60 protein-coding genes, 4 tRNA genes and 1 pseudogene (2 of these 65 cut by a window edge) are annotated in these 56117 nt (G+C 54.2%); 34 read left to right on the top strand and 31 right to left on the bottom strand.

Annotation, left to right across the window (positions count from 1 at the left end; all coding sequences use genetic code 11):
- Positions 1-151, top strand: partial view of a DNA-binding transcriptional regulator CsiR gene (gene csiR, locus WB371_RS09640; protein WP_336219840.1) — the 3' end only. The gene continues 536 nt to the left of window position 1, outside the view; only the last 151 of its 687 coding nucleotides appear in the window; its start codon lies off the left edge, out of view; its stop codon occupies positions 149-151.
- A 12-nt stretch (positions 152-163) separates the two neighbouring features.
- Here the strand turns inward: csiR and lysM are convergent, their stop codons facing one another.
- Positions 164-613, bottom strand: coding sequence for a peptidoglycan-binding protein LysM (gene lysM / locus WB371_RS09635; RefSeq protein WP_336219839.1), 450 nt, complete (start codon positions 611-613; stop codon positions 164-166).
- A gap of 134 nt (positions 614-747) precedes the next feature.
- Complete coding sequence (locus WB371_RS09630; RefSeq protein WP_336219838.1) at positions 748-906, bottom strand: YqaE/Pmp3 family membrane protein; 159 nt, start codon at positions 904-906, stop codon at positions 748-750.
- 182 nt (positions 907-1088) lie between these two features.
- Between WB371_RS09630 and WB371_RS09625 the strand changes: the two genes are divergently transcribed.
- Together WB371_RS09625 and WB371_RS09620 are read left to right on the top strand one after the other, a co-directional pair.
- Positions 1089-1388: a metalloregulator ArsR/SmtB family transcription factor gene (locus WB371_RS09625; protein WP_336219837.1), complete on the top strand. Its 300-nt coding sequence runs from the start codon at positions 1089-1091 to the stop codon at positions 1386-1388.
- 9 nt (positions 1389-1397) lie between these two features.
- A complete protein-coding gene (locus WB371_RS09620; protein WP_336219836.1) occupies positions 1398-1925 on the top strand; it encodes a rhodanese family protein in 528 nt (175 codons plus the stop codon).
- Between the two features lie 43 nt (positions 1926-1968).
- Here the strand turns inward: WB371_RS09620 and stpA are convergent, their stop codons facing one another.
- The gene (stpA, locus tag WB371_RS09615; protein WP_336219835.1) at positions 1969-2370 is read right to left on the bottom strand and encodes a DNA-binding protein StpA; all 402 of its coding nucleotides are present in this window, start codon (positions 2368-2370) and stop codon (positions 1969-1971) included.
- Positions 2371-2854: 484 nt separating this feature from the next.
- Between stpA and alaE the strand changes: the two genes are divergently transcribed.
- On the top strand, positions 2855-3304 hold the full coding sequence (gene alaE / locus WB371_RS09610) for an L-alanine exporter AlaE (protein ID WP_336219834.1): 450 nt from the start codon (positions 2855-2857) through the stop codon (positions 3302-3304).
- Positions 3305-3338: 34 nt separating this feature from the next.
- Here the strand turns inward: alaE and WB371_RS09605 are convergent, their stop codons facing one another.
- Entirely contained in the window at positions 3339-3683 is a 345-nt protein-coding gene (locus WB371_RS09605; protein ID WP_336219833.1) for a DUF2002 family protein, read from the bottom strand.
- 161 nt (positions 3684-3844) lie between these two features.
- On the opposite strand from WB371_RS09605, the gene WB371_RS09600 reads away from it, so the two are divergent.
- Complete coding sequence (locus WB371_RS09600; RefSeq protein ID WP_336219832.1) at positions 3845-4171, top strand: DUF883 domain-containing protein; 327 nt, start codon at positions 3845-3847, stop codon at positions 4169-4171.
- Positions 4172-4245: 74 nt separating this feature from the next.
- On the opposite strand, the gene WB371_RS09595 is transcribed toward WB371_RS09600, so the two are convergent.
- On the bottom strand, positions 4246-5580 hold the full coding sequence (locus WB371_RS09595) for a PLP-dependent aminotransferase family protein (protein ID WP_336219831.1): 1335 nt from the start codon (positions 5578-5580) through the stop codon (positions 4246-4248).
- Positions 5581-5668: 88 nt separating this feature from the next.
- On the opposite strand from WB371_RS09595, the gene WB371_RS09590 reads away from it, so the two are divergent.
- From WB371_RS09590 to emrB, 13 genes and pseudogenes are all read left to right on the top strand, one after another.
- Positions 5669-6100 carry a carboxymuconolactone decarboxylase family protein gene (locus tag WB371_RS09590; protein WP_336219829.1) on the top strand — a complete coding sequence of 144 codons (432 nt, stop codon included), beginning with the start codon at positions 5669-5671 and terminating at the stop codon, positions 6098-6100.
- A gap of 203 nt (positions 6101-6303) precedes the next feature.
- Entirely contained in the window at positions 6304-6549 is a 246-nt protein-coding gene (gene nrdH, locus WB371_RS09585; RefSeq protein WP_336219828.1) for a glutaredoxin-like protein NrdH, read from the top strand.
- Positions 6546-6956, top strand: a complete 411-nt coding sequence (nrdI, locus tag WB371_RS09580; RefSeq protein WP_336219827.1) for a class Ib ribonucleoside-diphosphate reductase assembly flavoprotein NrdI — start codon at positions 6546-6548, stop codon at positions 6954-6956. Before nrdH ends, nrdI begins: the two co-directional genes overlap by 4 nt.
- Entirely contained in the window at positions 6929-9073 is a 2145-nt protein-coding gene (nrdE, locus tag WB371_RS09575; RefSeq protein ID WP_336219826.1) for a class 1b ribonucleoside-diphosphate reductase subunit alpha, read from the top strand. The genes nrdI and nrdE overlap by 28 nt, the downstream gene beginning before the upstream one ends.
- Before the next feature lie 10 nt (positions 9074-9083).
- Positions 9084-10043, top strand: coding sequence for a class 1b ribonucleoside-diphosphate reductase subunit beta (nrdF, locus tag WB371_RS09570; protein WP_336219825.1), 960 nt, complete (start codon positions 9084-9086; stop codon positions 10041-10043).
- A gap of 354 nt (positions 10044-10397) precedes the next feature.
- On the top strand, positions 10398-11600 hold the full coding sequence (gene proV, locus WB371_RS09565) for a glycine betaine/L-proline ABC transporter ATP-binding protein ProV (protein WP_336219824.1): 1203 nt from the start codon (positions 10398-10400) through the stop codon (positions 11598-11600).
- A complete protein-coding gene (gene proW, locus WB371_RS09560; RefSeq protein WP_336219823.1) occupies positions 11593-12657 on the top strand; it encodes a glycine betaine/L-proline ABC transporter permease ProW in 1065 nt (354 codons plus the stop codon). Before proV ends, proW begins: the two co-directional genes overlap by 8 nt.
- A gap of 68 nt (positions 12658-12725) precedes the next feature.
- Positions 12726-13721, top strand: coding sequence for a glycine betaine/L-proline ABC transporter substrate-binding protein ProX (gene proX, locus WB371_RS09555; protein WP_336219821.1), 996 nt, complete (start codon positions 12726-12728; stop codon positions 13719-13721).
- A gap of 159 nt (positions 13722-13880) precedes the next feature.
- Positions 13881-15065 (top strand): MFS transporter, encoded by a 1185-nt coding sequence (locus WB371_RS09550; protein WP_336219820.1) that lies wholly within the window; start codon positions 13881-13883, stop codon positions 15063-15065.
- A 123-nt stretch (positions 15066-15188) separates the two neighbouring features.
- Positions 15189-15356: pseudogene (locus WB371_RS09545) on the top strand (branched-chain amino acid ABC transporter permease); the annotation flags it as partial.
- A gap of 142 nt (positions 15357-15498) precedes the next feature.
- On the top strand, positions 15499-16029 hold the full coding sequence (mprA, locus tag WB371_RS09540) for a transcriptional repressor MprA (protein ID WP_336219819.1): 531 nt from the start codon (positions 15499-15501) through the stop codon (positions 16027-16029).
- Positions 16030-16152: 123 nt separating this feature from the next.
- Positions 16153-17325, top strand: a complete 1173-nt coding sequence (gene emrA, locus WB371_RS09535) for a multidrug efflux MFS transporter periplasmic adaptor subunit EmrA (protein ID WP_336219818.1) — start codon at positions 16153-16155, stop codon at positions 17323-17325.
- 15 nt (positions 17326-17340) lie between these two features.
- Positions 17341-18879 (top strand): multidrug efflux MFS transporter permease subunit EmrB, encoded by a 1539-nt coding sequence (gene emrB / locus WB371_RS09530; RefSeq protein WP_336219817.1) that lies wholly within the window; start codon positions 17341-17343, stop codon positions 18877-18879.
- A 60-nt stretch (positions 18880-18939) separates the two neighbouring features.
- Here emrB and luxS read toward each other — a convergent pair whose 3' ends face one another.
- From luxS to mltB, 14 genes are all read right to left on the bottom strand, one after another.
- Complete coding sequence (gene luxS / locus WB371_RS09525) at positions 18940-19455, bottom strand: S-ribosylhomocysteine lyase (RefSeq protein WP_336219816.1); 516 nt, start codon at positions 19453-19455, stop codon at positions 18940-18942.
- A gap of 150 nt (positions 19456-19605) precedes the next feature.
- Positions 19606-21162 (bottom strand): glutamate--cysteine ligase, encoded by a 1557-nt coding sequence (gshA, locus tag WB371_RS09520; protein ID WP_336219815.1) that lies wholly within the window; start codon positions 21160-21162, stop codon positions 19606-19608.
- Positions 21163-21239: 77 nt separating this feature from the next.
- Positions 21240-21668 (bottom strand): YqaA family protein, encoded by a 429-nt coding sequence (locus tag WB371_RS09515; protein WP_336219814.1) that lies wholly within the window; start codon positions 21666-21668, stop codon positions 21240-21242.
- Positions 21665-22231, bottom strand: coding sequence for a fructose-1-phosphate/6-phosphogluconate phosphatase (yqaB, locus tag WB371_RS09510; RefSeq protein WP_336219813.1), 567 nt, complete (start codon positions 22229-22231; stop codon positions 21665-21667). The genes WB371_RS09515 and yqaB overlap by 4 nt, the downstream gene beginning before the upstream one ends.
- Positions 22232-22515: 284 nt before the next feature.
- Positions 22516-22592, bottom strand: a tRNA-Arg gene (locus tag WB371_RS09505).
- 194 nt (positions 22593-22786) lie between these two features.
- Positions 22787-22863, bottom strand: a tRNA-Arg gene (locus tag WB371_RS09500).
- 61 nt (positions 22864-22924) lie between these two features.
- Positions 22925-23001, bottom strand: a tRNA-Arg gene (locus tag WB371_RS09495).
- Between the two features lie 3 nt (positions 23002-23004).
- A tRNA-Ser gene (locus WB371_RS09490) sits at positions 23005-23097 on the bottom strand.
- A 333-nt stretch (positions 23098-23430) separates the two neighbouring features.
- On the bottom strand, positions 23431-23616 hold the full coding sequence (csrA, locus tag WB371_RS09485) for a carbon storage regulator CsrA (protein WP_000906486.1): 186 nt from the start codon (positions 23614-23616) through the stop codon (positions 23431-23433).
- A 363-nt stretch (positions 23617-23979) separates the two neighbouring features.
- On the bottom strand, positions 23980-26607 hold the full coding sequence (gene alaS, locus WB371_RS09480) for an alanine--tRNA ligase (RefSeq protein ID WP_336219812.1): 2628 nt from the start codon (positions 26605-26607) through the stop codon (positions 23980-23982).
- 130 nt (positions 26608-26737) lie between these two features.
- A complete protein-coding gene (recX, locus tag WB371_RS09475) occupies positions 26738-27238 on the bottom strand; it encodes a recombination regulator RecX (protein ID WP_336219811.1) in 501 nt (166 codons plus the stop codon).
- Positions 27239-27353: 115 nt separating this feature from the next.
- Positions 27354-28415 (bottom strand): recombinase RecA, encoded by a 1062-nt coding sequence (gene recA / locus WB371_RS09470; RefSeq protein WP_336219810.1) that lies wholly within the window; start codon positions 28413-28415, stop codon positions 27354-27356.
- A gap of 81 nt (positions 28416-28496) precedes the next feature.
- Positions 28497-28994: a nicotinamide-nucleotide amidase gene (pncC, locus tag WB371_RS09465; protein WP_336219808.1), complete on the bottom strand. Its 498-nt coding sequence runs from the start codon at positions 28992-28994 to the stop codon at positions 28497-28499.
- Positions 28995-29178: 184 nt separating this feature from the next.
- A complete protein-coding gene (mltB, locus tag WB371_RS09460; RefSeq protein ID WP_336219807.1) occupies positions 29179-30258 on the bottom strand; it encodes a lytic murein transglycosylase B in 1080 nt (359 codons plus the stop codon).
- A 268-nt stretch (positions 30259-30526) separates the two neighbouring features.
- Here mltB and srlA point away from each other — a divergent pair, with 268 nt between their 5' ends.
- From srlA to gutQ, 7 genes are all read left to right on the top strand, one after another.
- Positions 30527-31090 carry a PTS glucitol/sorbitol transporter subunit IIC gene (srlA, locus tag WB371_RS09455; RefSeq protein ID WP_046486371.1) on the top strand — a complete coding sequence of 188 codons (564 nt, stop codon included), beginning with the start codon at positions 30527-30529 and terminating at the stop codon, positions 31088-31090.
- Complete coding sequence (gene srlE, locus WB371_RS09450; RefSeq protein WP_336219805.1) at positions 31087-32058, top strand: PTS glucitol/sorbitol transporter subunit IIB; 972 nt, start codon at positions 31087-31089, stop codon at positions 32056-32058. Before srlA ends, srlE begins: the two co-directional genes overlap by 4 nt.
- A gap of 11 nt (positions 32059-32069) precedes the next feature.
- Entirely contained in the window at positions 32070-32432 is a 363-nt protein-coding gene (srlB, locus tag WB371_RS09445) for a PTS glucitol/sorbitol transporter subunit IIA (protein ID WP_336219804.1), read from the top strand.
- Positions 32433-32442: 10 nt separating this feature from the next.
- Positions 32443-33222 (top strand): sorbitol-6-phosphate dehydrogenase, encoded by a 780-nt coding sequence (gene srlD, locus WB371_RS09440; protein WP_336219803.1) that lies wholly within the window; start codon positions 32443-32445, stop codon positions 33220-33222.
- 91 nt (positions 33223-33313) lie between these two features.
- Complete coding sequence (gene gutM, locus WB371_RS09435; protein WP_336219871.1) at positions 33314-33673, top strand: transcriptional regulator GutM; 360 nt, start codon at positions 33314-33316, stop codon at positions 33671-33673.
- A 68-nt stretch (positions 33674-33741) separates the two neighbouring features.
- Positions 33742-34515, top strand: a complete 774-nt coding sequence (gene srlR, locus WB371_RS09430) for a glucitol operon DNA-binding transcriptional repressor SrlR (protein ID WP_336219801.1) — start codon at positions 33742-33744, stop codon at positions 34513-34515.
- The gene (gutQ, locus tag WB371_RS09425; protein ID WP_336219800.1) at positions 34508-35473 is read left to right on the top strand and encodes an arabinose-5-phosphate isomerase GutQ; all 966 of its coding nucleotides are present in this window, start codon (positions 34508-34510) and stop codon (positions 35471-35473) included. The genes srlR and gutQ overlap by 8 nt, the downstream gene beginning before the upstream one ends.
- A 65-nt stretch (positions 35474-35538) precedes the next feature.
- Here gutQ and hypF read toward each other — a convergent pair whose 3' ends face one another.
- The 3 genes from hypF to WB371_RS09410 form a co-directional block, all read right to left on the bottom strand.
- Complete coding sequence (gene hypF / locus WB371_RS09420; RefSeq protein ID WP_336219799.1) at positions 35539-37779, bottom strand: carbamoyltransferase HypF; 2241 nt, start codon at positions 37777-37779, stop codon at positions 35539-35541.
- 143 nt (positions 37780-37922) lie between these two features.
- Entirely contained in the window at positions 37923-38468 is a 546-nt protein-coding gene (gene hydN, locus WB371_RS09415) for an electron transport protein HydN (protein WP_336219798.1), read from the bottom strand.
- A 144-nt stretch (positions 38469-38612) separates the two neighbouring features.
- Positions 38613-39626 (bottom strand): LacI family DNA-binding transcriptional regulator, encoded by a 1014-nt coding sequence (locus tag WB371_RS09410; protein WP_336219797.1) that lies wholly within the window; start codon positions 39624-39626, stop codon positions 38613-38615.
- A gap of 265 nt (positions 39627-39891) precedes the next feature.
- Between WB371_RS09410 and ascF the strand changes: the two genes are divergently transcribed.
- From ascF to WB371_RS09395, 3 genes are all read left to right on the top strand, one after another.
- On the top strand, positions 39892-41337 hold the full coding sequence (gene ascF / locus WB371_RS09405) for a PTS cellobiose/arbutin/salicin transporter subunit IIBC (protein ID WP_336219796.1): 1446 nt from the start codon (positions 39892-39894) through the stop codon (positions 41335-41337).
- A 22-nt stretch (positions 41338-41359) separates the two neighbouring features.
- On the top strand, positions 41360-42784 hold the full coding sequence (locus WB371_RS09400) for a 6-phospho-beta-glucosidase (protein WP_336219795.1): 1425 nt from the start codon (positions 41360-41362) through the stop codon (positions 42782-42784).
- Between the two features lie 181 nt (positions 42785-42965).
- Positions 42966-43217 (top strand): SymE family type I addiction module toxin, encoded by a 252-nt coding sequence (locus WB371_RS09395; RefSeq protein WP_336219794.1) that lies wholly within the window; start codon positions 42966-42968, stop codon positions 43215-43217.
- Between the two features lie 26 nt (positions 43218-43243).
- Here WB371_RS09395 and hycI read toward each other — a convergent pair whose 3' ends face one another.
- From hycI to hycA, 9 genes are all read right to left on the bottom strand, one after another.
- Entirely contained in the window at positions 43244-43708 is a 465-nt protein-coding gene (hycI, locus tag WB371_RS09390) for a hydrogenase maturation peptidase HycI (protein ID WP_336219793.1), read from the bottom strand.
- The gene (locus tag WB371_RS09385) at positions 43701-44111 is read right to left on the bottom strand and encodes a formate hydrogenlyase maturation HycH family protein (RefSeq protein ID WP_336219792.1); all 411 of its coding nucleotides are present in this window, start codon (positions 44109-44111) and stop codon (positions 43701-43703) included. Before WB371_RS09385 ends, hycI begins: the two co-directional genes overlap by 8 nt.
- A complete protein-coding gene (gene hycG / locus WB371_RS09380) occupies positions 44108-44875 on the bottom strand; it encodes a formate hydrogenlyase subunit HycG (RefSeq protein ID WP_336219791.1) in 768 nt (255 codons plus the stop codon). The genes WB371_RS09385 and hycG overlap by 4 nt, the downstream gene beginning before the upstream one ends.
- Positions 44875-45417 (bottom strand): formate hydrogenlyase subunit HycF, encoded by a 543-nt coding sequence (hycF, locus tag WB371_RS09375; RefSeq protein ID WP_336219789.1) that lies wholly within the window; start codon positions 45415-45417, stop codon positions 44875-44877. Before hycF ends, hycG begins: the two co-directional genes overlap by 1 nt.
- 9 nt (positions 45418-45426) lie before the next feature.
- Entirely contained in the window at positions 45427-47136 is a 1710-nt protein-coding gene (gene hycE / locus WB371_RS09370; protein WP_336219788.1) for a formate hydrogenlyase subunit HycE, read from the bottom strand.
- 17 nt (positions 47137-47153) lie between these two features.
- Positions 47154-48077 carry a respiratory chain complex I subunit 1 family protein gene (locus tag WB371_RS09365; protein WP_336219787.1) on the bottom strand — a complete coding sequence of 308 codons (924 nt, stop codon included), beginning with the start codon at positions 48075-48077 and terminating at the stop codon, positions 47154-47156.
- Between the two features lie 2 nt (positions 48078-48079).
- Positions 48080-49906: a formate hydrogenlyase subunit 3 gene (gene hycC / locus WB371_RS09360; protein WP_336219786.1), complete on the bottom strand. Its 1827-nt coding sequence runs from the start codon at positions 49904-49906 to the stop codon at positions 48080-48082.
- Positions 49903-50514, bottom strand: coding sequence for a formate hydrogenlyase subunit HycB (gene hycB, locus WB371_RS09355; RefSeq protein ID WP_336219785.1), 612 nt, complete (start codon positions 50512-50514; stop codon positions 49903-49905). The genes hycC and hycB overlap by 4 nt, the downstream gene beginning before the upstream one ends.
- A 145-nt stretch (positions 50515-50659) precedes the next feature.
- On the bottom strand, positions 50660-51121 hold the full coding sequence (gene hycA / locus WB371_RS09350; protein ID WP_336219784.1) for a formate hydrogenlyase regulator HycA: 462 nt from the start codon (positions 51119-51121) through the stop codon (positions 50660-50662).
- A 210-nt stretch (positions 51122-51331) separates the two neighbouring features.
- Here hycA and hypA point away from each other — a divergent pair, with 210 nt between their 5' ends.
- The 6 genes from hypA to flhA all read left to right on the top strand — a co-directional run.
- Positions 51332-51682 (top strand): hydrogenase maturation nickel metallochaperone HypA, encoded by a 351-nt coding sequence (hypA, locus tag WB371_RS09345; protein ID WP_336219783.1) that lies wholly within the window; start codon positions 51332-51334, stop codon positions 51680-51682.
- 3 nt (positions 51683-51685) lie between these two features.
- On the top strand, positions 51686-52558 hold the full coding sequence (gene hypB, locus WB371_RS09340) for a hydrogenase nickel incorporation protein HypB (protein ID WP_336219782.1): 873 nt from the start codon (positions 51686-51688) through the stop codon (positions 52556-52558).
- Positions 52549-52821 (top strand): hydrogenase 3 maturation protein HypC, encoded by a 273-nt coding sequence (gene hypC / locus WB371_RS09335; protein WP_042999584.1) that lies wholly within the window; start codon positions 52549-52551, stop codon positions 52819-52821. The genes hypB and hypC overlap by 10 nt, the downstream gene beginning before the upstream one ends.
- Positions 52821-53942 carry a hydrogenase formation protein HypD gene (gene hypD / locus WB371_RS09330; RefSeq protein WP_336219781.1) on the top strand — a complete coding sequence of 374 codons (1122 nt, stop codon included), beginning with the start codon at positions 52821-52823 and terminating at the stop codon, positions 53940-53942. Before hypC ends, hypD begins: the two co-directional genes overlap by 1 nt.
- Positions 53939-54949: a hydrogenase maturation carbamoyl dehydratase HypE gene (gene hypE / locus WB371_RS09325; RefSeq protein WP_336219780.1), complete on the top strand. Its 1011-nt coding sequence runs from the start codon at positions 53939-53941 to the stop codon at positions 54947-54949. The genes hypD and hypE overlap by 4 nt, the downstream gene beginning before the upstream one ends.
- 221 nt (positions 54950-55170) lie before the next feature.
- On the top strand, positions 55171-56117 hold the start of the coding sequence (flhA, locus tag WB371_RS09320) for a formate hydrogenlyase transcriptional activator FlhA (protein WP_336219779.1). The gene runs 1132 nt beyond the window's last position; only the first 947 of its 2079 coding nucleotides appear in the window; its start codon is at positions 55171-55173; the stop codon falls past the right edge of the window.

Raw genomic sequence — 56117 nt, 5'->3', positions numbered from 1 at the left:
GCTGGAAGATAAACATACTCAGCATCAGACGTTAATGGCGTCTATTCTGGCGCGCGACGCAACACGCGCCAGCGAATTAATGCGTGAACATTTATTGACGCCGATCCCTATTATTCAGCAGGCCATGTCGGGAAAACGGCTGGCTGAATAATATCGAAGTCCATTACTCTTCGGGAATACGCAATACCTGGCCGGGATAAATTTTATCCGGGCTTTTGAGCATGGGTTTATTCGCTTCGAAGATTTTGTTATACAGACTGGCGTTACCGTAAACCTGTTTGGAAATCGCGCTTAACGTATCACCCGATTTTACGGTATAAAACTGACTTTCGGCGGCAGGCACGTCGGTTTTCACCTGGTCTTCCACGCTGGCAATTCCGGAAATATTCCCGACCGCAATCAGGATTTTTTCTTTCGCTTCCTGGCTTAATCCATCACCGGTGACCGTGGCTTTGCCATCCGCAATACTGATGTTCACTTTATCGGCATCCGGAATCCCGGTTTTATTCAGGTGCGCTTGTACCTTTTTCGCTAAATCGTCTTTATCGTGATTACCAGTTACCGCATCCCACAATTTTTCACCGGCGTCTTTCACAAAGTTGAAAAGTCCCATATCCACCTCGTTGGTTTACCATAAACACTCACGAAGTGTAGCAGAAAGATTGGCGTTAAATTCCAGGAACTCGGTGTCTGACGTCGCCCGATAACGACACGCTATCGGGCCATTGAATAACCGTTAAGAAAGAACTAATTACGGGTTTGCACCCAGAAAGCATGAATCAGCCCCGGAATATATCCCAGCAGCGTCAGGATAATATTCAGGATAAACGCCCAGCCAAATCCTTTACCTAATAGCACGCCAAGCGGCGGTAAGATGATCGTAAAAACAATTCTCCAGAAACCCATACTCACTCCCTACAAGCAAAATTACTCATTGTTTAAAAAGAGATTTTATCTCTAAGCGTAGTGAGCTTAACGGAATTCGCCAGTTTCCTCTTTCGCTTTTACCCTCTTTTACGCTCTTTACACTGGCAAGGGTTTCACTTTTAGTTTAGCATTTACTTAATTTAGTAAAATCTAAAATACATATGAATGAACTGGAACAACTTCAGGCCAGCGCGGAACAGGCGGCGGCCCTGCTCAAAGCAATGAGCAACCCTAAACGGCTGCTGATTCTTTGCATGCTTTGTGGCTCATCGGGTATCAGCGCCGGCGAACTGGCGCGGGCAACGGGGCTCAGCCCCTCCGCAACGTCGCAACACCTGGCGCGTATGCGCGAAGAAGGGCTCATCGACAGCCAGCGTGATGCCCAGCGCATCCTCTATTCCATTAAAAATGCGGCGGTGAATGCCCTGATCGCCACATTGAAAACCGTATATTGTCCATAAGGAGTGAACATGACCATCGGGACGATTTCCCCGCGTGACGCGAAGGCGCTGATTGCGCAAGGTGCCAGACTGATTGATATCCGCGAGGCGGATGAATATTTGCGTGAGCATATCCCGCTGGCGCATCTCGCACCGCTTTCCGCCCTTGAGCAAGGAGGCTTACCGGCCAGCGTGCGCAGTGAACGCATTATTTTCCACTGTCAGTCCGGAAAACGGACACAAAACAATGCAGCGAAATTACAGGCGCTTGCGGCCCCAGCGGAAGTGTTGTTGCTTGAAGGCGGGATTGACGGCTGGAAAGCCGCAGGTTTGCCGACTGCGGAAGATAAGTCACAACCGCTGCCGCTGATGCGCCAGGTACAAATTGCCGCTGGCGGGCTGACGCTACTGGGCGTGGTGCTGGGTTATAGCGTGAGTCAGGGATTCTTTTTACTCAGCGGTTTCGTGGGGGCCGGTCTTATATTTGCCGGACTGACAGGGTTTTGCGGAATGGCACGACTCCTCGACAAAATGCCGTGGAACCGTCGCCCCCAGTGATATAAGGAAATAAGCGGTGAGGAAAATCTCACCGCCCGTTTTATTAGATCAGGAAATCGTCCAGGGATTTACCTGCCGCCAGTGCGCTGGCAATGGGTTTTGGCGTCCGCCCCTGTCCGGTCCAGGTTTTTATTTCGCCACTGACATCCGTGTAGCGATATTTCGCCGGACGCGGCTGGCGCTTTTTCCCGACGCGAGCGGTGATAACGTCGCCGGTTAATAACTCTTCAGGATTAATGCCGTCTGCTTTCATGCGCTCCAGCCAGCCATTAATTTTCGCCTGCTGTTCAGCACGCTGGCGCTGTAACAGTTCTTCTTCTTCACGTCTTTCTTTAGTGACGACCCTGAATTTCTCCAGCATTTCTTCAAGGACGTCAATGGAGAATTCGCGGGCCATTACGCGTAATGAACGAATATTATTTAAGTTCTGTAACATCAATTCCATAATAATTTCCTTTTAACGCTAAAAAATGTACTACATGGCGTAGTGTATTCGATTGCTCGGGTATTTTCCAGCCTCAGCGATATGATGGTTTAAATACTCTTCTCGTGATGACCAGAAGAGTATTTAAATTATCAAAAATAATAATATGCATCTTTATTTTATATTCTCTAATAAATAGTCATCAGCAGGTTTGATTAAGCGTACAACGCTTTTTTCACTTCATGTTGAAGCTTTCTGGCAGGAAAATAATCAACACATTGATTTTCATTGTTTTTTAATAGCCCGGCAACAAAAACTCCGTGTGATTCAAAAAACAGGCTATTACAGAGTATTTTATCGACAAAAAGCGATAAAATAAAAAGATTACGCTAGTTGATAGTTACAATGCAGCAATATACTCTATCATCAAGCGAAAACACCACGCTAAACCACTACAGCAATCAAGTTAAACGATGAGTTTCCCCTTTTTACAAGGAGCATTAGCATGTTCTCACCACAGTCACGCTTGCGTCATGCCGTTGCAGACACGTTCGCGATGGTTGTTTATTGTTCTGTCGTGAACATGCTGATCGAGGTTTTCCTCTCCGGAATGAGCTTTGAACAATCACTTTCTTCCAGGCTGGTCGCTATCCCGGTCAACATTCTGATTGCCTGGCCCTATGGGATGTATCGCGATCTCTTTATGAAGGCATCACGGAAGGTGAGTTCAGCAGGATGGATGAAAAATCTGGCAGACGTGCTGGCCTACGTTACATTCCAGTCCCCGGTTTATGTCGCTATTCTGCTAACGGTAGGCGCTGACTGGCACCAAATTACTGCGGCTGTGAGTTCAAATATCGTGATATCGATGATGATGGGGGCGGTTTATGGCTATTTCCTTGATTACTGCCGCCGCCTGTTTAAAGTCAGTCGCTACCAGCAAGCCAAAGCCTGAAATCATTAAGCGGCGGCCCACGCCAGTCGCTTAATTACTTCGCTTCGCCAAACAGTCCATTTAAATAACGCTCAAGCGCAACTCGCGAACTAAAACCGTGGGGAATACCATAGTGTTCATGCGTTTCCCCGGCCAAATAAAGCGGGAATTGCTGATAATGATCGCAGGTTTTAATATCAGAGGCAGGCTCGGCCAGTGATGAACTGCGCTCTTTTAATGTCGGATGGATCACCAGCGCGGTGCGTCCCATACGCGCTTCGCGATTGACATAAACATAATTCTCGCCACGTCGATAACCGTACGCTTTCTGTGTCACCACATCGACGGTAAACCCCACTTTTTCAAGTACGCGCGCCACCTCGTCAGGTCGTAAATACATATTTTTTCCTCGTTATCCTTTACTGCAGGCTAACCTTACCTGATTCAGCATTAACAACGCTTTCAGAAAAGTCCATAAACGCGGAATAACGCCGTGATGCGCCTCAGAAATGAAAAATATCGACTACACTAAACGTCACATCGAAATCACTGGAGGATCATATGTTTAAACGACCGAACCGAAACGACGTCGATGATGGCGTACAGGATATTCAGAATGACGTCAGCCAGTTAGCGGACAGTCTGGAGGCCGTGCTGAAGTCATGGGGCAGTGATGCGAAGGACGAAGCGGATGACGCACGACGCAAAGCGCAGGCGCTGCTGAAAGAAACCCGCGCCAGAATGCATGGCCGGACGCGTATGCAGCAGGCAGCCCGCGATGCGGTAGGCTGCGCGGATACGTTTGTGCGTGAAAAACCCTGGTGCAGCGTGGGGACCGCCGCCGCGGTCGGGATCTTCGTCGGCGCTCTGTTGAGTCTCCGTCGATAATTGTAACGCCTGTGCCGGATAGCGTTAGCGCTTATCCGGCCTGAGATATTTTGCCCAGGGGCGAACGATATTGTTCACTGAATCGCGAGGCGAAGACGTTTTGCAACGTCCTGGGCCATCTCTGCTGAAGTGATATTGGTAAACGACATCAGTATCCCTCCCTCTCCGGTGGTTTTTAACCGCCAACGACATAAAGCCTGAACCGCCAGACCCGCTTCATTGGCTTTATGCACCAGCGCCACATCATCTCCCTTGATCGCAATCACCAGTTGTATTCCACCTTCCTGCGCCACCACATGGAATCCCTGCTCTTTCAGGGCGCTTTCTGTCCATTGCCTGCGCTGCGCGTAATGCTGTCGCATTTTTTTCAGATGCCGCCAGAAATGGCCATCATGAATAAAATCCGCCAGCGTGTTTTGCCAGAGTACCGGTACGCTACAGGCCATGCGTGACGCCTGCTGGCGAAAGCGATTCACCTGATTGAGCGGGACCACCAGCCATGCGGTACGTAGCGCGGGAAACAGCGATTTACTAAACGTACCCGCGTAAATCACACGCTGCGGCGCATCAAGGCTTTTCAGCGGCGGCAACGGTTTACTGTGGTAGCGAAATTCGCTGTCATAATCATCCTCAATAATCCACGCCTGCCTGTCGCAAGCCCATTCCAGTAATTGATGACGGCGAGACAGCGAGAGCGCAACACCCAGCGGGCTCTGGTGGGCGGGCGTTAGCAGCGCGAAACGCGCATCCGGGTAGTCACGGATGCCAACCGCAACATTCATTCCATTTTCATCCACGGGAACCGGCATCAGCGTAACGTTTTCCTGCTCAATCACCGGACGAATCAGGGGAAAGCCTGGATCTTCAATCCACATGCCATCGCCTGGGGCTGCCAGCGCACGCAGAGTGAGAGTCATGGAAGCGGCATAACCTGAAGTGATAAATATCTGTTCCGGCAGACAATCAATACTGCGCGAAACCCGCAGATAGTCCGCAATGGCCTGACGCAAAATGGCTTCACCGCCCACGTCGCCGAGTGCCAAATCAAACCGCGTCTGAGTCCGCAACCGACGCCCCATGACCCGCGCCCAGATATCGCGCGGAAAGAGATCCAGCGCGGGAAGCCCCATCTGAAAGGGCTGAGGAACTGAACTTTCCCCGGCAAAAAAGGCAGGAGCACTGACCTCTTTTTGGGGATGCAGTCGGTCACTCACAAATGTGCCCGCCTGCCCCCGACGTTCCAGCCAGCCCTGCGCCACCAGATCCGCATAGGCGTTTTCCACCGTCGAGCGCGAAATACCTAACTCCTGCGACCAGGTTCGACTGGAGGGAAGCCTTGCCCCGGGCTTAAGCTCGCCTTGTTCAATGGCGGTTTTTAACTGACGGGCGATTTGCTGATAGCGCGGCATATGGTCTGCTTTTTTTGATAAAATATGGTTCTCTTTTGCAGTCCATTATAGTGCTACATTGCGGGCCATCAACATGAGGAGAAACACAATGACGACGTTACGCCAGCCTTATTATGAGCTCAGCCCCGAAGTCTATAACGCGCTCGTACAGGCAAAAACAGCGCTGGAAAACAGTGCGCTGGACACGACGCTAATGGAGTTGATTTACCTGCGTATTTCACAAATTAACGGTTGCGCGTTTTGCCTTGAAATGCACAGCAAAGCACTACGTAAATCTGGCGTGGCGCAAAGCAAACTGGATGCGCTGGCAGGCTGGCGGGTGAGCCATCACTTCAGTGAACAGGAACAGGCCGCGCTGGCATGGGCAGAGTCCGTAACCGACATTGCCAGGACGCACGCCGAAGATGATGTTTATCTGCCTCTTCTTAAGCACTTCAGCGCCCGCGAAATCAGCGATCTCACTTTTGCGATCGGCCTGATGAACTGCTTTAACCGTCTCGCAGTAAGTATGCGGATGTGACTCTCGCAAAAGTCCCCGTTGTTTTGCTCGCAAAATCCCCCCTCCCCGTTGAGCGCATTAACGGGGAATAACTGCGCTAAATTTCCCATATCTTGTATGGTTGAAACTTATTTCAACTACATCTAGTATCATCTGTATCAGTACACAACCAACCCGACGCGATTTTTCGCGCCGTTCTCTCATTTTAGATGGAAATACGAATCATGAGCATTACCATTTACACTCGAAATGACTGTGTTCAGTGCCACGCCACCAAACGCGCGATGGAAAACCGTGGATTTGAATTTGAAATGGTGAACGTCGATCTGGTGCCCGACGCAGCGGATACGCTGCGCGCGCAGGGTTTTCGTCAGTTGCCGGTTGTCATTGCCGGTGAAACGAGCTGGTCGGGGTTCCGTCCGGATATGATCAACCGGCTGCATCCGCAACCGCGCGTGGCCAGCGCATGAACCCGCTCGTCTACTTCTCCAGCAGCTCCGAAAATACGCACCGCTTTATGCTGCGTCTGGGGTTGCCCGCCATTCGCATCCCGCTGAACGAACGTGAACGGATCCGGGTAGACGAACCGTACATTCTGGTCGTGCCTTCTTACGGCGGTGGAGGCACGGCAGGCGCCGTCCCGCGACAGGTGATTCGCTTTTTAAATGATGAACATAACCGGGCATTTATTCGTGGGGTGATTGCCTCCGGCAATCGGAACTTTGGCGAGGCATATGGCCGCGCGGGCGACGTGATCGCAAAAAAATGCGCCGTGCCGTGGCTCTACCGCTTTGAGCTGATGGGCACACCAGACGATATCGACAACGTTCGAAAAGGGGTAATCGAATTTTGGCAACGACAACCGCAGAACGCGTAATGCGAGAAACGCTGGATTACCACGCGCTGAACGCCATGCTGAATCTGTACGACAAAGACGGGCGTATTCAGTTTGATAAAGACCGGCAGGCTGTTGATGCCTTTTTTGCTGCCCACGTACGCCCAAACAGCGTCGCGTTTGCCAGCCAGCAGGAACGGCTGGAGACGCTGGTGCGTGAAGGGTATTACGATGAAAGCGTGCTGGCCCGTTACGACCGCGCTTTCGTTGTGGGGCTGTTTGCTCAGGCTCACGCCAGCGGCTTTCGGTTCCAGACATTCCTCGGCGCCTGGAAGTTTTACACCAGCTACACGCTGAAAACCTTTGATGGCAAACGCTACCTGGAGCATTTCGAAGACCGGGTGGTGATGGTGGCGCTGACGCTCGCCCAGGGCGATGAAACGCTGGCGCGACAACTTACGGATGAGATGCTCTCTGGCCGTTTTCAGCCGGCGACACCGACCTTTTTAAACTGCGGAAAACAGCAGCGCGGTGAACTCGTCTCCTGCTTCCTGCTGCGTATTGAAGACAATATGGAGTCAATTGGCCGGGCGGTGAACTCTGCGCTACAGCTCTCCAAACGCGGCGGCGGCGTGGCGTTTTTACTCTCTAACCTGCGTGAGGCTGGTGCGCCAATTAAACGCATTGAAAACCAGTCCTCCGGGGTAATCCCGGTGATGAAGATGCTGGAAGACGCCTTTTCTTATGCCAACCAGTTGGGGGCGCGTCAGGGGGCTGGCGCCGTCTATTTGCACGCACATCATCCGGATATACTGCGTTTTCTCGACACGAAACGCGAAAACGCGGACGAGAAAATCCGTATCAAAACGCTCTCGTTAGGGGTTGTGATCCCGGATGTCACATTCCGTCTGGCGAAAGAGAATGCGCAAATGGCGCTGTTTTCTCCCTATGATGTTGAGCGTCTTTACGGTAAGCCTTTCGGCGATATTGCCATCAGCGAACGGTATGACGAACTGCTTGCTGACGAACGCGTGCGCAAAAAATACATTAATGCCCGCGATTTCTTCCAGACGCTGGCGGAAATTCAGTTCGAATCCGGCTATCCCTACATCATGTACGAGGACACGGTGAATCGTGCTAACCCGATCGCGGGCCGCATTAATATGAGCAACCTGTGTTCGGAAATTTTGCAGGTCAATAGCGCCTCCACTTACGATGATAATCTCGATTACGCCCAGACCGGGCATGACATCTCCTGCAATCTTGGCTCGCTGAATATTGCCCATACCATGGACTCACCAGACATTGGCCGGACGGTGGAAACGGCGATTCGCGGACTGACGGCGGTTTCAGATATGAGCCATATTCGCAGCGTCCCTTCGGTTGCGGCGGGAAACGCCGCATCGCACGCCATCGGCCTGGGGCAAATGAACCTGCACGGCTATCTGGCCCGGGAAGGCATCGCCTACGGTTCGCCAGAGGGTCTGGATTTCACCAATCTCTATTTCTACACCATCACCTGGCATGCGCTTCACACATCAATGAAGCTGGCGCGCGAACGCGGGCAAACCTTTGCCGGATTTGCGCAGTCGCGTTATGCCAGCGGTGAGTATTTCACTCAGTATCTGGCGCACAACTGGCAGCCTAAAACGGAGAAAGTCCGCGCGCTGTTTGCCCGCGCAGGCATCACGCTTCCGACACGCGATATGTGGTTGCAACTGCGTGATGAGGTAATGCGCTATGGCATCTATAACCAGAATTTGCAGGCGGTGCCGCCGACCGGCTCAATCTCATATATCAACCATGCGACGTCGAGCATTCACCCCATTGTGTCGAAAGTGGAGATCCGCAAAGAGGGCAAAACCGGGCGCGTCTACTACCCGGCCCCGTTCATGACCAATGAAAATCTGGAGATGTATCAGGATTCTTATGAAATCGGAGCGGAAAAAATTATCGATACTTACGCCGAGGCGACGCGTCATGTCGATCAGGGGCTTTCTCTGACGCTGTTTTTCCCCGATACCGCCACCACCCGCGATATCAACAAAGCACAAATTTACGCCTGGCGAAAAGGCATTAAAACCCTTTACTACATCCGTTTGCGCCAACGGGCGCTGGAAGGCACGGAAATTGAAGGCTGCGTCTCGTGCGCACTGTAAGGAGAGCGGAATGACATTATCACGCGTAAGCGCCATTAACTGGAACAAGATTCAGGACGACAAAGATCTGGAGGTATGGAACCGCCTGACCAGTAACTTCTGGTTGCCGGAAAAAGTGCCGTTATCGAACGATATCCCGGCCTGGCAGGGCCTGAATGCCGCCGAACAACAGCTCACTATCCGCGTTTTTACCGGCCTGACGCTACTCGATACCCTTCAGAACGTCGCAGGCGCCCCCTCGTTAATGGCTGATGCCATCACCCCGCATGAAGAGACGGTGCTGTCGAACATCAGCTTTATGGAAGCGGTACACGCCCGCTCCTACAGTTCCATTTTTTCTACGCTGTGTCAGACGCGGGATGTCGACGCCGCCTACGCCTGGAGCGAGGAAAATGCGCCGTTACAGCTAAAGGCACAGATTATCCTCGGCCATTACGCCAGCGATGACCCGTTGAAGAAGAAAATTGCCAGCGTATTTCTGGAATCCTTCCTCTTCTATTCCGGCTTCTGGCTGCCCATGTATTTCTCCAGTCGCGGCAAACTCACCAACACTGCGGATCTTATCCGCCTGATCATTCGTGACGAAGCGGTTCACGGCTATTACATTGGCTATAAGTACCAGAAAGGGCTGGAAAAACTTTCACAATCTCAACGTGAAGAACTGAAGATTTTCGCCCTCGATCTGCTGATGGAACTGTACGATAACGAAGTGCGTTATACGGACGAACTCTATGCCGACACTGGCTGGGGGGCAGAGGTCAACGCGTTTCTCTGTTACAACGCCAACAAAGCGTTAATGAACCTCGGGTATGAGGCCCTGTTCCCGACGGAAATGGCGGAGGTGAACCCGGCGATTCTTGCCGCGTTGTCGCCAAACGCGGACGAAAATCACGACTTTTTCTCCGGTTCTGGGTCGTCATATGTCATGGGTAAAGCCGTCGGGACAGAAGACGAAGACTGGAGTTTTTAACGCCAATGATTAAGGGAATATCACTACACTTATTGCGTTAATATTTTACGTCACTCATGTTTTTATCACCCAATTATTTCAGGGTGTTCTACACTCAATAGCTGTCGCAATATTCGCCTGAATTCCTGTAATTCAGGCGTGCTTTTGGTGGTCCTTACAAAAAATATGCGTTAGCGTTGATTTGCTCTCAGCCCTTATATCATGGGAAGTCACGGCAATTTGCCCTTCGCCCTATTTCATTTGATGCCACATTCAGGGTTGTCTCAGATTCTCAGTATGTTAGGGTAGAAAAAGGTAACTATTTCTATCAGGTAGAATATCGACATAAATAAATAACAGGAATCTTTCTATTGCATGGCAATTAAATTAGAAGTTAAAAATCTATATAAAGTATTTGGAGAGCATCCGCAACGCGCCTTCAAATATATTGAAAAGGGATTTTCGAAAGAGCAAATTCTGGAAAAAACAGGGCTATCGCTTGGCGTTAAAGACGCCAGTCTGGCCATTGAAGAAGGCGAGATATTTGTCATCATGGGATTATCCGGCTCGGGTAAATCCACAATGGTACGCCTTCTCAATCGCCTGATTGAACCCACCCGCGGACAAGTACTGATCGACGGTATTGATATTGCGAAAATATCTGATGCCGAACTCCGCGAGGTGCGCAGAAAAAAGATTGCGATGGTCTTCCAGTCATTTGCGTTAATGCCGCACATGACCGTACTGGATAATACGGCATTCGGCATGGAACTGGCCGGTGTATCCGCAGAAGAACGCCGGGAAAAAGCGCTGGACGCCTTACGTCAGGTGGGCCTTGAAAATTACGCGCACGGTTATCCGGATGAACTATCCGGCGGTATGCGCCAGCGCGTTGGTCTTGCCCGCGCATTAGCCATTAACCCCGATATCTTATTAATGGATGAAGCCTTCTCCGCGCTTGATCCTTTAATTCGTACCGAGATGCAGGATGAGCTGGTAAAACTGCAGGCGAAACATCAGCGCACTATCGTCTTTATTTCCCACGATCTCGACGAAGCGATGCGTATTGGTGACAGAATTGCCATTATGCAAAATGGTGAAGTCGTTCAGGTCGGCACACCAGATGAAATTCTGAATAATCCGGCCAATGATTATGTGCGCACCTTCTTTCGCGGCGTCGATATTAGCCAGGTCTTTAGCGCGAAAGATATTGCCCGCCGTAGCCCGGTCGGACTGATTCGTAAAACACCCGGTTTCGGCCCGCGATCGGCCCTGAAATTATTGCAGGATGAAGATCGTGAATATGGTTACGTCATTGAGCGCGGCAATAAATTTGTCGGCGTCGTGTCTATTGATTCATTAAAAGCGGCATTAAGCCAGGCGCAAGGTATTGAAGGGGCATTGATCGACGAGCCGCTGGCCGTGGATGCACAAACCCCTCTTAGCGAGTTGCTCTCTCATGTCGGTCAGGCCCCCTGTGCGGTGCCGGTGGTCGATGAGGAACAACAGTATGTCGGCATTATTTCAAAACGAATGTTGCTACAGGCTTTAGATCGCGAGGGGGCAAACAATGGCTGATCAATCCAATCCGTGGGATACCGCACCTGCGGCCGATAGCGCCGCACAATCCGCTGACGCCTGGGGCACGCCGTCAGGAACGCCTGCCGACAGTGGCAGCGCCGACTGGCTCACCAGCGCCCCTGCGCCAGCGCCTGAACATTTTAACATTATGGACCCGTTCCATAAGACCTTGATCCCGCTCGACAGTTGGGTCACAGAAGGGATTGACTGGGTGGTCACCCATTTTCGTCCCGTCTTCCAGGGCATTCGCGTCCCGGTGGATTACATTCTGAACGGTTTCCAGCAACTGCTGCTGGGGATGCCTGCGCCCGTGGCGATAATCGTTTTTGCTCTGATCGCCTGGCAGATTTCCGGCATCGGAATGGGCGTGGCAACGCTGATTTCCCTGATTGCGATTGGCGCCATCGGTGCGTGGTCACAGGCGATGATTACGCTGGCGCTGGTGTTGACCGCTCTGCTGTTCTGCGTAGTGATCGGCCTGCCCATGGGGATCTGGCTGGCGCGCAGCCCGCGGGCAGCGAAGATCGTCCGCCCGTTGCTGGATGCGATGCAGACGACGCCTGCGTTCGTCTATCTGGTTCCAATCGTGATGCTGTTTGGTATCGGTAACGTCCCCGGCGTAGTTGTGACGATCATCTTTGCGCTGCCGCCGATTGTGCGTCTGACGATCCTTGGGATTAACCAGGTGCCAGCCGATCTGATCGAAGCATCCCGTTCGTTCGGGGCCAGCCCGCGTCAGATGCTGTTCAAAGTGCAGTTACCGCTGGCGATGCCAACCATTATGGCGGGCGTCAACCAGACGCTGATGTTAGCGCTCTCCATGGTGGTGATTGCGTCGATGATCGCCGTCGGGGGACTGGGTCAGATGGTGCTACGCGGTATCGGGCGTCTCGATATGGGCCTCGCGACGGTCGGTGGCGTCGGTATTGTGATCCTCGCCATCATTCTGGACCGTCTGACTCAGGCCGTGGGCCGCGATTCACGTAGTCGGGGTAACCGTCGCTGGTATACCACCGGTCCTGTCGGGCTTATCACACGCCCTTTCATTAAGTAATTCACCTGTTGCCCGGTGGCGCTCCGCTTACCGGGCCTACACGTCCCTCCAATAATTAAGGAACAACGATGCGACAGAAGATCATGATTGCCACAGCGTTTGCCACCCTTGTCTCTACCAGCGCTTTCGCTGCCGACCTGCCAGGCAAAGGCATTACCGTCCAACCGGTACAAAGCACCATCACTGAAGAAACCTTCCAGACGCTGCTGGTCAGCCGCGCGCTGGAGCAACTGGGTTATACCGTCAATAAACCGAGTGAAGTCGACTATAACGTCGGCTACACCTCGATTGCTTCTGGCGATGCCACCTTTACCGCCGTGAACTGGCAGCCGCTGCATGACGACATGTATGCGGCAGCAGGCGGGAGCAAAAAGTTTTACCGCGAGGGGGTGTTTGTCACCGGCGCAGCCCAGGGGTATCTGATCGACAAAAAAACGGCTGAACAGTATAAAATTACCAATATCGCCCAGTTGAAAGACCCGAAGATTGCCAAAATTTTTGATACCAATGGCGATGGCAAAGCCGACATGATGGGCTGCTCGCCGGGCTGGGGCTGTGAAGCCGTCATTAACCACCAGAACAAAGCGTTTAATCTGGAAAAAACGGTTGAGGTCAGCCACGGCAACTACGCGGCGATGATGGCAGATACCATTACTCGCTTTAAAGAAGGCAAACCGGTCCTGTATTACACCTGGACGCCTTACTGGGTGAGTGATGTGATGAAACCGGGCAAAGATGTAGTCTGGTTACAGGTGCCGTTCTCCTCGCTGCCAGGCGAGCAGAAAGATATCGATACCAGGCTGCCGAATGGCGCGAACTATGGCTTCCCGGTGAACACCATGCACATCGTCGCCAATAAAGCCTGGGCGGAGAAAAACCCGGCAGCGGCGAAGCTGTTTGCCATCATGAAACTGCCACTGGCGGACATCAACGCACAGAACGCGATGATGCATAACGGCAAAGCGTCGGAAGCTGATGTTCAGGGTCATGTTGACGGCTGGATCAAAGCCCACCAGCAGCAGTTTGACGGTTGGGTGAAAGAAGCGCTGGCAGCGCAGCAGTAATCCCCTCCTGAATGCCGGATGGCGCGCGATGCGCTTATCCGGCCTACACGCCCCACCTGAACCGCACAATCCGGCACGCGACAACTCCCCCACCGTCACAAACATCCGCTATGATTGATTTCCCAAGAAATCATCACCTGACTCATGATTGCAAACATAATGACAAAAACATCCCACGGGCTAAGCCCGGCACTGATCGTTCTCATGTCGGTGGCAACCGGTCTGGCCGTCGCCAGCAACTACTATGCCCAGCCGCTACTTGATACCATCGCACGCAACTTCTCGCTTTCCGCCAGTTCCGCCGGGTTTATCGTCACCGCCGCGCAGTTAGGCTACGCCGCCGGCCTGCTGTTTCTGGTTCCGCTTGGCGATATGTTTGAACGCCGGACGCTGATCGTCTCCATGACCCTGCTGGCGGCAGGCGGGATGCTCATTACCGCCAGCAGCCAGTCGCTGGCAATGATGATCCTCGGTACGGCGCTTACCGGGCTTTTCTCCGTCGTGGCGCAGATTCTGGTGCCGCTGGCGGCAACGCTTGCCACGCCGGATAAACGCGGGAAAGTGGTCGGAACTATCATGAGCGGCCTGCTGCTGGGGATTTTACTGGCGCGAACCGTGGCTGGTCTGCTGGCGAATCTCGGCGGCTGGCGCACGGTCTTTTGGGTCGCTTCGATTCTGATGGCGCTGATGGCTATCGCCTTGTGGCGCGGTTTGCCGAAGGTAAAATCGGAAACGCACCTGAACTATCCGCAATTGCTGGGTTCGGTGTTCAGTCTGTTTACCCGCGACACACTCCTGCGCACGCGTGCGCTGCTGGGCTGCCTGACCTTCGCCAATTTCAGCATTCTCTGGACCTCGATGGCCTTTTTACTCGCCGCCCCGCCGTTTAACTATTCCGAAGGGATGATTGGCCTGTTTGGTCTGGCGGGGGCCGCAGGCGCGCTCGGTGCGCGTCCTGCAGGCGGTTTTGCGGATAAAGGGCATTCTCATCTCACCACTACCTGGGGTCTGTTTTTACTGCTGCTGTCCTGGCTGGCGATTTGGTTTGGACATGCCTCGGTGCTGGCGCTGATTGTCGGGATACTGGTGCTGGATCTGACGGTACAGGGCGTTCACATCACCAATCAGACAGTTATTTATCGCCTTTATCCTGAGGCGCGTAACCGCCTGACCGCCGGTTATATGACCAGCTATTTTATCGGCGGCGCCGCTGGATCGCTCATCTCCGCCTCGGCCTGGCAGCATGCCGGATGGCTGGGCGTTTGTCTCGCAGGGGCGACCGTTGCCATACTTAATATGCTGGTCTGGTGGCGAGGTTTTCACCGCCAGGAAGCCGCTATTTAAGCGGTTAGCAAGCGTTTACCTCTGTTTGGGCTCCTTAGGGTGTTAAGGAGCCCCCCTGTCTGTTAAGGTGTCAGGAATTATTTATCGGGTTATTTTAACATTGGTGACAACGCGCAAAATTCTATGGAAAGGCCCGCATCTCTGTCCGATCCCTGTCCGGCTACGCTTATGGAAGGAGTCAACGACAGCTTACCGATCGTCATAAACTATGTTCCTGCTGCCTTTGCGTTTGGTCTCAATGCGACCCGTCCTGGGTTTAGCCCTATTGAGAACGTTTTCTTCTCTTGCCTTACTGAGTGCTCCGGGCTATGGAGTGGCCGGGAAAATGCTGGCTATTTTATAACCCAAGAGAATCATTTTAAATTAATAATACATTTACTTTATTTGTCACTGTCGTTACTATATCGGCTGAAATTAATGAGGTCATGCCCAAATGGATAGTTCGTTTACGCCCATTGAACAAATGCTAAAATTTCGCGCCAGCCGCCATGAGGACTTTCCCTATCAGGAGATTCTGCTCACCCGCCTTTGCATGCACATGCAAGGTAAGCTGCTGGAAAACCGTAATAAAATGCTGAAAGCTCAAGGGATTAACGAGACGTTGTTTATGGCGTTAATCACGCTGGAGTCTCAGGAAAACCACAGCATTCAGCCCTCTGAACTGAGTAGCGCGCTGGGTTCATCCCGTACTAACGCGACGCGTATCGCTGATGAGCTGGAAAAGCGCGGCTGGATCGAGCGCCGTGAAAGCGACAACGATCGTCGTTGCCTGCATCTGCAACTGACCGACAAAGGCCATGCTTTTCTGCGCGAAGTGTTACCGCCGCAGCATAACTGCCTGCATCAACTCTGGTCTGTACTTAGCACTGCCGAGAAAGACCAGCTTGAGCACATCACCCGTAAGCTTCTGACTCGCCTTGATCAGATGGACCAGGATGGTGCCATTCTTGAGGCGCTGAGCTAACGCGTCGACTCGCTCAATAATCCAGATTAAGAAAGAAAACTGACAGGCCAGTATCGTAACGTGCTGGCCTTTCTGGTAGACCGCTCGGCGCAGCCGACGAATAATAAGATCGTGGAGAACAACATGAGCGCAAATGCGGAGACTCACACCCCGCAGCAACCGGTTAAGAAGAAAGGCAAACGTAAAAGTGCGCTGCTCCTCCTGACCTTGCTCTTTATCATTATTGCCGTGGCATATGGGATTTATTGGTTTTTGGTACTGCGTCATGTCGAAGAGACCGATGACGCGTACGTGGCAGGGAACCAGGTTCAAATCATGGCGCAGGTATCCGGCAGCGTGACGAAAGTCTGGGCGGATAATACGGATTTTGTGAAAGAGGGTGATGTTCTCGTTACGCTCGATCAAACCGATGCTAAACAGGCATTTGAAAAAGCCAAAACCGCGCTGGCTTCCAGCGTTCGTCAAACGCATCAGTTAATGATCAACAGTAAACAGTTGCAGGCGAATATCGACGTGCAGAAAACCGCCCTCGCCCAGGCGCAGAGCGATTTTAACCGTCGTGTCCCCCTCGGTAACGCTAACCTGATCGGCCGCGAAGAGCTGCAACATGCGCGTGATGCTGTCGCCAGCGCACAGGCGCAGCTTGATGTCGCTGTTCAGCAATACAACGCGAATCAGGCGATGATTCTGAACAGCAAGCTGGAAGATCAGCCTGCCGTTCAACAGGCCGCAACCGAAGTGCGTAACGCATGGCTGGCGCTGGAACGAACCCGAATCGTTAGCCCAATGACCGGCTATGTGTCGCGCCGCGCCGTTCAGCCTGGCGCACAGATTAGCCCAACGACACCGCTGATGGCCGTGGTTCCAGCCACCAATCTGTGGGTTGACGCAAACTTCAAAGAGACACAGCTTGCCCATATGCGTATCGGCCAGCCAGCAACGGTCATCACCGATATTTACGGCGATGACGTGAAGTACACCGGTAAAGTCGTGGGGCTGGATATGGGAACAGGCAGCGCCTTCTCATTGCTGCCAGCACAGAACGCAACCGGTAACTGGATCAAAGTGGTTCAGCGTCTGCCAGTGCGTATCGAACTGGACGCACAGCAACTGGCGCAACATCCGCTGCGGATTGGTTTATCCACGCTTGTCACCATTGATACCGCTAACCGCGACGGTCAGGTACTGGCCAGCCAGGTTCGCACCACGCCGGTCTCTGAAAGTAATGCCCGGGAGATCAATCTTGCGCCGGTGAATAAACTGATCGAAGAGATTGTGCAGGCCAACGCGGGCTAATCTGAGGTGCGTGTGATGCAACAGCAAAAACCGCTGGAAGGCGCGCAGCTCGTCATTATGACGATTGCGCTGTCGCTGGCGACATTCATGCAGGTGCTGGACTCCACCATTGCTAACGTGGCGATCCCCACGATCGCCGGGAACCTTGGCTCGTCGCTGAGCCAGGGGACGTGGGTGATCACCTCCTTCGGGGTGGCGAACGCCATCTCGATCCCTCTCACCGGCTGGCTGGCGAAGCGCGTCGGGGAAGTGAAACTGTTCATGTGGTCAACGGTGGCATTTGCCGTTGCTTCATGGGCGTGCGGTGTTTCCAGCAGCCTGAATATGCTGATTTTCTTCCGCGTTGTGCAGGGGATTGTCGCCGGGCCGCTGATTCCGCTTTCGCAGAGCTTGCTGCTTAACAACTATCCTCCCGCTAAGCGTTCAATCGCGCTGGCGTTATGGTCGATGACGGTGATTGTCGCGCCGATTTGCGGCCCGATTCTGGGCGGCTACATCAGTGATAACTATCACTGGGGCTGGATCTTCTTTATCAACGTGCCGATCGGCATTGCGGTCGTTCTGATGACGCTGCAAACGCTGCGGGGCCGCGAAACGCGTACCGAGCAACGACGGATTGACGCCGTCGGGCTGGCGCTGCTGGTCATTGGCATCGGTAGCCTACAGATTATGCTCGACCGCGGGAAAGAGCTGGACTGGTTTGCCTCGCAGGAGATAGTCATTCTGACCGTGGTGGCGGTGGTCGCTATTAGCTTCCTGATTGTCTGGGAGTTGACTGACGATAACCCCATTGTCGATCTCTCGCTGTTTAAGTCGCGAAACTTCACCATTGGCTGCTTGTGTATCAGCCTGGCCTATATGCTCTACTTTGGCGCGATTGTGTTATTGCCGCAGCTATTGCAGGAGGTCTACGGCTATACCGCGACGTGGGCAGGTCTGGCCTCTGCGCCAGTCGGGATTATTCCGGTGATCCTGTCGCCGATTATTGGTCGCTTTGCCCATAAGCTGGATATGCGCCGGCTGGTAACATTCAGCTTTATCATGTACGCCGTCTGCTTCTACTGGCGGGCATGGACATTCGAACCGGGAATGGACTTCGGCGCATCCGCCTGGCCGCAGTTTATCCAGGGTTTCGCGGTGGCGTGCTTCTTTATGCCGCTCACGACCATCACGCTTTCCGGCTTACCGCCTGAACGTCTGGCGGCGGCATCGAGCTTATCCAACTTTACGCGAACGCTGGCGGGGTCAATCGGTACATCCATTACGACCACCATGTGGACGAACCGGGAGTCGATGCACCATGCGCAGTTGAGCGAATCGGTGACCCCGTATAACCCGAACGCGCAGGCGATGTACGATCAGCTTCAGGGACTGGGCATGACACAGCAACAGGCATCAGGCTGGATAGCACAGCAGATCACCAATCAGGGGCTGATTATTTCAGCCAATGAGATCTTCTGGATGTCAGCGGGGATCTTCCTGATACTGCTCGGCCTGGTCTGGTTCGCTAAACCACCGTTTGGCGCGGGCGGTGGCGGCGGAGGCGCGCACTAATAAAAAAGCCAGTTCAACTGAACTGGCTTTTTTGTATCAGGTGGCGCTACGGCATCACCACTAGATATGCAGTTCCTGCAGCTTCTCTTTCGGCAGCGCCAGCTCTTCATTACTGTTCACACGCACATCGTGTTCCAGAATGTGGCGTGCGATATCCTGTGCTTCGCTCAGCGAGTGCATCTGATACGTACCGCACTGGTAAACGTTCAGCTCCGGGATCTGATTCTGATCCTGCACTTTTAACACATCCGCCATCGCTGCTTTCCAGGCATCGGCCACACGCTGCTCGTCAGGCGTACCAATCAGGCTCATATAGAAACCGGTACGGCAGCCCATCGGGGAGATATCGATAATCTCAACACCATCGCCATTGAGGTGATTGCGCATGAAGCCTGCGAACAGATGCTCCAGCGTGTGAATCCCTTTCTCCGGCATGACCTCTTTGTTTGGAATGCAAAAGCGCAGATCAAACACGGTAATGGCATCGCCATGCGGGGTGTTCATCGTTTTCGCAACACGGACTGCAGGTGCTTCCATCCGGGTATGATCGACAGTGAAGCTATCTAACAACGGCATTTAGCCACCTCCGATAATATTTTTATAAATAAACTGAACTCTTCGTTCCGGGGCGAGTCTGAGTATATGAAAGACGCGCATTTGTTATCATCATCACTGTTCTTCAGAGATGAAATTTTGGCCACTTACCAGTGGCCTTTTTCTTTTCTGTCAGGCCTGCTTATCCAGCCAGCTTTCAAATGGCTCGGTATCCGCCGCTTCAATCTCACGCTGACGGCGTTGTGAAGCATCACGTTCCGTCACAAAGTCCGCTTCCTGTAAAATTTCCAGCGGCTCTTCACGTAGCAGATTGCGATATGCTTCGCCCAGCGCCTTACCCGTGCCGTTAATGCCTGTATCAATCATGGACCGCAGAATACGCGCAGAGAACGTCAGCTCGGGGTTATCGAAGCAGGCAACCAGTTCGTCACAGACTTTCTGATAATCCTCTCCGCCGTGGATGCTGTCCAGCGTTTGCGCTACGCGCTTCAGATCGCGGAAGAGATCTTTTCCCACTTCAGGCAGCGGGAACTGAGCGGTTTCACAGCCGATGCCCAGAGTCAGACCCGGTTTACGTCCTTCCAGAATCACCCGATTCCAGTTAGTGCGCGTACACAGCAGTTCGCTGCTGCTCATTTCCGGCGCATCAGCCAGCACGCACCAGACCATAAACAGGTCAAGGAATCGCACCTGCTGCTCGTCTACACCAATCGGAGAGAACGGATTGATATCCAGTGAACGGACTTCAATGTATTCGATACCACCACGCAGAAGCGCATCTGAAGGCGACTCTCCGCTACGCGTGACGCGCTTCGGACGAATAGGCGCATACAGTTCATTTTCAATTTGTAGCACGTTGCTGTTGATTTGCAGGCGCTTACCGTCTCTCTCCAGCCCTACCGCAGCATACTCTTCAGAAGGCGTTTTAATCGCCCGCTTCAATCCTGCCACATATTCATTGAGATCGTTAAACGTAATACCGAGATTGCTTTGCGACTTATTGGTATAACCAAGATCACTCAGACGCAGCGAGGTCGCATACGGCAGGTAGTACATCCCGCAGTCAGTTTTCTCAAACGGCAATGTGGTCGGCTTACCCTGCAGGAAAGAAGAGCAAATCGCCGGAGACGCGCCGAACAGATAAGGAATGACCCAACCAAAGCGGTAATAGTTGCGGATCAAGCGAAAATAGCCAGCGGAGATTTTCTCTTTCGCTTCTTCGCCTTCCGTCACACCACATTTCGCCTGCCAGAATGCCATCGGCAGTGAAAAGTTGTAGTGCACGCCGGAAATGGTTTGCATCAACGCGCCGTAACGGTTTTTCAACCCTTCACGATATAACGTCTTCATGCGACCAATATTCGATGTGCCATACTGCGCCAGTTCAATATCCTGGCCTTCGGCAATGTAGCACGGCATGCTGAGCGGCCACATGCGCTCATCACCTATCTTTCTGGCCGTATAACGATGCAGGTCACGCATGAACGTCAGCATGTGCTGGATATCACCATCAACCGGTGTAATAAATTCCAGTAACGCTTCCGCGAAATCGGTGGTAATCCATTTGTGCGTCAGCGCGGAGCCTAACGTTTCAGGATGCCCCGTTGTCGCCAACGTGCCATCCGCATTAACGCGCAGTGTTTCGCGCTCCAGCCCGCGCTGAATCCCCTGTAATGCCTGAGGATGTTTTTCCAGCCAGGCCAGCGCCTGTGATACGTCCGGGATCAAATTGACCTCCCGCCTGTCAAAATCGTTTTAATTAGCATAATTGTAGTGGTAACCCTAAAGGCTATCCCCAGGCACAATTAGTGCCACCAGGTTATGCCTTGTACGGTAGCGGCCGCGACAACAATATAGCGCAGCGCTTTGCCAAGGCATAAAAAAAAGAGCACTGGCCCCCATGAGAGGCGCATCCATCCCGCTAACAGGCACAGCAAATCACCCACAACCGGCATCCAGCTTAATAATAGTGTGACTGCGCCGTAGCGACTAAGCCAGCCAGTGGCTTTTTCCTGCCAGCGCGATGTTTTGCGCAGAGGAAAGAAACGCCCAAGGATAACGTTAGTTAACCCTCCAAGGCTATTACCCATTGTTGCTGTTAAGACTAAGACCCACGGGTGACTGAGGCCGGAAAGCAACATCGCAACCAGAACGATTTCTGAGTTGCCGGGCAACAGCGTCGCGCTGAGAAAACTGCTGGCAAACAATGACAGAAGTGACAGTCCGTCACTCACAAGAGCCGAACATCCACTGCATCCATCCCTGCGGCGCGGGCAGCCTGAATCCCGAAATCAGCATCTTCGAATACCACACACTGTGTTGGAGGCACGCCCATACGTTCTGCACAAAGCAGGAAAGTATCTGGCGCAGGTTTATGATGCTGAACATGATCGGCGGCGACAACGGCATCAAAATAGCGACGCAGCCCCAGATGAGCCAACAACGCTTCCGCAATCGCGCTTTCGCTGCCGGTTCCGACGGACATCGGGCGACGACCATGCCACGCTTTCACCACCTCAACCAGTGGAAGCGGCTCGACGCTGTCGAGCAACATACTCTTTACCGCTGCGGTCTTTTCGCGGGCTAACGCATGGGGGTCGAGATCGGCATGGTTCAGCTCAATGATGGACTGCGCAATCCGCCAGGTGGGTGAGCCGTTCAGGGCGATCATCGCCTGCAGGTCAAAACGCAGACCATAGCGGCCTAACACTTCATCCCACGCCTTACGGTGCGTCGGCTCCGTATCAAGGATAGTGCCATCCATATCGAAAATCAGACCCGCATAACGTTCGTACATTGCGTTCTCATCCACCAAATAAACAGATGTTACTTTATCGCAATTGATAGGTTTTGTCGCTGACGGTGATGCTGAGGATTATTCAGAGTGAAGAGATAAAGGGGATGGAAAATTGCGCGAGACAACGAACTTGCTGTTATTTCCGAGAAGATGGTGCATCCGGGAGGATGACTCGGCTGCGCCTCGCCCTTCGGGCCGTTGCTGAGGCAACGTTATCCTCCCTGGTGCCTGCGGTTACTACCGCCACCTTGTTCACGACTTCATTGCTGAAAACGTGGGGAATATGGTGCATCCGGGAGGATTCGAACCTCCGACCGCTCGGTTCGTAGCCGAGTACTCTATCCAGCTGAGCTACGGATGCATCGGAAAACGTATTTTACTATCGATATTGATACTGCATAAAAGCAGGACCAGGTAAGAGATGGTGCATCCGGGAGGATGACTCGCCTTGCGGCTCGCCCTTCGGGCCGTTGCTGAGGCAACGTTATCCCCCTGGTGCTTGCGGTTACTACCGCCACCTTGTCCACGACTTCATTGCTGAAAACGTGGGGAATATGGTGCATCCGGGAGGATTCGAACCTCCGACCGCTCGGTTCGTAGCCGAGTACTCTATCCAGCTGAGCTACGGATGCATCGGAAAACATATTTTACTATCGATATTGATACTGCATAAAAGCAGGACCAAGTAAGAGATGGTGCATCCGGGAGGATTCGAACCTCCGACCGCTCGGTTCGTAGCCGAGTACTCTATCCAGCTGAGCTACGGATGCAAATGGCGGTGAGGCGGGGATTCGAACCCCGGATGCAGCTTTTGACCGCATACTCCCTTAGCAGGGGAGCGCCTTCAGCCTCTCGGCCACCTCACCACACGCCTCTTACGAGTGCTTCGAAGAACGTGTAACCGCTCATCGTCGCTGCGTGGCGCACATATTACTTTCTGGGACTTATAAGTCAAACACTTTTTCCTGAGCTTTTATCGTTTGCACACTTCACGTTCAATTAGTCTGCAAAAACGGCAAAAAGAGTGTTTTATCAACAGATAAATCGGTCTCTGGGGCAGATGTCGGCTTTAATGGAAAAGGAATGTAATGTACGAATCCTGTATAAAACAGGCAAAACTGCAGTAGAGAAACGATAAAGAGAGGGACGTGCAAGAAAGGCAGGTTGCGCCTCACCAGTCCCGGTGAGACGCAGAAACCTTAGTAACTGGACTGCTGGGATTTTTCAGCCTGGATACGCTGGTAGATCTCTTCACGATGGACAGACACTTCTTTCGGGGCGTTTACGCCGATGCGTACCTGGTTGCCCTTCACCCCTAAAACTGTCACGGTGACCTCATCGCCAATCATGAGGGTCTCACCAACTCGACGAGTCAGAATCAGCATTCTTTGCTCCTTGAAAGATTAAAAGAGTCGGGTCTCTCTGTATCCCGGCATTATCCATCATATAACGCCAAAAAGTAAGCGATGACAAACACATTACATGTAAGCAGTCACGGCATCACATTCTGTTAAACCTAAGTTTAGCCGATATACACAACTTCAACCCGACTTTATCGTTATCAACAACGTTGATGCAAACGCCGCGGAATACTTACCCACGGCATCAGCTAACGCTTATACACTTAATCCTTCAGGCTGCTTCTGCGTTGGCTCCGCTCACTTATCCCCGTCACGTACGACCTGTACGCGCCAGGGACTCATTCACTTGCCGCCTTGACGTAGCATGAATGATTTTGTGTATATATTTTATAGTTTTGCGCTGACCCAGGCTTGCACACTGGCTAACGCTGCAGGCAGAGCAGACGCATCCGTACCACCGGCTTGCGCCATGTCCGGACGACCACCACCCTTACCGCCCACCTGCTGAGCGACCATACCCACCAGTTCCCCTGCTTTGACACGGTCAGTCACATCCTTAGAGACACCAGCAATCAGAGAAACCTTACCTTCAGCTGACGTTGCCAGCACGATAATTGTCGACCCCAGTTGATTTTTCAGATCATCAACCATGGTACGCAGCATTTTCGGCTCAACACCCGCAAGCTCACTCACCAACAGCTTAACGCCATTGATATCAACCGCTTTGCTGGAAAGATTCGCACTTTCCTGCGCCGCAGCCTGTTCTTTCAACTGTTGAAGCTCTTTCTCAAGCTGACGAGTACGTTCCAGCACTGAACGCACTTTCTCGCCCAGGTTCTGGCTGTCGCCCTTCAACAGATGCGCGATATCGGTCAGGCGATCGCTTTCTGCATGCACAGTCGCAATAGCGCCCTCACCCGTTACCGCTTCAATACGACGGACACCTGCTGCTGTCCCCGACTCCGAAACAATGCGGAACAGACCAATATCACCGGTACGGCTGGCGTGTGTGCCGCCGCACAGCTCGGTCGAGAAATCGCCCATGCTCAACACGCGAACACGCTCGTCATATTTCTCACCGAACAGCGCCATTGCGCCTTTTGCTTTCGCCGCGTCGAGGTCCATCACGTTTGTTTCAACCGGCAGGTTACGACGAATCTGCGCGTTCACCAGATCTTCAACCGCGCGAATTTCAGCCGGTTTCATCGCTTCATTATGCGAGAAGTCGAAACGCAGCACTTTGTCATTGACCAGCGAGCCTTTCTGCGCCACGTGTGTGCCCAGAATCTGGCGCAGCGCCGCGTGCATCAGGTGCGTTGCGGAGTGGTTCAGACGGATACGCGCGCGTCGCGCTTCATCTACATCAGCCTGTACCGCATCGCCCACTTTCAGAGAACCCGCAGACAGCTTGCCGAGGTGACCAATCGCCTGACCGTATTTTTGCGTGTCATTCACCACGAAGGTGAAACCCGCGCCTTTCAGTTCGCCCTTATCGCCAACCTGACCACCTGACTCCGCATAGAACGGCGTCTGATCAAGGACGACGACGGCCTCCTGACCGGCTGCGATCGCATCAACGGCTTTTCCATCGACAAACAGCGCCGTGACGTTGCCGTTCAGTTCCAGATGATCGTAGCCTTTAAACTCAGAGGCGCTATCCACGCGGATCATCGCGTTATAGTCCGCGCCAAAACCGCTGGCTTCGCGAGCGCGACGGCGCTGCTCTTCCATTGCGGCTTCAAATCCGGCTTCATCCACTTTGATATTGCGTTCGCGGCAAACGTCAGCCGTCAGGTCAACCGGGAAACCGTAGGTGTCATACAGGCGGAATGCCGTTTCACCGTCCAGCGTATCGCCGGTCAGTTTCGCCAGTTCTTCATCCAGCAGTGCCAGACCACGCTCCAGCGTACGGGCAAACTGCTCTTCTTCTGTTTTCAGAACCTGCTCAACCTGAGCCTGCTGACGTTTCAGTTCTTCGCCCGCCGACCCCATCACATCAACCAGTGGACCCACCAGTTTGTAGAAGAAGGTCTCTTTCGCGCCAAGCATATTCCCGTGACGCACCGCGCGACGGATGATACGACGCAGAACATAGCCACGGTTCTCGTTCGAGGGAACAACGCCATCGGCAATCAGGAATGCACAGGAACGAATGTGGTCTGCAATCACGCGCAGCGATTTGTTGCTCAGGTCGGTTGCCCCGGTCACTTTCGCTACGGCTTCAATCAGCGTGCGGAACAGGTCAATTTCATAGTTAGAATTAACGTGTTGCAGCACGGCCGCAATACGTTCCAGACCCATCCCGGTATCAACAGACGGCTTCGGCAACGGTTCCATAGTCCCGTCGACCTGACGGTTGAACTGCATAAAGACGATGTTCCAGATCTCGATGTAGCGATCGCCGTCTTCTTCCGGGCTTCCCGGAGGTCCGCCCCAGATATGGTCGCCATGATCGTAGAAAATCTCAGTACACGGACCGCACGGACCGGTGTCACCCATCTGCCAGAAGTTGTCAGACGCATAGGCCGCGCCTTTGTTATCACCGATGCGGATAATACGCTCGCGAGGAATACCAACTTCTTTTTCCCAGATTTCATAGGCTTCATCGTCTGTTTCGTAGACGGTCACCCACAAACGTTCTTTCGGCAGAGCAAACCAGTTTTCACCGGTCAGCAGTTCCCACGCGAACTGGATTGCATCATGTTTGAAATAGTCGCCGAAGCTGAAGTTGCCCAGCATTTCGAAGAAGGTATGGTGACGTGCAGTGTAACCAACGTTTTCCAGATCGTTGTGCTTACCACCCGCACGCACGCAGCGTTGAGATGTGGTTGCGCGGGAATAATTACGCTTGTCGAGCCCAAGGAAAACGTCCTTGAACTGGTTCATCCCGGCGTTGGTAAACAACAAAGTTGGGTCATTGTTTGGCACCAGGGAGCTGCTGGCAACTACCTGATGTCCTTTACTATGGAAAAAGTCGAGAAACGCCTGACGGATCTCAGCGGTGCTCTTGCTCATAATTATCCTGAAATCAAGCTAACGAAAAATCATTACCAGCAACGGCTCTTGATTGACTGGGCCACCGGCAACTGGAAAAAGTGGGAATAAGATAAGTTTTCTTTACGGGGAAGTAAAATCCCGTATGCGCTCATTCGTCAAAATTTCGCCATATTTCCTGAATATCCTCCATCAGATACCCGCGATAAAGTAAAAACCGCTGTATCTTAACCTTTTCCGAAAAAGTAGTTGGCAGCGGATCACCATACTTGCGCACCGCCTGCTCGCGCGCCAGGAAGCACCAGTCGATATCGCATTCCCGCATCGCTTTTTCCGTCAATTCGCGCGCAATCCCCTTTTGATTCAGCTCCTGACGAACACGCGCCGGACCATATCCTTTACGGCTGCGGCCAGCGATAAAGCGCGAGATAAAGCGCTCATCATCAAGATAATGATGCTCATAGCACCAGGCGATCACGCGGTCATAATCGTCTGCTGTCGCATCAATCTCTTCCGGTCCATTTTTCCCCATTACCGGGGCGGCAAGCTTGCGTCGTAATTCTTGCTCGCTGTGGTCACGAACCGCGAGGATACGCACAGCGCGATCTAACAGCCGGGAATACGCGGGTCGCCGCGGTGTAGCGTCACTCATAACAACCTTCGAAATCAGAAATGCAAAAAGGGCTGCATCAATGCAGCCCTTGAGTGTAATTCAACTTTTTGCCGGATGGCAGTTTTGCGTTATCCGGACAAACAACCCCTGACGATTAAAAATCTTCGTTGGTTTCCGCAACGTCTTCACCGTCATCCACAGCGAAGTCAGGTTTAGCGTCCTGGTTATTGAGCAGCATCTCGCGGACTTTCTTCTCAATTTCTTTCGCCGTGGCCGGATTTTCTTTCAGCCAGGTTGTCGCATTGGCTTTACCCTGACCAATTTTTTCACCGTTGTAGCTGTACCATGCGCCCGCTTTCTCGATCAGCTTCTCTTTCACGCCCAGATCGACCAGCTCGCCATAGAAGTTGATACCTTCACCATAGAGGATCTGGAATTCAGCCTGTTTAAACGGTGCAGCGATTTTGTTTTTCACCACTTTCACGCGTGTTTCGCTACCCACCACGTTATCGCCCTCTTTCACCGCGCCGATACGACGGATGTCCAGACGAACTGACGCGTAGAATTTCAGCGCGTTACCACCGGTGGTGGTTTCCGGGTTACCGAACATCACACCAATTTTCATACGGATCTGGTTGATGAAGATCAGCAGCGTATTGGACTGCTTCAGGTTACCCGCCAGTTTACGCATCGCCTGGCTCATCATACGCGCCGCGAGGCCCATGTGAGAGTCGCCGATTTCGCCTTCGATTTCCGCTTTCGGCGTCAACGCCGCCACGGAGTCAACAACGATAACGTCAACGGCACCAGAACGCGCCAGCGCATCACAGATTTCCAGCGCCTGTTCACCGGTGTCAGGCTGGGAACACAGCAGGTTGTCAATATCGACACCCAGCTTACGTGCGTAAATGGGGTCCAGCGCGTGTTCAGCATCGATAAACGCACAGGTTTTGCCTTCGCGCTGCGCTGCGGCAATGACCTGCAGCGTCAGCGTGGTTTTACCGGAAGATTCCGGCCCGTAGATTTCGACGATACGGCCCATTGGCAGACCGCCTGCGCCCAGCGCAATATCCAGTGAAAGCGAACCTGTGGAGATCGTTTCCACATCCATGGAACGGTCTTCACCCAGGCGCATGATGGAGCCTTTACCGAATTGCTTTTCGATCTGGCCCAGCGCTGCCGCCAACGCTTTCTGTTTGTTTTCGTCGATAGCCATTAATTACTCCTGTCATGCCGGCTAAAACCGGATAGTGAATTCTGTACTGTTGTCGCAATTATACTGTATAGTCATACAGTATCAAGTGTTTTGTAGAAATTGTTGCCACAGGGTTTGCAGCACATAAACCGTGGCCTGTCGACGCACGGCATCCCGGTCGCCACTGAAACATTCCCGGCGGGTAACCCCTTCCCCACGCGCACTGGCAAAGGCGAACCAGACAGTGCCGACCGGTTTCTCGGCGCTGCCGCCATCCGGCCCGGCAATCCCGCTGATGGAAACGGCGAAATCAGCGCGCGCCGCTTTCAGTGCGCCGATCGCCATCTCTACCACCACCGGTTCACTGACTGCGCCATGCTGTTCCAGCGTCCCTTCGCGCACGCCAATCATCTGCGATTTTGCTTCATTGCTGTAGGTGACAAAACCGCGCTCAAACCATGCGGAGCTACCGGCAATATCGGTAATGGCTTTTGCCACCCAACCGCCAGTGCAGGACTCTGCCGTGGTCACGGTCGCGCCTCGCGCTTTTAATGCCAGACCAACCTTTTCACTTAACTGCATCAGTTCACTGTCAGTCATATCCGCCTCTGTCAGTTAAAAATATGCCGGACAAGATAGCACTTTCCCGGCAGAGATGGGGATGAGGTGACAATTTTACGAGGGGGATTCAGAAAAATACGTTGATAACGCGCCGTAGGGCGGCGATGCCTTATCCGGCCTGCGGAAAAACCATTTAGCAGGCCGGTTGTCCGAAAAAAGAAAACTACTGCACGCGCGCCAGCGCCACCGCCTGGCCCAACTGCCACACCGCCATAGCATAGTGTGTGCTGTGGTTATAGCGGGTGATGGCATAGAAGTTAGGTAAGCCGTACCAGTACTGGTATCCGGTACCGATATCCAGGCGCAGCAAACTCGCCTGTTGATGATTGCCCAACGGTTGCTGCGGCGTGAGTCCGGCGGCAGCCAGTTGAGAAATGCTGTATTGCGTTTTGAAGCCATTCTCCAGTCCCGGAGCCTGACCGTTGGCCATCACCGCCACGGCGTCGCCCTTCACCCAGCCGTGAGCTTTGAAGTAATTCGCCACGCTACCGATCGCATCAACCGGATCCCACAGGTTAATATGACCGTCACCGTTGAAATCCACCGCCAGCTCTTTATAGGAAGACGGCATAAACTGTCCGTAGCCCATCGCTCCCGCGAAAGAACCTTTCAGATCCAACGGATCATCCTGTTCATTACGCGCCATCAGCAGGAATGTTTCCAGTTCGCCAGAGAAGTACTCAGCACGGCGTGGATAGTTAAACGACAGCGTCGCCAGCGCATCCAGAATGCGCGTTTTTCCCATCACGCGTCCCCAGCGGGTTTCTACGCCAATAATCCCGACGATGATTTCCGGTGGAACGCCGTAGACCTGCCATGCGCGGTTCAGTGCATCTTCATATTGATTCCAGAACGCCACGCCATTTTGCACGTTATCGGGGGTAATAAATTGTTTGCGATAACGTAACCATGCGCCGTTAGGCCCGGCTGGCGGCTGGGTGGTCGGCGCCTGCCTGTCCATCAGACGCAACACGTAATCCAGACGCTTTGCCTGTGAAAGAATTTCCTGAAGCTGCTGACGATCAAAACCATGTTTGTTCACCATCTTCTCGATGAACTGTTGGGCATTCGGGTTGTTGGCAAAATCGCCGCCCATCTGCATCACATTGTGCTGGGGCTCAAGCAGGAAGCCGCCAGAAGGCGTTCCTGTGGTCGTTTGAGTCTCTTGAGGTTTCGGTTTGCTGCTACAGGCAGCCAGTAACACAAAAAGGGGAAGTAATGCTACATAACGACGCTTGAACATGAGACATCCATTAAACAGATTCATCCAGAGGGAAGTATGGTAAAGCATCCTTCGTCCTACAAGGAAGTGCCAACCCCTTTCCGCCACACAATTTATCCATTGCTCCCTTTTGGTTGCCCCCTGGCAGATCCCCCTTCAACGGAAAAACTTTCAATTTAAAATATTTTACTTTCATTTTGAGATCAAAATAACACTTTTATATCTTTCAATTTGATTAAAATAACTCACCCATTCGCAAGATAACTAAAAATCCCTACAGGAGAGAACAATGATCGAAACCATTACACATGGAGCAGAGTGGTTCATCGGGCTGTTCCAGAAAGGTGGAGAAGTGTTTACCGGAATGGTCACCGGCATTCTTCCACTGCTGATTAGCCTTCTGGTCATCATGAATGCGCTGATCAACTTTATCGGCCAGCAGCGGATCGAGCGTTTCGCACAGCGCTGTGCCGGCAACCCGTTATCCCGTTACTTAATTCTGCCCTTTATCGGCACGTTTGTTTTTTGTAACCCCATGACGCTGAGTCTGGGTCGCTTTATGCCAGAGAAATACAAGCCCAGTTATTACGCGGCGGCCTCGTATAGCTGCCACTCTATGAACGGTCTGTTTCCGCATATCAACCCAGGCGAACTGTTCGTTTACCTCGGTATTGCCAGCGGACTGACCACATTAGGTCTTCCACTCGGTCCACTGGCGGTGAGCTACCTGTTGGTCGGACTGGTTACCAACTTCTTCCGGGGCTGGGTCACCGACCTGACGACCTCCATCTTTGAGAAAAAGATGGGTATCCAACTTGAGCAGAAAGTCCATCTGGCAGGAGCGACATCATGACGCGTATTCGTATTGAAAAAGGGACCGGCGGATGGGGTGGTCCGTTAGAACTGGAAGCGATCGCCGGGAAAAAAATTGTCTATATCACCGCAGGTACGCGCCCGGCGATTGTGGACAAGCTGGCGCAGTTAACCGGCTGGCAGGCCGTCGACGGATTTAAAGAAGGCGAACCGCCGGAGGATGAAATTGGCGTCGCGATTATCGACTGCGGCGGGACATTGCGCTGCGGGATCTATCCCAAACGCCGCATTCCGACCGTGAACATTCACTCGACCGGGAAATCGGGGCCGCTGGCCCAGTTTATCGTCGAAGATATCTACGTCTCCGGCGTCAAAGAAGAGAACATTACTGTCGTGGACGACGCATCTGTCGCACCGCAGCCAACAAACACAACTGCCGGGCGTGACTACGATACCAGCAAGAAGATCACCGAACAGAGCGACGGCCTGCTGGCAAAAGTCGGCATGGGGATGGGCTCCGCGGTGGCGGTGCTGTTCCAGTCTGGCCGCGACACCATTGATACGGTGCTGAAAACCATTCTGCCCTTTATGGCGTTCGTCTCAGCGCTTATCGGCATCATCATGGCTTCAGGGCTTGGCGACTGGATAGCCCACGGTCTGGCACCGCTTGCCAGTCATCCGCTGGGGCTGGTGACGCTGGCGCTGATCTGTTCGTTCCCACTGCTGTCGCCGTTCCTCGGCCCGGGTGCGGTGATCGCACAGGTGATTGGCGTGCTGATCGGCGTGCAAATTGGTCTGGGTAATATTCCGCCGCATCTGGCGCTGCCCGCTCTGTTTGCTATTAACGCTCAGGCGGCCTGTGACTTCATCCCGGTCGGCCTGTCACTGGCAGAAGCCCGCCAGGACACCGTTCGCGTCGGCGTGCCCTCTGTGCTGGTCAGCCGCTTCCTGACCGGTGCGCCTACCGTTCTCATCGCCTGGTTTGTTTCCGGCTTTATTTATCAATAAGAGGTGTCGACATGACCGTTATTTATCAGACCACCATCACCCGTATCGGTCAGAGCGCACCGGATGCGCTCTGCGATCAGATGCTGATTACCTTTCGTGAAGGCGCGCCTGCGGATATCGAGGAATTTTGCTTTATCCATTGTCATGGCGAACTGAACGGAACGCTGCGGGCCGGCGCGCAGTTTGAACTGGGTCAGCATCGTTATCCGGTCACCGCCGTCGGCAGCGTGGCCGAACAGAATTTACGTGAACTGGGGCATATCACCCTGCGTTTCGATGGGCTGAGTGAAGCCGAATTTCCCGGCACCGTACACGTCGCGGGGCCAGTACCGGACGACATCGCGCCGGGCTGTATTTTGAAGTTTGTCGCTTAAGGAGAGAAAAATGAATCAGGTTGCCGTTGTCATTGGTGGAGGACAGACCCTGGGGGCATTCCTTTGCCGTGGGCTTGCCGCGGACGGTTATCGCGTTGCGGTGGTAGATATTCAGAGTGATAAAGCCGCGAATATCGCGCGGGAGATTAACGCGGAATTTGGCGAAGGTATGGCGTATGGCTTTGGCGCTGACGCCACCAGCGAACAGAGTGTGCTGGCGCTCTCTCGCGGTGTGGATGAGATCTTTGGCCGCGTTGATCTGCTGGTTTACAGCGCGGGGATCGCTAAAGCGGCGTTTATCAGTGACTTCCAGCTCGGTGATTTTGACCGCTCATTGCAGGTGAATCTGGTGGGTTATTTCCTCTGCGCACGCGAATTCTCCCGTCTGATGATCCGCGATGGCATTCAGGGACGCATTATTCAGATCAACTCGAAATCCGGCAAAGTGGGCAGCAAACATAACTCCGGCTACAGCGCCGCAAAGTTTGGCGGCGTGGGGCTTACGCAATCACTGGCGCTGGACCTGGCGGAATATGGAATCACCGTACACTCACTGATGCTCGGCAACCTGCTGAAATCTCCGATGTTCCAGTCGCTACTGCCGCAGTACGCCACTAAGTTGGGGATCGAGCCTGGCGAAGTGGAGCAGTATTACATTGATAAAGTTCCGCTGAAGCGCGGCTGCGATTATCAGGATGTCCTGAACATGCTGTTATTCTATGCAAGCACGAAGGCGTCGTATTGCACCGGGCAGTCGATCAACGTCACCGGTGGTCAGGTGATGTTTTAATGAATGTCGCCCGGTGGCGCTACATTTACCGGGCCTTCCTGTAAGCCGGATAAGGTAAAACCGACATCCGGCAAAATAAAAGGAGCACATGATGGTATCTGCACTCATTACTGTCGCCGTCATCGCCTGGTGTGCGCAACTGGCGCTGGGTGGCTGGCAGATCTCGCGCTTCAACAAGGCCTTTGACAAACTTTGTCAACAGGGCCGCGTTGGTGTGGGCCGTTCAGGAGGCCGTTTTAAGCCTCGCGTTGTTGTCGCCATCGCACTGGATGAGAATCAGCGGGTAACAGATACTTTATTTATGAAAGGTCTTACTGTATTCGCCAGACCAATTAAAATTCCCACCATTGAGGGCAAATATCTCACTGAATTACAGCCTGATGTGATCTTTCCCCATGATCCGTTATCGCAGAATGCACTATCATTGGCGCTTAATCTGAAACATGGGTAATTTCGTTGTGAATGCTAAACGCTTTCGAAATTATCATTTCACAACTTTAATTCAGGGTAATTTCGCCTATGAAACCTCGCCAGCGTCAGGCTGCCATTCTGGAGCATCTGCAAAAGCAGGGGAAATGCTCAGTGGAAGAACTGGCCCAGCACTTTGACACCACGGGCACCACCATTCGCAAAGATCTCGTCATCCTGGAAAATGCCGGTACTGTCATTCGCACCTATGGCGGTGTGATGTTAAACAAAGATGAGTCCGACCCGCCTATCGATCACAAGACGCTTATCAATACGCACAAAAAAGAACGTATCGCCGAAGCGGCTGTCCGTTTTATCCACGATGGCGATTCCATCATTCTGGACGCTGGCAGTACCGTGTTGCAGATGGTGCCGATGCTTACCCGCTTTAGCAATATCACCGTCATGACCAACAGCCTGCACATTGTCAATGCGCTGTCAGAGTTAGATAACGAACAAACCATCCTGATGCCCGGCGGAACGTTTCGTAAAAAATCCGCCTCCTTTCACGGACAACTGGCGGAAAACGCCTTTGAGCAGTTCAGTTTTGATAAACTCTTCATGGGCACCGACGGTATTGATCTCAATGCCGGCGTGACCACCTTCAATGAGGTCTACACCGTCAGCAAAGCGATGTGCAACGCCGCACGCGAAGTGATCCTGATGGCAGATTCATCGAAATTCGGCCGTAAAAGTCCGAATATTGTGTGCAGTCTGGAAAGCGTCGACAAGCTGATTACCGATGCGGGTATTGATCCTGCATTTCGTCAGGCGCTGGAAGAGAAAGGGATTGAAGTTATCATAACCGGAGAAACCAATGAGTGATGCACTACTGAACGCGGGCCGTCAGACATTAATGCTGGAGTTACAGGAAGCAAGCCGTCTGCCGGAACGTCTGGGCGATGATTTTATCCGCGCCGCCAATACCATCATCCACTGTGAAGGCAAAGTGGTTGTCTCGGGGATTGGTAAATCGGGTCATATTGGTAAAAAAATCGCCGCGACGCTCGCCAGTACCGGCACCCCCGCCTTTTTTGTTCATCCCGCGGAGGCGCTGCATGGCGATCTGGGGATGATCGAAAGCCGTGACGTGATGCTGTTCATCTCCTATTCCGGCGGGGCAAAAGAGCTGGATCTCATCATCCCACGACTGGAAGATAAATCGATCGCCCTGCTGGCGATGACCGGCAAACCCAACTCACCGCTGGGCCTGGCGGCAAAAGCCGTTCTGGATATCTCCGTTGAGCGCGAAGCCTGTCCGATGCATCTGGCCCCCACTTCCAGCACCGTGAACACCCTGATGATGGGTGACGCGCTGGCGATGGCCGTCATGCAGGCCCGCGGTTTTAACGAAGAAGATTTTGCCCGTTCACATCCGGCGGGTGCGCTGGGCGCGCGTTTGCTCAATAAAGTGCATCACCTGATGCGCCGTGACGACGCCGTTCCGCAGGTTCAGCTTACGACCAGCGTCATGGATGCGATGCTCGAATTAAGCCGTACCGGATTGGGTCTGGTTGCGGTCTGTGACGATCAGATGCAGGTGAAAGGTGTGTTTACCGATGGCGACCTGCGCCGCTGGCTGGTTGGCGGTGGTGCGCTCACTACGCCGGTCAGCGAGGCGATGACCCGCAACGGCATCACCCTGCAATCAGAAAGCCGCGCAATAGATGCCAAAGAGATCCTGATGAAGCGCAAAATCACCGCCGCCCCGGTGGTGGATGAAAACGGTAAACTCACTGGCGCCATCAACCTGCAGGATTTCTATCAGGCAGGTATTCTCTGATTACGCTTCGCCAGTCGGTGCCGGATGGCGGCTACGCCTTATCCGGCCTACGGCTGTTTCAATCGTTATCGGTGTGCCAACTGGCGCGCCGCCGCAATCACGCCCTGCCCCAGCGATAACCCACCGTCGCCCGCCGGTAACTGCTGCGGGAACAGCAACGTAAAATCACCCAGATAATTCGCCAGACGTAACGACAGTAAACGGTTGTGCATGACGCCGCCGCTGAACACCAGCGTGGAGATCCCCCGCGCGGTTGCCTGTTCGCGCATCATCGCGGCAAATCCTTGCGCCAGCACATCATGGAAAGCCCAGGCGCGTTCTGCGGGCGATGCCTGCCAGTTCAGCCATTGTGACCAGAACGTCGCCAGATCCAGTTGATTACCGGTCAGAGGCAGCGTCACCGGATGTTGAACGCCCTCACAGCGTGATGCCAGTGCTTCCAGCGCGCAGGCCGCTTCGCCTTCATAGCTGAGTGATTGCGGCGCACAATTCAGCGCCGCCGCAACGGCATCAAATAACCGTCCGCATGACGATGCCAGTGGCGCATTAACCCCCCGCGCAATCGCCCGCGCCAGCACGCTCCAGTTCTGTTGCTGCACGGCTGTGGTTTCCGCATAGCGCTGCCAGTCGGGTACAAAGCGCAAACACTGCGCCAGCAGATTACGCCAGGGTTGCTTCGCCGCAAGATCGCCGCCTGCGAGCGCCACGGCGGGCAGCCCGCCCAGGCGTTCACATTCGCGATAATTCACCCGCAGACACTCTCCGCCCCACAGCGCCCCTGCTTCTCCCATGCCGATACCGTCCAGCGTCAGCGCAATAACATCACCGCCGTCCAGTGGCCAGCCATGTTCAGCCAGACACGCAGCGGCGTGGGCGTGATGATGCAAAACACGCTCCGTCGGCAAGTTCATCTCACTGGCCCACTGGCTGGAGACGTACCCCGGATGGGCATCGTGAACAATCCGCTGCGGGGTAAAATCATAGATGTTCTGGATTAACCGTAACGCTTCGCGCCACTGATTCTGGATCCCGTCGTCGCTGAGATCGCCAAGGTGCTGGCTTACCACCGCCTGCTCACCACGAACCAGACAGAACGTGTTTTTCAGATCCGCGCCCAGACAGAGCATCGGTGGAACAGACTTAAATCCCGGCGGTAGCGCCAGCGCATCGGGGACATACCCCCGTGAACGCCGCAGCATTTCCCCACTTTCCCGCACCACGGAATCGTCCATTCGCTGCACAATGTCACGGTTATGCAACAGGAACCCATCGGCAATCCCCTGTAAATCGTCAAGCGCCTGTTCGTTGCTGATTGCCGGAGGCTTGCCGCTGAGGTTGCCGGAGGTCATCACCAGTGGGCCGTTCATTTCCTGTAATAACAGGTGCTGTAGCGGATTCGCAGGCAGCATCACACCGACTTCCGCAAGCCCTGGCGCAATGCCGTCACACAGCGTTGTAACGCAGTGTTTGTCCACCAGCACAATCGGCGCGGCAGGCGTTTTTAGCAACCGACTTGCACTCTCCGGCAAGCCGCTCTCATTGGGCAACATGACCGCCAGCGGTTTTGCCGGACGATGCTTGCGCGCGCGCAGTGTCGCCACGGCATCGCTGTTGCTTGCATCGCAGGCCAGATGAAACCCGCCAATGCCTTTAATGGCAACAATATCCCCTGCCTTCAATCGCGTGACTGCTGCCTGCAACGCCGCATCTTTTTCAGCCTGGTGGCTGCCGCTCACCCAACTGAGATGCGGGCCGCACGCCGGACAGGCCACGGGCTGGGCGTGAAAGCGTCGGTCATAAGGATCCCGATACTCTTTTTCACATTGCGGACAAAGCGGAAACGACGCCATCACCGTGAACGGGCGGTCGTAGGGCATGGCGCGAATAATGGTAAAGCGCGGGCCACAATGGGTACAGTTGATGAACGGATAACGATAACGCCGCTCACCGGGCGTATTCATTTCGGTAAGACATTCCGGGCAAGTGGCGGCATCGGGCACGATCTGGGTGTTCATCGTACCTCCCTCGCTCTGGCGGATGGTGAAATCAGCGGGCTGTTGCTCCCAGGCAAAGGGCTCACTCTCAACGCTGTCGATTCGCGCCAGCGGCGGGCAGTGTAAATGCAGGTCGGTGATAAACTGCGAAGGATCGTCCAGTAACCGCACCACCACACCGTCGCCATCGTTACAGACATCGCCACGCAGCCGAAGCTGCTGCGCCAGTTGCCAGACAAAGGGACGAAAACCGACGCCCTGCACTTTGCCGCGAATGCGGAGCTGTACGCCGGAGGGGTTGTTTAGTGTCATTAAGCCGTTCCCGCAGTTATCTATCCCGGTTTGCCTGATGGCGCTACGCTTATCATGCCTACGGGGATGCGAACAGTAGGCCGGATAAGGCGAAGCCGCCATCCGGCATAAGTACTACCGTATTTTACGCGGATTTTCAGATATCAGAACAGCAAAGATGCAGAAGACTCCAGTGCGGCACGACGACGTTTTTCCGCGCTAATCTGTTCGAGCTTATTGCGATCGACACAAATCAGAGCGTGAGTCGGGCAGGCTTCCATGCACGCAGGACCGGCATCACGGTGATAACAGAGATCGCATTTGTTGGCTTCCGCTTTTTCCGCACGCACGTTCAGGCCCGCGCCGCTGTTGCGCACGACCGGGCGCACCACCACTTCCATTGCGCCGTACGGGCACGCGACCACGCAAGTTTTACAACCAATGCAGCGCTCCTGCATCACGTGAACGAAGCCTTTATCACGGCTGATGGCGCCATTCGGGCAGACGTTAGCGCACGGGGCATCCTCACACTGGCGGCACAAGGTCGCTGTGGAAACATTAACGCCTTTAATCACATGGATACGGGGTAAAAAGGTTTCAGGGGTCAGTGACGCGCAGTCCTGGTTTTCCTGATGGGAGACCACGCAGGCCACTTCACAGGTACGGCAACCAATGCACTTATTGGCGTCTGCAATGATGAAACGGTTCATCAAATTCTCCAGCAATGACAGATAATGTGCCGAAGCATTCACGAATCATGCCAGTTTTTATCTTGCTGTAATTTAACGACATTTCAAAAAATCGGATGACCGTTATGGTGTCATCGTCACGAATGACGATGACGGATGACAATTTTACTGCCCGCCGCGAGCTGCCACTGAATCACGACGAATGAGCGTACCGGTGAAGTTTTTTGGCGGCGTGAACGCGCCGCCGTCCAGCATAAAAATCAGTCGGCCAATGGTTTCCTGAATCATCTCCGTCACCGGTATTTTCACACTGGAAAGCGCCGGAATGGTGTACGGCGCGATAGCGATATCATCAAAGCCAATCACCGAAACCTGCGATGGAACACTCACGCCTTTATCATGCAACTGCTTAATGGCGCCAATCGCCATATCATCATTACTGGCTACCAGCGCACTAAAGGCCACGTGACGTGAAAGCAGCGCATCCACGCCTGCCGCCCCACAGGCTGGCGTCCATTTCCCCTTGACGATCAGATCGTCATTCACGCCAATACCGTGGTGCATCAGCGCGTCTTTATATCCCGACAAACGTTCAACCCCGGTCGGGGAGTCCATTGACCCGGTGATAAAAGCAATCTGTTGATGACCTGCGGCAATCAGTTCCGAAACGGCATTAAAGCTGGTCTGCTTTTGATCGCACCAGACGCAATGACTGCTGTTTTTTCGTAGCCGACGGTTAAGCACCATAATGGGCTGCGAATGACTGTCAATGATCTCATCAATCTCATCCACACTCAGAAAACGCGGATATATCATGATGGCGTCACAGCGCAGATCCAGCAGATACTGGATCGCCTGGCGCTCCTCTTGCGCGCTGTGCTTACCATCGGCAAGCAGAAGCTGGCGCCCTTTGTCCTCCGCCATTCTCGCGGTATGAAACAGCAATTCGCTAAAATAGACGCCGTGATACAGGGTGTTTGTCACCACTAACCCCAGCGTCTGGCTGGTTTTCGCCGCAAGGCTGCGCGCCAGCAAATTAGGACGATAACCACTCTCTTCAATGGCCTTAAATACGCGCGCCCTCGTCTCCTGGCTTACGTAGCCATTTCCTGACAGCACTCTTGAGACCGTTGCCTTCGCCACTCCGGCCCGCTGCGCGACCTCCAGCATCGTCGTCATATATTTTCTTCCTTTTCCCGCAATGAGAGGCAGTGTACTGCACCGTTACGTCGATGTCCCTGATGCTAAATCAGACTGCCAAAGCATAAGTGACCGAAATCACATTTATAAGAATAAGTAAAAAATAAATATTGCCACCACACATAAAACTAAACATGATTTTGTGGAACCGGTTTCCCATCAGCGTTTCATCTCTGACGATCGTTGAGACGATCTGACGGCAAAAATAAAACGTACTCTACTGATAAAACAGGATAAAAATCCTATGTCCAAGAATTATGCAGCGCTGGCGCGCTCCGTGGTGACGGCTCTGGGCGGCGTCGACAATATCATCGCAGTGACTCACTGCATGACGCGTCTGCGTTTCGTTATCAAAGATGACGCGCAGGTCGACAGCGCTACGCTGAAAACCCTCAGCGGCGTCCTCGGCGTGGTGCGTAACGATAACCAGTGCCAGGTTATCATTGGTAACACGGTCTCCCAGGCGTATCGTGAAGTGGTGAGCTTGCTCCCCGAGAATCTGCACCCCGCTGAACCTGTCGCTAAGCCGAAGCTCACTTTCAGACGCATTGGCGCGGGGATCCTCGATGCGCTGATCGGGACGATGTCACCGCTGATCCCGGCGATTATCGGCGGATCGATGCTGAAATTGCTGGCGATGATCCTCGAAATGACCGGCGTGCTGGAAAAAGGCTCCTCCACTTTAACGATCCTGACCGTGATCGGCGATGGCGCGTTCTTCTTCCTGCCATTAATGGTGGCAGCTTCGGCGGCGATAAAATTCAAAACCAACATGTCGCTGGCCATCGCGATTGCCGGGGTGCTGGTGCATCCGAGCTTTATCGATCTGATGGCGAAAGCGGCACAGGGCGAGCACGTTGAGTTCGCCCTGATTCCGGTCACGGCGGTGAAATATACCTACACGGTCATACCGGCGCTGGTCATGACCTGGTGTCTGTCTTACATCGAACGCTGGGTGGATCGCATTACGCCCGCCGTCACCAAAAACTTCCTCAAACCGATGCTGATTGTCCTGATCGCGGCACCGCTGGCTATCGTGCTGATTGGCCCGATTGGTATCTGGATCGGTAGCGCGATTTCCGCCCTGGTTTATACCATTCACGGTTATCTCGGCTGGCTGTCTGTCGCCATCATGGGCGCACTGTGGCCGCTGCTGGTGATGACCGGGATGCACCGCGTGTTTACTCCAACCATTATTCAGACCATCGCCGAAACGGGCAAAGAAGGCATGGTTATGCCGTCTGAAATTGGCGCCAACCTGTCACTGGGCGGTTCATCGCTGGCGGTGGCGTGGAAAACAAAGAATCCTGAACTGCGCCAGACAGCGCTGGCAGCCGCAGCGTCGGCTATTATGGCGGGCATTTCGGAACCCGCGCTCTACGGCGTGGCGGTACGTTTAAAACGCCCGCTGATTGCCAGTCTGATCAGCGGTTTTATCTGCGGCGCGGTCGCCGGGATGGCGGGACTCGCCAGCCACTCTATGGCGGCCCCGGGTCTGTTTACCAGCGTTCAGTTCTTTGATCCGGCGAACCCCATGACCATCGTCTGGGTATTTGGCGTCATGGCGCTGGCCGTCGTGCTGTCATTTGTCCTGACGCTGCTGCTCGGTTTTGAAGATATTCCCGTCGAAGATGCCGCGGCACAGGCAAGAAAAAACCAGGCCGCGCAACCGTCAACGGTGAAAGCCTGATTGTCATTCACAGAGGTTTATTATGGCTGTATTTCCGCAAGGATTTTTATGGGGCGGCGCACTGGCCGCCAACCAGTCTGAAGGGGCATACCGGGAAGGCGGCAAAGGGCTGACCACCGTAGATATGATCCCGCATGGTGAACATCGTCTGCCTGTCAAACTGGGTCTGGAGAAGCGTTTTGAACTGCGGAATGACGAATTTTACCCCAGCCACCAGGCGATTGATTTTTATCATCGCTACAAGGACGACATCGCCCTGATGGCAGAAATGGGCTTTACCGTCTTTCGGACCTCGATTGCCTGGAGCCGCCTCTACCCTGACGGCGACGAACTGACGCCCAACGCGGAAGGGATCGCGTTTTACCGCGCGGTATTTGCCGAATGCAAAAAGTACGGCATTGAACCGCTGGTCACACTGTGTCACTTCGATGTGCCGATGCACCTGGTCACCGAATATGGTTCCTGGCGTAACCGCAAAATGGTGGAGTTTTTCACCCGCTATGCGCGGACCTGTTTTGAAGCTTTTGACGGGCTGGTGAAATACTGGCTGACCTTCAATGAGATCAACATCATGCTTCACAGTCCGTTCTCCGGTGCAGGGCTGGTGTTTGAAGAAGGGGAAAATCAGGATCAGGTGAAATATCAGGCTGCTCACCATGAGCTTATTGCCAGCGCGCTGGCGACAAAAATCGCCCATGAGATCAATCCGCAAAACCAGGTGGGCTGTATGCTGGCGGGCGGGAATTTTTATCCCTACTCCTGCAAGCCGGAAGATGTCTGGACTGCGCTTGCAAAAGATCGTGAAAACCTGTTCTTCATTGACGTGCAGGCGCGTGGCGCGTATCCGGCCTATTCCGCCCGCGTGTTCCGTGAGAAAAGCGTGGTGATTGAGAAAGCCCCGGAAGATGACGAAATTCTGAAAAATACCGTCGATTTCGTCTCCTTCAGCTATTACGCTTCTCGCTGCGCCTCGGCAGAGATGAACACCGGCAACACCAGTGCGGCGAACGTAGTGAAGTCCCTGCGTAATCCTTACATTCAGGTGAGTGACTGGGGCTGGGGAATTGACCCGCTTGGCCTGCGCATCACTATGAACATGATGTATGACCGCTATCAGAAACCGCTGTTCCTGGTGGAAAATGGCCTTGGGGCAAAAGATGAAATCGACGCTGACGGCAACATCAATGATGACTACCGTATCAGCTACCTGCGAGACCATATCCGCGCAATGGCTGATGCCATCGAGGACGGCGTGCCGCTGATGGGCTATACCACCTGGGGTTGTATCGATCTGGTGGCCGCGTCGACGGGGGAAATGAGCAAACGGTATGGTTTTGTCTACGTTGACCGTGATGACGCCGGCAACGGCACGCTTGAGCGTACCCGAAAGAAATCGTTCTGGTGGTATAAAAAAGTGATCGCCAGCAACGGGCAGGATCTGACGTAATCATTGTGCCGGATAGCGTGCGTGTTATCCGGCAATCACCTCCTGGCGCATTCCCTTCCCGTTACATTCCTTGCATTTCATTTCCGGAATCTTCCTTCCAGTTTCAGGTTTGCACCGCTCAATTTTTACTGGCATTTTATACAGGTGTTTTTATTCTTACGTGGGCAACAAGGAATCGTTTATGACGACTGAGACTGGCAGTATTGAAGCTGTAATCACCAAACCCTTTCGCCGTTTAAAGGTGAGTTATGTCAGAAAACGCCATGAAGATCCTAAAACCGGCAACACACGTCGCTATAGCCGACATGCGTCGTTAACCCTGAATGGAGACTGGCTGGAACAGGCCGGATTCCCCACCGGCACCCTGGTGACGGTGTCGGTTAATCAAGGAAAATTAATTATCGAACAGGTGAGGACGGAACAGGCCGGATAAGGCATCCCCGTTATCCGGCATGACGTTTATTGCGCTTCTAATTGCGCAAAACCTCCCAGGCCTTGCCAGCCGTCGAGTCGTTGGTAAACGGTGTCGACGGCATCCTTAACCGCCTGAGTCATGGGATAGTAAAACCCGACGATATCAGGCTGGATGCCGAGAAAGATCACTTCGCCAACGTCCTCTTTGAGCTGGTCGACCAGATAGTTGAGCGGCATATTGTGGGTTGTCATCATGAACATCTCGGCGATATCGTCAGGATCGATAATGCGGATCTCGCCGGGATTGAGTCCCATATCGGTAGCATCCACGATCAACAGGCGATCCGGGCGCAATTCGCGAATGGCGACGATATCATTTTCCGGCGCACTGCCGCCGTCAATGACGACCCAGTTTCCCTTCGCCTGTGACGCGCATTTTTCCGCCAACAGCGGACCTGCGCCGTCATCCCCCATCATGCTGTTGCCCACACACAACAAAACGTCAGTCACGCAGCCTCCTCACCATCAGATAAATGGCGCTCTCCTGATGGATATCGTGCAACATGCTCAGCATCTGTTTACTCCACGTCTGCTGTTCCGCAGTCTGAACGGCAAGCGCGCGATCAAACGCATGCGCCAGCATTTGCACGTGATTAAAATCGATGACGATTTCGCCATACTTCGGCACACCTTCCATCTTCCGACGCGCTTCGCTTCCCTCCTCCAGCGTGGCAATCCACGCCAGATACGCGTCCCACGGGCAGGTCAATGCCGCTTCCAGGCAGTCGATGATCCCAAGGTGGTGACCAATCGCCAGGCTGTAATAGACAACCTGCTGCGCCGCGGCGGGCGTGGCATCGTTCTCATCAATAAATTTACGGCTCAGTTGGCTGAACACCACCTTTTCACTCATCGGATACGCGCCTCTTCAACCACCTGGTTCAGACGAGTCACGATCTCCGTGAGTCGCGGATCGTTTTCTGCTTCCAGCCAACGCGCGACCTGATGCTCACCGTGACCTAGCTGGCGCAGGTAATCATCGGCGATCTGGCGACCATAACGGTAACCGGCCAGCCGACGGGCTTCGCGATCCACCTTCACGCGCAGCGGCTGGACCATTTCCGGATGCTGGATTTCTGCAGGCTGCTCATCCAGTTCACCCGGCGCGCGGGCGTGAATTTTCTGCTCCAGCAGACCAAGCGCCATCGCAAAACCGTACAGCGTAGCAGCCGGTGTCGGCGGGCAGCCCGGAATATAGACATCCACAGGCACAATTTTGTCCGTCCCGCCCCAGACGCAGTACAGGTCGTGGAAGATACCCCCGCTGTTGCCACAGGCGCCGTAAGAGATACAGATTTTCGGATCCGGCGCGGACTGCCAGGCACGCAGCGCCGGGGAGCGCATCGCACGGGTCACCGCCCCTGTAAACAGTAAAATGTCCGCATGGCGCGGCGACGGCACCACTTTAATACCGAAGCGTTCGGCATCGAACAGCGGAGAAAGCGTGGCGAAGATTTCGATTTCACAGCCGTTGCAGCCGCCGCAGTCCACACGGTAAACGTACGCTGAACGCTTAATGCTTTTCAGCAATGACGCTTTCATGCTGGCGATGGACTCATCCACCGTCATGGGTACCGGAATACCGTTCGCGTCACGTGGGCCTAGTAAATTGCTCATCAGTTGGCCTCTTTCATATGGCGAGTCAGTTCAATACGGTCGGACGGCACCAGGCATTTCTGACGCTTGCAGTCCGGACAGGTCTCAAAGCTTTCACGGTGATGTTCCGCGCGGCTGTCACCGTTGTGTTTCAACAGGGCGATGGCGTAATCAATCTCTTTCTGAACGGCAAAAGGACGGCGACAGACCCGGCAGTTACACAGCGCAAAGCGAGACTGCTGGAGGAAATCCTCTTTTTTCCATACTGCCAGCTCATATTCCTGCGACAGTTTGATTGCCGCCGTCGGGCAGACTTCCTCGCAGCGGGCACAAAAGATGCAGCGCCCGAGGTTGAACTGCCAGGCCAGTTCTCCGCTGGCCAGATCGGTTTCAACCGTCAGGGCGTTTGACGGACAGGCATTCACGCACGCCGCACAGCCAATGCACTGCTGCGGATTATGCTCCGGCTTGCCGCGGAAGTTTTTATCTACCGCGATCGGCTCCAGCGGATAAGAGGAGGTCGGCGCGCCGGTTTTGATCACTTTTTTGATAAAGGTAAACATGGCGATTCCTTATTTCAGCGGCGAGTTTTTACGCTCAATGCTGTAGCGCTCAAGCTCTTTGTACGGCACGACTTTGCTCTTCTTCTTGCGCACATCCACTACGGTCATGCGGTCAGTACAGGAGTAGCAAGGGTCAAGGCTGCCGATAATCAGCGGCGCATCGGAAACGGTGTTCCCCCGCAGCATGTAGCGCAAGGTTGGCCAGTTGGCGTAGGTCGCGGCACGGCAACGCCAGCGGTACAGTTTCTGGTTGTCGCCGGTCATGCTCCAGTGAATGTCATCACCGCGCGGCGCTTCGGAAAAGCCCAGCGCAAAGCGGTGGGGAATGTAGGTAAAGCCTTCCACCATCAGCGGACCGCCTGGCAGGTTGTCCAGACCAAAGTCGATCATATTCAGCGAGGTATAAACTTCGTTGATACGGACTTTCAGACGCGAAATCACGTCACAGCCCTGCTCGCTATGTACCGTCATTGGCAACAGGCCGTAACCAACAAACGGGTGATCGGCGCGGGTATCACGGGCATGACCGCTGGCGCGAACCATCGGCCCCACGTTACTGAAATCACGCGCGATTTCCGGATCCAGACGGCCAATCCCGACGGTGCGCTGTTCCATGTTTGGCGTGCTGAGCAGCATATCCACCAGTTCCTGCACATCGCGACGCATCTGCTGCGCCAACTGGCGGGTCTGGATCATGTCCTCTTTCAGCAGATCGCGGCGAATCCCGCCAATCAGGTTCAGACCGTAGGTTTTACGCGCCCCGGTCAGGATCTCCGCCATTTTCATTGAGGTTTCACGCACACGGAAGAACTGCATAAAGCCAGAGTCAAAGCCCGTGAAGTGGCAGGCCAGACCGAGGTTCAACAGGTGGGAATGCAGACGTTCCACCTCCAGCAGAATGGCGCGAATCATCTGCGCGCGTTCCGGCACCACAATACCCATCGCGTTTTCAACGGAGGTGGTATAAGCGGTGCTGTGGGCAAAACCACAGATACCGCACACGCGATCCGACAGGAAGGTAACTTCGTTATAACCCATGCGGGTTTCCGCCAGTTTTTCCATGCCGCGGTGGACATAAAACAGGCGGTAATCTGCATCGATAATATTTTCGCCGTCAACAAACAGGCGGAAATGTCCCGGCTCATCAGACGTCACATGTAACGGACCAATGGGCACTACGTTGTTTTTCTTGTTGCCCAGTTCATTAATGAACTCGTAGGTTTCTGCATCGGTGGTCGGCGCCGGGCGCTGGCGGTAATCCATACTGTCTTTACGCAGCGGATAGAGTTCATCCGGCCAGTCATCCGGCAATACCAGACGGCGTTCATCCGGCAGACCCACCGGGATCAGCCCGTACATGTCACGCACTTCACGTTCGCCCCACACCGCCGCAGGGACGCGCGGCGTCACGGAGGGATATTCAGGTTTGTTCGGATCGACCTCAACACGCACCGTTATCCAGCATTTGGTGCCCTGCTCCATCGACAGCACATAATAAACCGCATAATGGCCGCACAACTGGCGCTCATCGTTGCCAAACAGCACAGAGAGCCAGCCACCCTGCTTGTAATACAGGAACTCGACCACTTCCGGCAGAGAGTTGACCTTCACGGTGATGGTCAGTTGATCGTTGGTCTGCCACGCTTCGTCCAGCACCACGCCCGGGAAGGCCTGATGCAGCGCCGCAAGATAGTGTTGACCTGGTTTTTCTTCGTTCATATATAAACTCTCTTAAATCACGCCACCAGCAAGGAGACGAACGCTAAAAACGCAAACCCAAAACCGGCCCAGGTCACGCGTGAAGTGGCGCAAAAACGCAGACGCGCCATGCTGTTTTCAAACAGGGCAATCACCAGCACGCCGACAAGAAGCTTGACGATGGCAATCACCAGCGCCAGCAGCAGACCACCCGCACTGAAGGTCTCCATCTGTCCCCACGGCAGGAACACGCCGACGAACATTTGCAGGACCACCAGTTGTTTGAGGCTAATGCCCCACTTGAGCACCGCAAAACCGCTGCCGCTGTATTCCGTTAGCGGCCCTTCCTGCAATTCCTGCTCCGCTTCCGCCAGATCGAACGGCAGTTTGCCCATCTCGATAAAGGTGGCGAATGCGCAGGCGCACAGCGCCAGAATCAGCGGAATGCTGCGGGCGGCAGGCCAGTGGTAAATCGTGTCGGTGATGTTACTGATATGAGTAGAACCGGCGACCTGCGCGGCAACCCACAGCCCCAGCAGCAGGATCGGCTCCACCAGCACGCCAAGCATCGCCTCACGGCTCGCACCGATGGCGGTGAACGGGCTACCGGTATCCAGACCCGCAATGGAAAAGAAGAAGCGGGCAATGGCGAACAGGTAAATCAGCGTGATCAAATCGCCCAGTTGTGGCAGCGGCGACCCCACCGTCACCACAGGTAGCGCCGTCGCGATGGTCAGCATCACGCCTACCATCACAAATGGCGTCAGGCGAAAGACCCAGCCCGCATCTGCGGGGGCGACACTCTGACGGCCCAGCAGCTTGATCAGATCGCGATACTCCTGCAACACCCCCGGACCGCGACGATTATGCAGACGGGCACGCGCCACGCGCGTCACGCCGGACAACAACGGCGCAACGGCAAATAACACCAGCGCCTGAATTAACGGATATAAAACACTCATTCTCAGGCTCCTCGTGAAATCACAATCACCACCAGCACCGCCAGTTCAATCAGCGCCAGGCGGCGGAACAGAACCGGTGCGGCCGCACTCTGCCAGCCCGGAATCAACGATACCGGGTTAAGCCATTTACGCAGTTTGAGAACCGGCGCGAAGGCCTCTTTCACCGGCATCGCGAAACCATGCGCGGTAATGACCATCGACTGTTCATGGTCGTAGCCACAGACCCAGGCCGTACCGCGTGACCGTGATGGCAGGCGATTGCCTTTGAACATCGCCATGATGATGAACGGCAACAGCGGACAGGCTACCAGCAGCAGGGTGATCATCGGTTGTGAAACCATGGTGTTGGCAGTTTCCAGCGGCAACGGCACGGCAGACGCCAGCAGCGGCAACAACCACGGCGCGGCTACCCCACCCAGCACACAGCAAATGGCTAATGCGACCACGCTGACGCCCATCAGGAGCGGCGCACAGCAGGCGTTTTCCGCCTCTTTAGTCCTCGGCGCGCCCAGGAAGGTGACGCCATAGACTTTCGCCATACACATCACCGCCAGCGCGCCCGTAATCGCCAGCCCTACCGCCAGTAATGGTCCCAACAGACGTCCCACAAACGCGCCGCTGTTACCCAGTTTGAAGAAGGATTGATAGATAACCCACTCACCGGCAAAGCCATTCAGCGGCGGCAGTGCAGCCATCGCCATCAAACCCACCAGCATCGCAATGGAAATGACCGGCATGCGTTTGCCGATGCCGCCCAATTTTTCGATATCGCGATGACCTGTGCGAAACCAGATGCTGCCCGCACCGAGAAACAGCACGCTTTTGAACAGGCTGTGGTTAACCAGATGATAGAGCCCACCGGTCAGGCCAAGCGCGATCAATACGGGTTGATTAAGGGCGATACCGGTCACGCCAGCGCCGAGACCGAGCAGGATAATGCCGATGTTTTCCAGCGTGTGATACGCCAGCAGACGTTGAATGTTGTGTTCCATCAGCGCATATAGCCCGCCGACGAATGCCGTGATCATGCCAAGAATCAGCAACAACACGCCCCACCACAGCGGCGCATTACCGCCAATCAGCGATAACGAGAGAATGCCGAGCAGGCCAACTTTCATCACCACCGTGGAGAACAGCGCCGCCGCCGGGGCGCTGGCGTTCGCATGTGCCTGTGGCACCCATCCGTGCAGCGGAATAATCCCGGCCAGCAGACCAAAGCCCGCCACGCCGAGCAGCCAGATGTCGGAACCGAGCGGCAGTTGCTGGGTGCGCAGATCGAGCAGACGCAATTCCAGCGTGCCGTAGCGTTGCCACACCAGCCAACAGGCGATCGCCAGCAGAAGCGTACCAAGACGCCCCAGCGCGAACCACAATTTGCCCTCTTTGCTGCAACCAGTCAGGAACACGGCGCACAGCGCCATAATTTCCGTCATGACGACCAGTGTGCCCAGGTTACTGGCGACAACGGCACATACCGCTGCGGCCATCAGCAAATTCACCAACAGACCGTTCGCCTTCACCTGCGGATGACGATGCCAGTCGATGTTGTACAGACTGATAAACAGCCCGCACAGGCCCAAAGTAATCAGCCAGATGGCGTTAAGGGGGGTAACCTGCATACCATGCCCGATAAACGGCATCACGCCGCTAACTGCCACAGCATTCAGCAGTACGGTAAAACCCGCAGCGGCGGTACACAGACTGCCAACCGCGCCCCCTACGCCGGCGACCCAGCCGCTCAGCGCTTTATGAAATGAGAAGAGAAAGGCCAGCACGGCAGTGGCGGCAAACCAGGCGACGCCGCTTACGATCAGTGAAATTGCGCTCATTTTGCCTCCCCACGCTGAGCCTGCTGAAACAAGGTGAGATCGCCGAAATCGGTATTGAACGTCAGCTCACGTTTACGTTTGCTGGCCCGGGCAATATCCATGTTGTTCACCAGATGCAGGGCTTTGGTTGGACACATCCGCACACAGACTGGCCCCTGCTCATCAAAGCTGCACAGATCGCATTTCACCGCGATGGCACGTACGCCCGGAACCCAGTCAAGCAGCGTACTGACGCGAGCGGGTGCGGGCGGCGCAGGCGGCGCTTTCGGCGTGTTGGCATTCGCGGGGATATGCAGCGGACGGCTGCCGGAAAATTCAATGGCGCCAAACGGACAGGCGATACCACACAGTTTGCAGCTCACGCACAAACTTTCATTGAGCTGTACGGCACCATCCACCCGGTTAATCGCGTTAACCGGACACACCGTGGCGCAAGGGGCATCTTCGCAGTGGTGACAAAGCTGCGGCGCAGATTCTTTTTCATTCAGCATCACTTTCAGACGCGGCATAGACTGCAGGCCGTGCTGGCGATGCGTCTCTGAACAGGCGGCCTCACAGGTGTGGCAGCCGATACAGAGCGTGGAGTCAGCAATTACAAAACGATTCACCAGGCATTCCTCAGGTGATAGTCATTTTTGACGAAAACATGCCGATGAAATGTCAGTTTCGACACTTATCGACACGTCAGTCCCTTAAATCCCCGTGATGACGCCAAAGACGGCATCACGACGCAAAACGGGCAGCGCCCCGCGTTCAAACCGCCGGGTGTTGTCCGGTCACCAGTTGGCTCAGGTTGACTGGCGAACCGGTCTCAACCGCGGCATACAGACGGTCGTAAACGCTGGCGATTTTATTGAGATAGTGTTCCAGCACCTGCTCGCGATCGCGGTTGCTGATCTGCTCGTCCACCAGGCCTTCAATGCTCAACTGCGCCTGGGCAATCAGTTGTTTATCTTCGCCATCTTTTGTTTCGACGTAATACTCAATGGTGTGGCTGTTAAAACCATCCGCCATCGTGACGTAGATACGAAAGTGTTCGAACAGAACGAAGCAGAGATCCTTATCCGGCGCACAGCTCATCGCGTGATGCAGGCGCGCTTTCGACAGGGTGATCCCCTGAACCAGCGAGTTGCAGTAAATATGCCACTGGTCCTGTAGGCGACGATGCCGCTGCGCAATGTAGTCGGCTTTTTCGCTTATTTCCCAAATAGTCATGTCAGGTTACCTGTTAAACAGAGATAGCCAGCCATAAGCATTTTCCATGCCACTTTTTAACCATTTGTTTTTACGAAAAATTAAAAATAAATAACGGATTTCGACGCGCTGATGACATGTCATTTCGTCATTGTCGTCATCAGCAAACCGCGGCAAATTTCAGGCTGGCATAGTTATTGCTTATCCCTGCCCATTACATCGGGAGGCGATATGCACGAAATTACCCTTTGCCAGCGGACACTGGAATTGATCGAACAGCAGGCCGTCGCGCATGGCGCAAAACGGATAACTGGGGTCTGGCTCAAAATTGGCGCATTTTCTTGCGTTGAAACCAGCGCTCTCTCCTTTTGTTTTGATCTGGTATGCCGTGGCACCGTTGCGGAAGGTTGTAAACTGCACCTTGAAGAACAAGAAGCCGAATGCTGGTGCGAATCCTGTCAACAATACGTCACATTACTGACACAACGTGTACGCCGCTGCCCGCAATGCAACAGCGACACGCTGAGGATCGTGGCCGATGACGGATTACAGATTCGACGAATAGAAATAGATCAGGAGTGAGCGATGTGTACAACATGCGGTTGCGCTGAAGGCAACCTTTATATCGAGGGTGATGAGCATAACCCTCATTCGGCCTTTCGTAGCGCCCCTTTTGCCCCGGCTGCTCGCCCGGCGCTGAATATTACTGGCATTAAAACGTCTGACTTCACCCCAAGCCAGACCGACGAAGGCGATCTGCACTACGGTCACGGCGAAGCCGGAACCCATGCGCCGGGCATGAGCCAGCGTCGGATGCTGGAAGTCGAAATCGATGTACTGGATAAAAACAACCGTCTGGCGGAGCGTAACCGCGCCCGTTTCGCCGCGCGTCAGCATCTGGTGCTCAATCTCGTCTCCAGTCCGGGTTCCGGTAAAACCACGCTGCTCACCGAAACGCTGATGAAGCTCAAAGACAGCGTGCCGTGTGCGGTCATTGAAGGTGACCAGCAGACGGTCAACGATGCTGCGCGCATTCGCGCCACCGGCACACCGGCCATTCAGGTCAATACCGGCAAGGGATGTCACCTTGACGCGCAAATGATTGCCGATGCCGCGCCGCGCCTGCCGCTTTCTGATAACGGGATTCTGTTTATTGAAAACGTCGGTAACCTCGTCTGCCCGGCGAGTTTTGATCTCGGCGAACGCCATAAAGTGGCTGTGCTTTCTGTCACTGAAGGCGAAGACAAACCGCTGAAATACCCGCATATGTTTGCCGCCGCCTCACTGATGCTGCTCAACAAAGTCGACCTGCTGCCATACCTGAATTTCGACGTTGAGAAATGCATTGCCAGCGCCCGGGAAGTGAACCCGGACATTGAAATCATCCTGATTTCCGCCACCAGCGGCGAAGGGATGGATCAGTGGCTGAACTGGCTGGAGACGCAGCGATGTGCATAGGCGTTCCCGGCCAGATTCGCACCATTGAAGGTAACCTGGCGAAAGTCGACGTTTGCGGCATCCAGCGCGACGTCGATCTGACGCTGGTCGGCAGTTGCGATGAGCACGGAGAACCCCGTCTGGGCCAGTGGGTGCTGGTCCACGTCGGTTTTGCCATGAGCGTGATTAACGAAGCCGAAGCGCGCGATACCCTCGATGCGCTCCAGAACATGTTTGATGTTGAGCCGGACGTCGGCGCTTTGCTGTATGGCGAGGAAAAATAATGCGTTTTGTTGACGAATACCGCGCGCCGGAACAGGTGATGCAACTCATTGAACACCTGCGTGAACGCGCCGCCCATCTCCCGTATACCGCCGAACGTCCGTTGCGCATTATGGAGGTCTGCGGTGGGCATACCCACGCGATCTTCAAATTTGGGCTCGACCAGTTGCTCCCGGACAACGTGGAATTTATTCACGGCCCAGGCTGCCCGGTCTGTGTGCTGCCAATGGGACGTATCGACAGCTGTGTGGAAATTGCCAGCCATCCGGAGGTTATCTTCTGTACTTTTGGCGACGCCATGCGCGTACCGGGAAAACAGGGGTCGCTATTACAGGCGAAAGCCCGTGGCGCGGATGTCCGCATCGTCTATTCGCCGATGGATGCGCTCAAACTGGCGCAGGAAAACCCCACACGCAAAGTCGTCTTTTTCGGTCTCGGCTTTGAAACGACCATGCCAACGACTGCCATTACGCTGCAACAGGCGAAACAGCGCGACGTGCAGAACTTCTGGTTCTTCTGCCAACACATCACGCTCATTCCTACCCTGCGCAGCCTGCTGGAGCAACCCGATAACGGCATCGACGCGTTCATCGCCCCGGGCCATGTCAGCATGGTGATCGGCACCGATGCCTATGATTTTATTGCCAGTGAATTTCATCGCCCGCTGGTGGTCGCCGGATTCGAACCTCTTGATCTACTGCAAGGCGTCGTGATGCTGGTTGAGCAGAAAATAGCGGCCCACAGCAAAGTTGAAAACCAGTACCGCCGCGTGGTGCCGGATGCCGGTAACCCTTTAGCGCAGCAAGCCATTGCTGAGGTATTTTGCGTCACCGGCGACAGCGAATGGCGCGGTCTGGGTGTGATTGAATCGTCCGGCGTACATCTGACGCCCGATTATCAACGCTTTGATGCGGAGGCGCATTTCCGCCCGGCACCGCAGCAGGTTTACGACGATCCGCGCGCCCGTTGCGGTGAAGTATTAACCGGAAAATGTAAGCCGCACCAGTGTCCGCTGTTTGGCAAGACCTGTAATCCGGAGACCGCCTTCGGCGCACTGATGGTCTCTTCAGAAGGCGCATGTGCCGCCTGGTATCAGTATCGTCAGCAGGAGTGTGAAGCATGAACAGCGTACAACTCGCCCACGGCAGCGGCGGGCAGGCCATGCAACAGCTAATCAATAGCCTGTTTATGGAGGCCTTTGCCAACCCGTGGCTGGCGGAGCAAGAAGACCAGGCCCGTCTTGAACTGGCGCAACTGGTTGCCGAAGGCGATCGTCTGGCGTTCTCCACCGACAGCTACGTCATTGATCCGCTCTTTTTCCCCGGCGGTAATATCGGCAAGCTGGCAATCTGCGGTACGGCCAATGACGTTGCGGTAAGCGGTGCGATCCCACGTTATCTCTCCTGCGGTTTTATCCTCGAAGAAGGCCTGCCAATGGAGACGCTGAAAACCGTGGTTAACAGCATGGCGGCGACCGCACGCGAGGCCAACATCGCCATCGTCACCGGCGACACCAAGGTCGTTCAGCGCGGCGCGGCAGATAAACTGTTTATCAATACCGCAGGAATGGGGGCGATTCCGGCCAATATTCACTGGGGCGCGCAAACCCTGTCTGTCGGCGATGTGCTGCTGGTCAGCGGGACGCTTGGCGATCACGGCGCAACCATTCTCAATCTGCGCGAACAACTGGGGCTGGACGGTGAGCTGGTCAGCGACTGTGCGGTCCTGACGCCGTTGATTCAGTCGCTGCGCGATATCGCTGGCGTAAAAGCGCTGCGTGACGCCACCCGTGGCGGCGTTAATGCGGTCGCCCATGAGTTTGCCGCCGCCTGCGGTTGCGGAATTGAATTGTCCGAATCCGCACTTCCCGTGAAGCCTGCCGTTCGTGGAGTATGTGAACTACTGGGTCTGGATGCACTCAACTTTGCTAACGAGGGCAAACTGGTGATTGCCGTTGAACGTCAGGCGGCAGAACAAGTGCTGGCCGCGCTGCACGCTCATCCGCTGGGGCGTGATGCGGCATTAATTGGTGAAGTCGTCGAACGTAAAGGCGTGCGTCTGGCAGGTCTTTATGGCGTCAAACGCACGCTGGATTTACCCCATGCCGAACCGCTGCCACGTATTTGTTAATTCTGTAATCATGCCGGGTGGCGCCTTCGCCATATCCGGCCTACATCATTTGTGGAACTGTTGCCCGAATAAGGCGTTCTCGCCGTTATACAGCTCACACAAACTGTTCGAACCGTAGGCCGGATAAGGCTATTTTTCCGCCATCCGGCGGAAGTTGAGTATCACTATCTAATTTAGTTTCTTTTTCGCACCGCACTGTGGTGCTTTCCTGGAAAAGCAATATGTCGTATACACCGATGAGCGATCTCGGGCAGCAAGGATTGTTCGACATCACTCGCACATTATTACAGCAGCCCGACCTTCAATCGTTAAGTGAGGCGCTTTCGCAACTGGTAAAGCGGTCAGCGCTTGCCGACAGCGCGGCAATCGTATTGTGGCAAGCTCAAACGCAGCGCGCGTCCCGGTACGCCTCGCATGAGAATGGCAACCCCGTCGTCTACGAAGATGAAACGGTTCTGGCGCACGGTCCGGTCCGCCGTATCCTGTCTCGCCCGGACGCGCTGCACTGCAATTACCAGGAGTTTATAGAAACCTGGCCGCAACTGGCTGCCGACGGACTTTACGCGCCATTTGGCCATTACTGTCTGCTGCCGCTGGCGGCGGACGGGCGTATTTTCGGCGGCTGTGAGTTTATCCGTAATGAAGATCGCCTCTGGAGTGAAAAAGAGTACGAGCGCCTGCAAACCTTCACCCAGATTGTCAGCGTAGTGGCGGAGCAAATCCAGAGTCGAGTGACGAACAATGTCGATTACGATCTCTTGTGCCGCGAACGCGACAACTTTCGCATTCTGGTCGCCATCACAAACGCCGTGCTTTCACGGCTCGATATGGATGAACTGGTCAGCGAAGTCGCGAAAGAAATTCACCATTATTTCAATATCGACGACATCAGCATTGTCCTGCGCAGCCACCGTAAAAATAAGCTCAGCATCTACTCCACCCACTATCTTGATGAAAATCATCCCGCCCATGAACAGAGCGAAGTGGATGAAGCGGGCACCCTGACGGAACAGGTGTTTAAAAGCAAAGAGATGCTGCTGATTAACCTGAACGAACGCGATGCGCTGGCGCCTTATGAACGTATGCTGTTTGAAACATGGGGGAATCAGATCCAGACGCTTTGCCTGCTCCCGCTGATGTCCGGCAACACTATGCTTGGGGTGTTAAA

Origin of the sequence: Citrobacter amalonaticus, assembly GCF_037053465.1 — a bacterium.
Taxonomy (GTDB): Bacteria; Pseudomonadota; Gammaproteobacteria; order Enterobacterales; family Enterobacteriaceae; genus Citrobacter_A; species Citrobacter_A amalonaticus_H.
This window is presented reverse-complemented; position numbering and strand designations above follow the sequence as displayed.

Coding starts and splice junctions, on each gene's coding strand:
- nrdH (WP_336219828.1), top strand. CDS start 6,304: ATGAGCATTACCATTTACACTCGAAATGACTGTGTTCAGTGCCACGCC.
- hycF (WP_336219789.1), bottom strand. CDS start 45,417: ATGTTTACCTTTATCAAAAAAGTGATCAAAACCGGCGCGCCGACCTCC.
- stpA (WP_336219835.1), bottom strand. CDS start 2,370: ATGGAATTGATGTTACAGAACTTAAATAATATTCGTTCATTACGCGTA.
- hypD (WP_336219781.1), top strand. CDS start 52,821: ATGCGTTTTGTTGACGAATACCGCGCGCCGGAACAGGTGATGCAACTC.
- nrdI (WP_336219827.1), top strand. CDS start 6,546: ATGAACCCGCTCGTCTACTTCTCCAGCAGCTCCGAAAATACGCACCGC.
- WB371_RS09595 (WP_336219831.1), bottom strand. CDS start 5,580: ATGCCGCGCTATCAGCAAATCGCCCGTCAGTTAAAAACCGCCATTGAA.
- hypF (WP_336219799.1), bottom strand. CDS start 37,779: ATGACACTAAACAACCCCTCCGGCGTACAGCTCCGCATTCGCGGCAAA.
- hypA (WP_336219783.1), top strand. CDS start 51,332: ATGCACGAAATTACCCTTTGCCAGCGGACACTGGAATTGATCGAACAG.
- hypB (WP_336219782.1), top strand. CDS start 51,686: ATGTGTACAACATGCGGTTGCGCTGAAGGCAACCTTTATATCGAGGGT.
- WB371_RS09605 (WP_336219833.1), bottom strand. CDS start 3,683: ATGTATTTACGACCTGACGAGGTGGCGCGCGTACTTGAAAAAGTGGGG.
- ascF (WP_336219796.1), top strand. CDS start 39,892: ATGTCCAAGAATTATGCAGCGCTGGCGCGCTCCGTGGTGACGGCTCTG.
- hycE (WP_336219788.1), bottom strand. CDS start 47,136: ATGAACGAAGAAAAACCAGGTCAACACTATCTTGCGGCGCTGCATCAG.
- recX (WP_336219811.1), bottom strand. CDS start 27,238: ATGAGTGACGCTACACCGCGGCGACCCGCGTATTCCCGGCTGTTAGAT.
- yqaB (WP_336219813.1), bottom strand. CDS start 22,231: ATGTACGAACGTTATGCGGGTCTGATTTTCGATATGGATGGCACTATC.
- WB371_RS09600 (WP_336219832.1), top strand. CDS start 3,845: ATGTTTAAACGACCGAACCGAAACGACGTCGATGATGGCGTACAGGAT.
- proW (WP_336219823.1), top strand. CDS start 11,593: ATGGCTGATCAATCCAATCCGTGGGATACCGCACCTGCGGCCGATAGC.
- WB371_RS09395 (WP_336219794.1), top strand. CDS start 42,966: ATGACGACTGAGACTGGCAGTATTGAAGCTGTAATCACCAAACCCTTT.
- luxS (WP_336219816.1), bottom strand. CDS start 19,455: ATGCCGTTGTTAGATAGCTTCACTGTCGATCATACCCGGATGGAAGCA.
- gutM (WP_336219871.1), top strand. CDS start 33,314: ATGGTATCTGCACTCATTACTGTCGCCGTCATCGCCTGGTGTGCGCAA.
- srlR (WP_336219801.1), top strand. CDS start 33,742: ATGAAACCTCGCCAGCGTCAGGCTGCCATTCTGGAGCATCTGCAAAAG.
- emrA (WP_336219818.1), top strand. CDS start 16,153: ATGAGCGCAAATGCGGAGACTCACACCCCGCAGCAACCGGTTAAGAAG.
- hycC (WP_336219786.1), bottom strand. CDS start 49,906: ATGAGCGCAATTTCACTGATCGTAAGCGGCGTCGCCTGGTTTGCCGCC.
- WB371_RS09620 (WP_336219836.1), top strand. CDS start 1,398: ATGACCATCGGGACGATTTCCCCGCGTGACGCGAAGGCGCTGATTGCG.
- pncC (WP_336219808.1), bottom strand. CDS start 28,994: ATGACTGACAGTGAACTGATGCAGTTAAGTGAAAAGGTTGGTCTGGCA.
- WB371_RS09550 (WP_336219820.1), top strand. CDS start 13,881: ATGACAAAAACATCCCACGGGCTAAGCCCGGCACTGATCGTTCTCATG.
- hycG (WP_336219791.1), bottom strand. CDS start 44,875: ATGAGCAATTTACTAGGCCCACGTGACGCGAACGGTATTCCGGTACCC.
- nrdF (WP_336219825.1), top strand. CDS start 9,084: ATGACATTATCACGCGTAAGCGCCATTAACTGGAACAAGATTCAGGAC.
- hypE (WP_336219780.1), top strand. CDS start 53,939: ATGAACAGCGTACAACTCGCCCACGGCAGCGGCGGGCAGGCCATGCAA.
- WB371_RS09630 (WP_336219838.1), bottom strand. CDS start 906: ATGGGTTTCTGGAGAATTGTTTTTACGATCATCTTACCGCCGCTTGGC.
- recA (WP_336219810.1), bottom strand. CDS start 28,415: ATGGCTATCGACGAAAACAAACAGAAAGCGTTGGCGGCAGCGCTGGGC.
- WB371_RS09385 (WP_336219792.1), bottom strand. CDS start 44,111: ATGAGTGAAAAGGTGGTGTTCAGCCAACTGAGCCGTAAATTTATTGAT.
- WB371_RS09410 (WP_336219797.1), bottom strand. CDS start 39,626: ATGACGACGATGCTGGAGGTCGCGCAGCGGGCCGGAGTGGCGAAGGCA.
- mprA (WP_336219819.1), top strand. CDS start 15,499: ATGGATAGTTCGTTTACGCCCATTGAACAAATGCTAAAATTTCGCGCC.
- srlD (WP_336219803.1), top strand. CDS start 32,443: ATGAATCAGGTTGCCGTTGTCATTGGTGGAGGACAGACCCTGGGGGCA.
- csrA (WP_000906486.1), bottom strand. CDS start 23,616: ATGCTGATTCTGACTCGTCGAGTTGGTGAGACCCTCATGATTGGCGAT.
- WB371_RS09625 (WP_336219837.1), top strand. CDS start 1,089: ATGAATGAACTGGAACAACTTCAGGCCAGCGCGGAACAGGCGGCGGCC.
- alaS (WP_336219812.1), bottom strand. CDS start 26,607: ATGAGCAAGAGCACCGCTGAGATCCGTCAGGCGTTTCTCGACTTTTTC.
- alaE (WP_336219834.1), top strand. CDS start 2,855: ATGTTCTCACCACAGTCACGCTTGCGTCATGCCGTTGCAGACACGTTC.
- srlA (WP_046486371.1), top strand. CDS start 30,527: ATGATCGAAACCATTACACATGGAGCAGAGTGGTTCATCGGGCTGTTC.
- mltB (WP_336219807.1), bottom strand. CDS start 30,258: ATGTTCAAGCGTCGTTATGTAGCATTACTTCCCCTTTTTGTGTTACTG.
- hycA (WP_336219784.1), bottom strand. CDS start 51,121: ATGACTATTTGGGAAATAAGCGAAAAAGCCGACTACATTGCGCAGCGG.
- gutQ (WP_336219800.1), top strand. CDS start 34,508: ATGAGTGATGCACTACTGAACGCGGGCCGTCAGACATTAATGCTGGAG.
- srlE (WP_336219805.1), top strand. CDS start 31,087: ATGACGCGTATTCGTATTGAAAAAGGGACCGGCGGATGGGGTGGTCCG.
- WB371_RS09365 (WP_336219787.1), bottom strand. CDS start 48,077: ATGAGTGTTTTATATCCGTTAATTCAGGCGCTGGTGTTATTTGCCGTT.
- hypC (WP_042999584.1), top strand. CDS start 52,549: ATGTGCATAGGCGTTCCCGGCCAGATTCGCACCATTGAAGGTAACCTG.
- hydN (WP_336219798.1), bottom strand. CDS start 38,468: ATGAACCGTTTCATCATTGCAGACGCCAATAAGTGCATTGGTTGCCGT.
- lysM (WP_336219839.1), bottom strand. CDS start 613: ATGGGACTTTTCAACTTTGTGAAAGACGCCGGTGAAAAATTGTGGGAT.
- proX (WP_336219821.1), top strand. CDS start 12,726: ATGCGACAGAAGATCATGATTGCCACAGCGTTTGCCACCCTTGTCTCT.
- WB371_RS09590 (WP_336219829.1), top strand. CDS start 5,669: ATGACGACGTTACGCCAGCCTTATTATGAGCTCAGCCCCGAAGTCTAT.
- emrB (WP_336219817.1), top strand. CDS start 17,341: ATGCAACAGCAAAAACCGCTGGAAGGCGCGCAGCTCGTCATTATGACG.
- proV (WP_336219824.1), top strand. CDS start 10,398: ATGGCAATTAAATTAGAAGTTAAAAATCTATATAAAGTATTTGGAGAG.
- WB371_RS09400 (WP_336219795.1), top strand. CDS start 41,360: ATGGCTGTATTTCCGCAAGGATTTTTATGGGGCGGCGCACTGGCCGCC.
- srlB (WP_336219804.1), top strand. CDS start 32,070: ATGACCGTTATTTATCAGACCACCATCACCCGTATCGGTCAGAGCGCA.